Annotated in this window: 47 protein-coding genes (1 of these 47 only partly in view); 41 read left to right on the forward strand and 6 right to left on the reverse strand. The window is 46.6% G+C overall.

From position 1 onward, the window contains the following. Nucleotides 1–2263 carry the 3' portion of a YfhO family protein gene (locus FHS60_RS06350; protein WP_183696613.1) on the forward strand. Its footprint begins 335 nt before the window's first position, so only the last 2263 of its 2598 coding nucleotides appear in the window; its start codon lies beyond the left edge, outside the window; the stop codon is at nt 2261–2263. Nucleotides 2264–2530: 267 nt separating this feature from the next. On the opposite strand, the gene FHS60_RS06355 is transcribed toward FHS60_RS06350, so the two are convergent. The 3 genes from FHS60_RS06355 to prmC form a co-directional block, all read right to left on the reverse strand. Next, on the reverse strand, nt 2531–3433 hold the full coding sequence (locus tag FHS60_RS06355) for an Abi family protein (RefSeq protein WP_183696616.1): 903 nt from the start codon (nt 3431–3433) through the stop codon (nt 2531–2533). 379 nt (nt 3434–3812) lie between these two features. Beyond that, complete coding sequence (locus FHS60_RS06360; protein ID WP_183696619.1) at nt 3813–3995, reverse strand: hypothetical protein; 183 nt, start codon at nt 3993–3995, stop codon at nt 3813–3815. Between the two features lie 604 nt (nt 3996–4599). Continuing rightward, complete coding sequence (gene prmC / locus FHS60_RS06365) at nt 4600–5442, reverse strand: peptide chain release factor N(5)-glutamine methyltransferase (RefSeq protein WP_244957452.1); 843 nt, start codon at nt 5440–5442, stop codon at nt 4600–4602. Between the two features lie 21 nt (nt 5443–5463). On the opposite strand from prmC, the gene ribD reads away from it, so the two are divergent. Together ribD and FHS60_RS06375 are read left to right on the forward strand one after the other, a co-directional pair. Next, nucleotides 5464–6522: a bifunctional diaminohydroxyphosphoribosylaminopyrimidine deaminase/5-amino-6-(5-phosphoribosylamino)uracil reductase RibD gene (ribD, locus tag FHS60_RS06370; RefSeq protein ID WP_183696625.1), complete on the forward strand. Its 1059-nt coding sequence runs from the start codon at nt 5464–5466 to the stop codon at nt 6520–6522. A gap of 19 nt (nt 6523–6541) precedes the next feature. Next, on the forward strand, nt 6542–7042 hold the full coding sequence (locus tag FHS60_RS06375) for a hypothetical protein (RefSeq protein ID WP_183696628.1): 501 nt from the start codon (nt 6542–6544) through the stop codon (nt 7040–7042). Nucleotides 7043–7126: 84 nt separating this feature from the next. Here FHS60_RS06375 and FHS60_RS06380 read toward each other — a convergent pair whose 3' ends face one another. Then, the gene (locus FHS60_RS06380) at nt 7127–8593 is read right to left on the reverse strand and encodes an SLC13 family permease (protein ID WP_183696631.1); all 1467 of its coding nucleotides are present in this window, start codon (nt 8591–8593) and stop codon (nt 7127–7129) included. A 529-nt stretch (nt 8594–9122) separates the two neighbouring features. On the opposite strand from FHS60_RS06380, the gene FHS60_RS06385 reads away from it, so the two are divergent. The 5 genes from FHS60_RS06385 to FHS60_RS06405 all read left to right on the forward strand — a co-directional run bounded on the left by FHS60_RS06385 (nt 9123) and on the right by FHS60_RS06405 (nt 12473). Next, nucleotides 9123–9635, forward strand: coding sequence for an OmpH/Skp family outer membrane protein (locus FHS60_RS06385; RefSeq protein ID WP_244957453.1), 513 nt, complete (start codon nt 9123–9125; stop codon nt 9633–9635). 57 nt (nt 9636–9692) lie between these two features. Continuing rightward, the gene (gene murI / locus FHS60_RS06390) at nt 9693–10550 is read left to right on the forward strand and encodes a glutamate racemase (protein ID WP_183696634.1); all 858 of its coding nucleotides are present in this window, start codon (nt 9693–9695) and stop codon (nt 10548–10550) included. A gap of 87 nt (nt 10551–10637) precedes the next feature. Continuing rightward, nucleotides 10638–11090, forward strand: a complete 453-nt coding sequence (locus tag FHS60_RS06395) for a hypothetical protein (protein WP_183696636.1) — start codon at nt 10638–10640, stop codon at nt 11088–11090. Nucleotides 11091–11106: 16 nt separating this feature from the next. Then, on the forward strand, nt 11107–12156 hold the full coding sequence (locus FHS60_RS06400; RefSeq protein WP_183696639.1) for an SGNH/GDSL hydrolase family protein: 1050 nt from the start codon (nt 11107–11109) through the stop codon (nt 12154–12156). Nucleotides 12157–12167: 11 nt separating this feature from the next. Beyond that, nucleotides 12168–12473, forward strand: coding sequence for a hypothetical protein (locus FHS60_RS06405; protein ID WP_183696642.1), 306 nt, complete (start codon nt 12168–12170; stop codon nt 12471–12473). A gap of 272 nt (nt 12474–12745) precedes the next feature. Here the strand turns inward: FHS60_RS06405 and rnr are convergent, their stop codons facing one another. Next, nucleotides 12746–15130, reverse strand: coding sequence for a ribonuclease R (gene rnr / locus FHS60_RS06410; RefSeq protein ID WP_183696646.1), 2385 nt, complete (start codon nt 15128–15130; stop codon nt 12746–12748). 129 nt (nt 15131–15259) lie between these two features. Between rnr and FHS60_RS06415 the strand changes: the two genes are divergently transcribed. From FHS60_RS06415 to FHS60_RS06460, 10 genes are all read left to right on the forward strand, one after another. Continuing rightward, nucleotides 15260–15898, forward strand: coding sequence for a DUF4294 domain-containing protein (locus tag FHS60_RS06415; RefSeq protein ID WP_183696649.1), 639 nt, complete (start codon nt 15260–15262; stop codon nt 15896–15898). Nucleotides 15899–16687: 789 nt separating this feature from the next. Beyond that, a complete protein-coding gene (locus FHS60_RS06420; RefSeq protein WP_183696652.1) occupies nt 16688–17734 on the forward strand; it encodes a type I phosphomannose isomerase catalytic subunit in 1047 nt (348 codons plus the stop codon). 133 nt (nt 17735–17867) lie between these two features. Then, a complete protein-coding gene (locus tag FHS60_RS06425; RefSeq protein WP_009347919.1) occupies nt 17868–18146 on the forward strand; it encodes a CD225/dispanin family protein in 279 nt (92 codons plus the stop codon). Between the two features lie 156 nt (nt 18147–18302). After that, nucleotides 18303–21254, forward strand: a complete 2952-nt coding sequence (locus FHS60_RS06430) for a TonB-dependent receptor (RefSeq protein WP_244957454.1) — start codon at nt 18303–18305, stop codon at nt 21252–21254. Then, nucleotides 21254–21634, forward strand: coding sequence for a hypothetical protein (locus tag FHS60_RS06435; RefSeq protein WP_183696658.1), 381 nt, complete (start codon nt 21254–21256; stop codon nt 21632–21634). Before FHS60_RS06430 ends, FHS60_RS06435 begins: the two co-directional genes overlap by 1 nt. 30 nt (nt 21635–21664) lie before the next feature. After that, entirely contained in the window at nt 21665–22186 is a 522-nt protein-coding gene (locus tag FHS60_RS06440; protein WP_009347916.1) for a T9SS type A sorting domain-containing protein, read from the forward strand. Nucleotides 22187–22221: 35 nt separating this feature from the next. Continuing rightward, nucleotides 22222–23343, forward strand: a complete 1122-nt coding sequence (locus FHS60_RS06445; protein ID WP_183696661.1) for a DUF4876 domain-containing protein — start codon at nt 22222–22224, stop codon at nt 23341–23343. A 4-nt stretch (nt 23344–23347) separates the two neighbouring features. After that, nucleotides 23348–24967 carry a DUF6850 family outer membrane beta-barrel protein gene (locus tag FHS60_RS06450; protein WP_183696664.1) on the forward strand — a complete coding sequence of 540 codons (1620 nt, stop codon included), beginning with the start codon at nt 23348–23350 and terminating at the stop codon, nt 24965–24967. A gap of 32 nt (nt 24968–24999) precedes the next feature. Beyond that, complete coding sequence (locus tag FHS60_RS06455; RefSeq protein ID WP_183696667.1) at nt 25000–27807, forward strand: M16 family metallopeptidase; 2808 nt, start codon at nt 25000–25002, stop codon at nt 27805–27807. A gap of 344 nt (nt 27808–28151) precedes the next feature. Next, the gene (locus FHS60_RS06460; protein WP_183696670.1) at nt 28152–29288 is read left to right on the forward strand and encodes a TlpA family protein disulfide reductase; all 1137 of its coding nucleotides are present in this window, start codon (nt 28152–28154) and stop codon (nt 29286–29288) included. 75 nt (nt 29289–29363) lie between these two features. Here FHS60_RS06460 and FHS60_RS06465 read toward each other — a convergent pair whose 3' ends face one another. Next, the gene (locus FHS60_RS06465) at nt 29364–29720 is read right to left on the reverse strand and encodes a hypothetical protein (protein WP_221189648.1); all 357 of its coding nucleotides are present in this window, start codon (nt 29718–29720) and stop codon (nt 29364–29366) included. 207 nt (nt 29721–29927) lie between these two features. Here FHS60_RS06465 and FHS60_RS06470 point away from each other — a divergent pair, with 207 nt between their 5' ends. The 23 genes from FHS60_RS06470 to FHS60_RS06580 all read left to right on the forward strand — a co-directional run bounded on the left by FHS60_RS06470 (nt 29928) and on the right by FHS60_RS06580 (nt 57650). Next, on the forward strand, nt 29928–30599 hold the full coding sequence (locus tag FHS60_RS06470; RefSeq protein ID WP_244957455.1) for a DKNYY domain-containing protein: 672 nt from the start codon (nt 29928–29930) through the stop codon (nt 30597–30599). 424 nt (nt 30600–31023) lie between these two features. Beyond that, nucleotides 31024–32484 (forward strand): lipopolysaccharide biosynthesis protein, encoded by a 1461-nt coding sequence (locus FHS60_RS06475; protein ID WP_244957456.1) that lies wholly within the window; start codon nt 31024–31026, stop codon nt 32482–32484. Beyond that, nucleotides 32481–33311, forward strand: a complete 831-nt coding sequence (locus tag FHS60_RS06480) for an SDR family NAD(P)-dependent oxidoreductase (RefSeq protein WP_183696677.1) — start codon at nt 32481–32483, stop codon at nt 33309–33311. The genes FHS60_RS06475 and FHS60_RS06480 overlap by 4 nt, the downstream gene beginning before the upstream one ends. A 4-nt stretch (nt 33312–33315) precedes the next feature. Further along, nucleotides 33316–35064, forward strand: a complete 1749-nt coding sequence (locus FHS60_RS06485; RefSeq protein ID WP_183696680.1) for a thiamine pyrophosphate-binding protein — start codon at nt 33316–33318, stop codon at nt 35062–35064. Between the two features lie 3 nt (nt 35065–35067). Next, the gene (locus FHS60_RS06490; protein ID WP_183696683.1) at nt 35068–36180 is read left to right on the forward strand and encodes a polysaccharide pyruvyl transferase family protein; all 1113 of its coding nucleotides are present in this window, start codon (nt 35068–35070) and stop codon (nt 36178–36180) included. 544 nt (nt 36181–36724) lie between these two features. Then, the gene (locus tag FHS60_RS06495; RefSeq protein ID WP_183696686.1) at nt 36725–37828 is read left to right on the forward strand and encodes a glycosyltransferase; all 1104 of its coding nucleotides are present in this window, start codon (nt 36725–36727) and stop codon (nt 37826–37828) included. Nucleotides 37829–37882: 54 nt separating this feature from the next. Next, the gene (locus FHS60_RS06500; RefSeq protein ID WP_183696689.1) at nt 37883–38308 is read left to right on the forward strand and encodes a glycosyltransferase; all 426 of its coding nucleotides are present in this window, start codon (nt 37883–37885) and stop codon (nt 38306–38308) included. Nucleotides 38309–38416: 108 nt separating this feature from the next. Then, complete coding sequence (locus FHS60_RS06505) at nt 38417–38971, forward strand: glycosyltransferase family 4 protein (RefSeq protein ID WP_338081921.1); 555 nt, start codon at nt 38417–38419, stop codon at nt 38969–38971. 76 nt (nt 38972–39047) lie between these two features. Next, nucleotides 39048–40226 (forward strand): glycosyltransferase, encoded by a 1179-nt coding sequence (locus tag FHS60_RS06510; protein ID WP_183696692.1) that lies wholly within the window; start codon nt 39048–39050, stop codon nt 40224–40226. A 7-nt stretch (nt 40227–40233) separates the two neighbouring features. Beyond that, nucleotides 40234–41292, forward strand: a complete 1059-nt coding sequence (locus tag FHS60_RS06515) for an EpsG family protein (protein ID WP_183696695.1) — start codon at nt 40234–40236, stop codon at nt 41290–41292. 2 nt (nt 41293–41294) lie between these two features. Next, entirely contained in the window at nt 41295–42179 is an 885-nt protein-coding gene (locus FHS60_RS06520) for a glycosyltransferase family 2 protein (protein WP_183696698.1), read from the forward strand. A gap of 489 nt (nt 42180–42668) precedes the next feature. Then, on the forward strand, nt 42669–43733 hold the full coding sequence (locus FHS60_RS06525; protein ID WP_183696701.1) for a glycosyltransferase: 1065 nt from the start codon (nt 42669–42671) through the stop codon (nt 43731–43733). Nucleotides 43734–43735: 2 nt separating this feature from the next. Then, complete coding sequence (locus FHS60_RS06530) at nt 43736–44803, forward strand: glycosyltransferase (protein ID WP_183696704.1); 1068 nt, start codon at nt 43736–43738, stop codon at nt 44801–44803. Between the two features lie 22 nt (nt 44804–44825). After that, entirely contained in the window at nt 44826–45974 is a 1149-nt protein-coding gene (locus FHS60_RS06535) for a glycosyltransferase family 4 protein (RefSeq protein WP_183696707.1), read from the forward strand. A gap of 6 nt (nt 45975–45980) precedes the next feature. Then, nucleotides 45981–46577 (forward strand): GNAT family N-acetyltransferase, encoded by a 597-nt coding sequence (locus FHS60_RS06540; protein ID WP_183696710.1) that lies wholly within the window; start codon nt 45981–45983, stop codon nt 46575–46577. 22 nt (nt 46578–46599) lie between these two features. Further along, nucleotides 46600–47286, forward strand: a complete 687-nt coding sequence (locus tag FHS60_RS06545) for a sugar transferase (protein WP_183696714.1) — start codon at nt 46600–46602, stop codon at nt 47284–47286. Nucleotides 47287–47362: 76 nt separating this feature from the next. After that, nucleotides 47363–48601, forward strand: a complete 1239-nt coding sequence (locus FHS60_RS06550) for a DegT/DnrJ/EryC1/StrS family aminotransferase (RefSeq protein ID WP_183696716.1) — start codon at nt 47363–47365, stop codon at nt 48599–48601. Between the two features lie 95 nt (nt 48602–48696). Further along, the gene (locus FHS60_RS06555; RefSeq protein ID WP_183696719.1) at nt 48697–50679 is read left to right on the forward strand and encodes a polysaccharide biosynthesis protein; all 1983 of its coding nucleotides are present in this window, start codon (nt 48697–48699) and stop codon (nt 50677–50679) included. A 1149-nt stretch (nt 50680–51828) separates the two neighbouring features. After that, nucleotides 51829–52971: an MraY family glycosyltransferase gene (locus FHS60_RS06560; RefSeq protein WP_183696722.1), complete on the forward strand. Its 1143-nt coding sequence runs from the start codon at nt 51829–51831 to the stop codon at nt 52969–52971. Nucleotides 52972–53050: 79 nt separating this feature from the next. Next, nucleotides 53051–53425, forward strand: coding sequence for an endonuclease domain-containing protein (locus FHS60_RS06565; protein WP_183696725.1), 375 nt, complete (start codon nt 53051–53053; stop codon nt 53423–53425). Between the two features lie 108 nt (nt 53426–53533). Further along, nucleotides 53534–54796, forward strand: a complete 1263-nt coding sequence (locus FHS60_RS06570; RefSeq protein WP_244957458.1) for a sugar MFS transporter — start codon at nt 53534–53536, stop codon at nt 54794–54796. Between the two features lie 13 nt (nt 54797–54809). Next, nucleotides 54810–56624, forward strand: a complete 1815-nt coding sequence (locus tag FHS60_RS06575) for an aminotransferase class I/II-fold pyridoxal phosphate-dependent enzyme (protein ID WP_183696728.1) — start codon at nt 54810–54812, stop codon at nt 56622–56624. 3 nt (nt 56625–56627) lie between these two features. Beyond that, nucleotides 56628–57650 (forward strand): NAD/NADP octopine/nopaline dehydrogenase family protein, encoded by a 1023-nt coding sequence (locus FHS60_RS06580; RefSeq protein WP_183696731.1) that lies wholly within the window; start codon nt 56628–56630, stop codon nt 57648–57650. The last annotated feature ends 21 nt before the right edge of the window (nt 57651–57671 follow it).

Raw genomic sequence — 57671 nt, forward strand, 5'->3', positions numbered from 1 at the left:
CTTAGGCTTCTACATCCTGCTTCGGGCGTTCAACTTCAAGCCCTATCTTGCAGCATTGGGCGCGATACTCTGGGCGTTCAGTAGCTACTTCCTCATCATCATGGCAGCAGGCCACATCTGGAAAGTGATGACGCTAACGTTCATCCCGCCCACCATTGCCGGTCTCGTGCTTTGCTATCGCGGCCGCCATATCTGGGGCGGAGCTGTCACAGCTCTCTTCACCGCCTTCCAGATTCAGGCTAACCACGTGCAGATGTCCTACTACTTCGTGTTCCTTATGCTCTTCATTGTCGTGGCTTACGGCATCGACGCACTGCGCAAAAAAGAAGCGAAAAAATGGCTCAAAGCTACAGGTGTAATCCTGCTGGCGGGAATTCTCGGCATAGCAGCCAACTTGCCCAATCTCTACCACACTTGGCAGTATTCTAAGGCGTCTATCCGCGGTGCGGCGGAACTCAGCCCATTGCCGCAAGAAAAATCACAGAGCACCAATGGCGGTCTCGATCGCGACTATATCACGCAATGGAGCTATGGCGTTGACGAAACGCTCACACTGCTCATCCCCGACTTCAAAGGTGGTGGCTCATCCTCCATTCTTGATCGCCCCGATGCTACCGACCTCGAAGGCTACGATCAGTTCTATCAGTGCGCAGGGGCAACACAGCAGGCGCTCCAGCAGAGCAATCAGCAAGTAACTCCGCCAGGACTCATCCAATACTGGGGCGAACAACCCATGACAGTTGGTCCCGTCTATGTGGGCGCACTCGTTTGTTTCCTCTTCATCCTGGGCCTCTTCTTCGTCAAAGGTCCTATGAAGTGGGCGCTCCTCGGGGGTACGATGCTCTCCTTCCTCTTTGCGTGGGGTCATAACAGCCCTGCGTTCACGAATTTCTGCATCGACCACCTGCCCATGTACAACAAATTCCGCACGCCTTCCAGTGCGCTCGTTGTGGCAGAGTTCACGATGCCGCTTCTGGCTATCATAGCATTGGCGCGCATCCTCCGCGAACCTCGCGCTCTTTGGGCAAATCGAAGAGGAAAAGTCGGACTCATCGTCAGTTCTCTCCTAACGGCGGGTCTCTGCCTCATGCTGACTTTCTTCCCCAGCTTAGTGGGCAACTGCATAAGTAGTCAGGATCAGCAGGTACTCGACTACCTCACCAAAGCTGGCGGACCGGAGTTCACCACGGCCTACTCTGGTGCTATCACCTCCATGCACCACGCCATCCTCAGTGCGTCTGCACTGCGCTCTTTCTTCGTCATTCTCCTGGGCGGTTTGGCTATCGGCCTCTACTATCTGCTCAATAAGAATCGCGAGAAAGCACAAGGCGGATGGTGGCTCGTCCTCGTTTTGGGCGTCATCAGTCTCGTTGATCTTTGGGGCGTTGACAAACGCTATCTCAATAACGAGAGTTTCACCGATCCTGTACAACTCCAAAACCTCACGCCGACAGCTGCCGATCGCGTTGTATTGCAAGATAAGGCAGACGGCCGCGTTCTCGATATTTCACGAGGCAATCCTTTCAATGAAACGAGCAACCACAGCGGTTATTTCCACCAGAGTATCGGTGGTTACAACGCAGTGAAACTTCGTCGCTATCAGGACCTCATTGATCGCCAGCTCCACAACGAGATGAATCGTTATCTCGCTGCAATCTCGGAAGCGGAAGGTGATATGACGAAAGTGCCTGGCGACAGTCTCGCGCCCGTTCTCAATATGCTCAACACGCGCTACCTCATCTTCGGTGCCAACGCCAACCAAGCCGTTCGCAACACCTACGCCAACGGCAACGGATGGTTCGTCCGCACGCTCCGCTTCGTCAAAGGTGCCGATGCTGAAATGGCGGGTCTCACAGGGCTTGATACAAAGCACGCTGCAGTGGCCGATGAGCAGTTCCGCGCCGTCCTCGACGGCTCTCCGCTCGACAGTGGTAGCATACAGCTCACTAGTCGCCAGCCCAACGAACTCCACTATCAGGTGGCAACTCCGAAGGGCGGTGTAGCAGTTCTGAGCGAGATCTACTACCCCGGATGGGAAGCCACCATCGATGGGAAACCCGCAGAGATTGGCCGCGTCAACTATGTGCTCCGCGCCCTCAAGATTCCCGCAGGCAAACATGAGTTAGTACTCACCTATCGCCCCGCGAGTGTTTCCACCACTGAGACGGTAGCTTTCGTCTCCATCGCTCTCATCCTCGTGGGCTTCATCGCTGCTTTCGTAATCGCTCTTCGCAAACCTCGCAAAGAAGAAGAACCAGCATAACCATCGCTGACATATAAAAACATTAAATCCTCGGACAGCTCCCACTGAGCCTCCGAGGATTTTTCTTTATTAGAGCTTTTAGGACAGATAAACACAATGTAAATGTACACACAGAATAATAAAAATCCCTAATTTTCAGGAAAATCAAAAAAGGAAGGGACTGTACAGACAATGTGTACAGCCCCATTTACTACTTTTTAGAGTGCTAATAAAGCGACAAAGTCTTTATCGGCACTTTCTTGCGCAAAGATAGTGTTTACTTTTAGCTCATGCAAATATTTCGCAAATATTTTTTATTCCTGTTGCCTTTGCTATTGTCTTTTGAACTCTCTCACAATTCTTGTTCTTATTGAAAAGCTTTATCAACTCTTCTTTCAAATCTGCTTGCCTATTCCTTGAAACAATGCCAATCATATAATAGATTACTTTTATCGCACCATGAAGATTCTGATAATCTGCTTCTGCCATTCTTCCAGCAGGACCACGTCGTATAGATTTCGGCAATGCTATATCATATAAGACATTGCCATGAGCACAGTGATTTCTTATGATACTAATCAAACTTAGATAGCTTTCAAAGACTTTCAGCTGACATACATTGAAATGCTCACTTATATTTCTACGAATTTGTTGATCGTTAATTGCTTTAAAAAGATGTATAATCCCTCCTAAAGTCATAAACTCCAAAGTTTTCCACGCTGGAGCATACTTATCGTCTTCATGTGTTTTATGATGCTGCTTTATGGCTGGTGTCTGCCTGAATCTACTTGTATAAACTTCCCTTTCAAAACTGTCCACATATGTTTGAGAAACAATGGCAGGATCTACGAACCAAGTTGGAGAGCCTTTATAACTATTTGAAACATGGTAAGTAATAAAAGTTCTAAGATGAATCTCAATGCGGTTAAGATACTTTGTAAGAATACTTCTAAGAGTGAAATCAAAGTAGTATAATTTTACGATGTCATCAAAATTCGTACCCTCACGGAATTTATGTATTCTCCGAGTCTTACATGGATATGAAATTTCAAAAGGAAACCAATAAAAGCCCAAACGATAATAGCCTACATCGAGTAATACTTCCTTTGCTTTATCTTCATTGTTTATTAACATGCCCCTTTCTTTCAGAAGGCATATTTGTTGGTCGATATCTATTGCTTCTTTTCCCATCAAATATATTTTTCTTTATCTAAAGCTTTGATATTCCCCTATAGCGACTATATATATAGATAAGCAGTTAGAAATGGGAAACTTTCAGCCTATCCTTTATAGGGAAGCAAAATTTCTAAATTTCAATTCGATCTCAAAATCCTGATAAAAACTCCACAAAAATAATTATTTTTTCTAAAATAAATGCGTTTATACAAATGTTCATTAAATAAAAACACGACTCACACTAAAACTGAAAAGTGAAAAACACTGTGTCCCCACCTCCACAAACAATTACATACCATATTAATGCAGGGTGGCTACTATGAAAACCATATCTCGTTTCTAACTAAAACCCTAATAGCAGAAACTACCTATAAAATGCTATCTACTATCCCACTCAGCCCCAGCAATATATAACACCGACATCGCCTCCGGCGGAGGCGCACCATGCGTAACCGCGGGTGATGCCCGAAGGGCGAACCCGTGGATAGATAGCAGCACTACTTTCCGACACCGGCGGTGTCGCACTGAAAGCGTTGAGGGAGTATTCTCCCTCTCTCCTCCTATAGAAAAAACTCATTTTTTGTTGTCACGTTGTCACGGAGGAGGGGAAGATGCTGATAGATAGGAGCTTATACGCGTGACAACAACTTTTTTTGTTGTCACACCGTTGTCACGCGTCGTCACGCCTGCAATAAATACATTATCAAGCGGTTATGCTCAAAGTGTGACAACGTGACAACGTGACAGCAGAAAAATAAAATCCTGGGAGGAGGAGAGTGGGTGCTGTGCGACGCTTCCTGCGTCGGAGGTTTGTGCATCACTTCTCCACTTCTCCACGGGTTCGCCCTCGCTCTGCTCAGGTATCACCCGCGGTTAAGCATGGTGTGTCCCCGCCGGGGACAGTGGGTGAACACGTTGTGTCGCTGGGGAGAACTGGCACAAGAAAGATGCGAGCAGATAGCCGTATTGCTTTCTCAAACGCAATAAGGGAGTGAGCTGACACAATAAGGATGCTGGCGGATAGGCTTATTATATTCCCAAACGCAATAAGGAGATTTACGATCATCGCTATTGCGTTTGTGCGCCTCTACTTGCAAATGATTCAAAGAAGCATTAGAAGCCTCACCGAATAGTGCAGAGGCTCAGGCTTGTCGGACAAGAAGATTTGGCAGTTTAGCTTTTTAGCGAACAGCCTTTATCATTCGGTCTTTCCCATAAATGTCGCGGCGCAGCTCCACGTTGGAGTAGCCGTTAGATTGGAACATTTCCACGGTTTCTTGCCCGTAGGCTTGATTGATTTCTACCAACACTGCTGCGGCTTTGAGTTGCTGACCGAGGCGCGCCAAAGCCCGATAGAAAAGAAGAGGATCGGTATCGGGAACAAAGAGAGCTGAGGCGGGTTCATAGTCCAAAACGTGGGTTTCCATCTCCGCGCGCTCGCGCTCACAAATATAAGGGGGATTGGAAACAATATAGAGAGCATCCCTCGAGGGCGCGCTCGCCGCGCTCTCATTCACCACTTCCAACACATCCGTTCGGCAAAAATCCACTACAACGCCATTGGCTTGCGCATTCTGCTGCGCCACGGCCAAAGCCCCTTCCGAAATGTCCCACGCCATGACCTGCGCACGTGGAAACTGCTTGGCCAGAGAGATGGCAATACAACCCGTACCGGTTCCCACATCGAGAACGGAGCAAGGAGCATCGGAGGGCAAGAGAGATGCCACCCACCCCACCAGCTCTTCCGTTTCTGGCCGAGGAATCAAGGTGTCGGGCGTCACACGAAAGGTGAGATCGCAAAATTGTGCTGTACCGATGGCGTATTGCACAGGTTCACCCTGCTCTAAGCGGCGGAGGATTTTTTCCAGCCTTATTGTATCTTCTTCGGAAAATACCGTATCTTTGCCCAGATAGATGTCGGTGCGCGACAGGCCAAAGGCATCTTCCAACACAACAAACGCCAGGGCGCGGGCTTCCCGTTCTTCCACTTTCGGGACGAGCGTATCAACAATTTGGCGAAACATAGATTTCATAAGGCAAAGGTAATGAATAAATCAAAAAATACAACGGACACTTTCTATATGCGCCGCTGCATCCAACTGGCTCGGCAGGGCGAAAACGGAGCAGCTCCCAATCCGATGGTGGGCGCTGTGATTGTTGGCGAGGGACGTATCATTGGCGAGGGGTATCATGCTCATTGCGGACAGGCACATGCTGAGGTGAATGCTATCAACAGCGTGCGCCCCGAAGACCGCCCGCTCTTGCAGGAGGCCACAATCTATGTGAGTCTCGAACCTTGCTCTCATTTCGGCCGAACGCCGCCTTGTGCCAAACTCATTATCGATTGCCACATACCGCGCGTGGTTGTGGGCTGCGAAGATCCTTTTGCTAAGGTTCATGGGCGCGGCATACAGATGCTGCGGGATGCGGGCGTAGAGGTGGTTGTCGGCGTGTTGGAAGAAGAATGCCGCGCGCTGAATAGGAAGTTTTTCACGTTCCATACTCACCGCCGTCCTTACATCACACTGAAATGGGCGCGCAGCAAAGATGGTTTTCTGGACAGTTGGAGAGAGCCGCTCCTCGATACGGATGCTACCGATTCCCTCCCCTCCCAACCAGCAGGGGAATACACTGAAGAAGCAACGCCTCAAGCGGCGCAGCAACCCGCTCTACTCTCCACACCGCTCACACAGATGGCGGTGCACCATCAGCGGGCGCAGCATCAGGCCATCCTTGTGGGACACAGCACACTGCGCCTCGACCGCCCGAGCCTGACGGTGAGAGCCTGGGACGGAGCCGACCCGCTACCCGTTGTCTTGGGGCGCGTGGCCGAGGGAGAACTCCCACGCGGTTGGCAGTGCTTTGCGGATATCGAAACCATGCTCGATTCGCTCTTCCGGCAGAACGTGCAGAGCCTCCTCGTTGAGGGCGGCGCGCAAACCTTGCAGTCGTTCATCGATGCGGGCCTTTGGGACGAAGCGTGGGAGGAACTGTCGGCCACTATGCTGCAAAGCGGTGTGCCTGCCCCGCGTATGCCCTACGGCGTAGAACTGGAAATTGTCCAGAAATTCGGCGTACCGTTCAGTCATTGGACAAATAGTTAACAACATCTTTTATATCATCATGAAAAAAGTTCTCTTACCCATTTGCCTTGCCCTTCTGACCTGGACTGGCAGCGGCTCTGTCCTTGAAGCGCAGGCACAGAGTGGTCCTCACAAAGTGGTGGTTGCTAAGAAAAAGGCGACCAACAAAGCAAACACCAACGAAGTGCGACAGTTCTATAAGAACTTCCTCAAATCCTATATCTTGGGAGGTAAGGACGTGCACAGCAATCCGAAATTCAGAGCGTACCTCTCCGAAGAGCTGATACAGAAGCTCCACGAAAGATTTGTGAGCGAATACGATGACGAGGACGGAATGGGCCTTGCCGTATGGCTCTTCCGTGGCGGCGGGCAGGATCCCGACGATGCCGAGATGCTGCGCACGCTTTCCGTGCAACCAGCGAAGGACAACTGGTATGTGGTCAAAATGACTTCAAGAGGGAAACGCGACACCCTACGCGTGAGAATCGTGAAGAAGAACAAACGCTTCCTCATCACGGATGTGGAAAACCCCGATTGGTGAGACGCTCCACAACGGCCTAAACATAAGAAAGTCCTCGGTATTTGCAGATACCGGGGACTCTTTTTTTCTATCTGGCAAGAGCCACTAAGCAATCAGGTGCATAGAACCTACGAAATAGAGCACCAAGTAGCCGATCAGCATGGAGACAATACCCAGCGTCAGACCTATCTTCAGCATGTCGTTCTGCTTCACGAGGCCCGTACTGTATGCAATGGCGTTCGGCGGAGTACTGATGGGGAGACACATAGCACTTGAAGCAGCGATGGCGATACCAATGAGAATCGTTGCCGTGCCGCCGATAGAGCCGAGCGCACCGCCCATACCCTTGCATACAACGGCCAGAATCGGAACGAGCAGGGCTGCCGTAGCCGTATTGCTAATGAAGTTGGAGAGGAAGAAGCAGATAAGGCCTGAAATGAGCAAAATAGCCACAGGACTCCAAGAGCCAAATGGGATACTGTCGATGGCGTTCTCTGCCAGGCCTGAACCGTTCATGCCGAGACCTAAGGCGAAACCGCCCGCCACCATCCAAATGACACTCCAGTTTATCTCCTGCAAATCTTTCGCCGTGATAACGCCCGTCACCGCAAAGACGCCCATGGGCACCATTGCCACAGTGTTAGCGTCGATACCCGTGATTTCCTTCGGGATTACCCAAAGCAGGATGGTAACGATGAAAGTAGCGCATACCACCCACATACGCCAACCGCGGTGTACTTCGCCGGTGATGTGGAGGTCGATAGTTTTTTTCGTGAAAGGGAAAAAGCGCAGAATCACCCTCCAACTGATGACGAGCAGCAGAATAACGAGTGGCAACATAAACATCATCCACGTGCCAAAGCCGATGTCCATGTTCAGCCCCTCCGGACTGTTGAGATACTTTAAGGCAATCATGTTGGGAGGCGTGCCGATGGGCGTTCCCATACCGCCGAGGTTAGCTGCAACGGGGATGCTCAATGTCAGCGCAATGCGACCCTTTCCGTTAGCTGGCAGAGCGGCAAACACAGGGGTGAGGAACGTGAGCATCATGGCTGCCGTGGCTGTGTTACTAACGAACATGGAAAACACGCCCGTAATGAGCAAAAAGCCCAACAGCACATTCTCGCTCTTACGCCCAAAGGGTTTGATCATGGAGCGAGCCAGCAACACGTCGAGTCCCGACTTAGATGCCGCTATGGCAAGGATGAAACCGCCCAAGAAGAGCATGATGACGGGGTCGGCAAAGGAAGCCATGACCTCCTTCGACTTGAGCAACTCGCCCACGCCTTCGCCCTTGAAAGGAAGGAGCGCGTTGTTGGTCACAGTAAGACACATCGTGGTGATGATACCGAGCGATGTTGCCCAGGAGGGGATACACTCGGTGAGCCAAGAGAGCGTGGCAAACACGAAGATGGCAATGATGCGCTGTTGCACAACTGTCAGTCCGTTGATACCGAAAAAGTCGATAGGAAGATTCCAAACAATGGTGGTCACAAGGATGATACCGACGAACTCCCAAAGCTTCTTGGGGGAGAACGCCGCACTTAGGCCGGGGGTTTTCTCTTCTGCCATAGTATTACGTTTTTAGAATTAGTTTGCGAAATATTAGACAAGCCAAAAGTAAAGACTATTCCATAAATTGCAAAGTGAAAATAACAAAAAGATATATACTGCCGTAAAAACACACAGGAGAAGCCGCTCCCCTTTCCGACTTTTAGAACAATTCTGCGGAAGACTCTCCACTCTCCAAAAGAGAAAATCGAGCCTCGTACAGACTTGATTTCCAACACAATAAGAAGGGCTAAAAATATCCTTATTGTGTCAGCTGGCTTCCTTATTGTATCAACTGACGCAATAAGGCTGTCGGCTGACATCCTTATTGTATTTTTCAGCTTCTCCTTTGTAGAAATCGATAGGTGAAAAAGGAGAAGAGAAAAAGACCCATCTTGCCAAACAACGGCAGGGAGAAAGCCGCCAGGCGAAAAGTTCTGCCGAAGACTCCAAATGCTTGATTCTTGCTTTTTTGAGTTATTATTGCCGTTTATGTGTCAGATTCGGAGGGGAATCATTATTTTTGCAGAACACACATTTATATATAAGTATGAAGCGAACAATTCTCCTGATGGTTTTGCTGCTCGTGGGCTGTGCTGCGATGCAGGCGCAAACCGCTCTGAAATATGGATATTTACACTACGACTCGCTGCTGGTGAAGATGAGCGACTATGCTGCTGCACAGGAGCAGCTGGCAACGCTCCGCAAACAATATCAGCAAGAAACGGACTATAACGAACAGAGCTTCAAACGGCAGTTTGCCGAATTTCTGCAAGGGCAGAAGAATTTTCCGCAGAACATTCTGCTGAAACGCCAGCGCGATTTGCAGGAGGCTATGGAGAAAAGCATCGCTTTCCGCCAGTCGGCTGAGGAGCTGATAAAGAAAGCTACCGCCGACCTTCTGCTGCCCGTCCGCCAACGCTTGGATGCTGCTATCCGCGAAGTGGGCATGGAGCGCGGCTATCAGTTTGTGCTCAATCTCGACAATAACACAGTGCCCTTTGTGCATCCGCAAATTGGAGAGGATGCCACGCCCTACGTCAGAGAAAAACTCAAGCGATAAATTCCCTGAATTATTCCACACGCTGCGCTATATCCACAGCACAACAGAAGAAGAAAGATGTCTGAAGACTCTAACAAGCAACGCTATCCCATCGGTGTTTTCGACAGCGGATACGGCGGACTCACCATTCTCCGCCAGATACGGCAATACCTGCCTCAATACGATTATATCTATCTGGGCGATAACGCTCGCGCACCTTATGGGTCTCGTTCCTTTGAGGTGATCTATAAATATACGCTCGAAGCTGTGGAGGCGCTCTTCGCCCGCGGCTGCCGCTTGGTGATACTGGCGTGCAACACGGCATCGGCCAAAGCCTTGCGCAACATTCAGCAAATCGACCTTCCGCGCCTCGGAGCAGACCGCCGCGTACTGGGCGTGATTCGCCCCACGGTGGAGGCTGTGCCTGAGATTACACGGTCGGGGCATGTGGGCCTTCTCGGCACACCTGGCACCGTCAACTCTGGTTCGTACAAAATGGAGATTTGCCGCTTGGAGAAATATGTCGAACTAACCTCGCTGGCTTGCCCCATGTGGGTACCGCTGGTGGAATACAACGAGTATGACTCGCCCGGAGCCGACTATTTCGTGAAGAAACGCATCGATATGATCATGCGCCTCGACCCAGAAATCGACACGCTCATACTGGGTTGCACTCACTATCCCTTGCTTATCAACAAAATCATGAAGTATGTCCCCGAGGGAGTCCGACTCATCGAGCAAGGCGAATATGTGGCGCGCAGCTTGGTGGACTATCTCAAACGACATCCCGAGCTTGAGGCACAATGCAGCAAGATGGGGCAATGCCATTACCTCACCACCGAACAAGAATCTAAATTCCGCGAAACAGCAGCCATATTCCTCCGCGAATCCCACTTACAGGTCACGCAGATTGAACTACCGGAGGTGATGGCATAATATTTCCATAAAATTTTGGAAGAGCCGGACGGAGCAACACTCCCACACCTGCCCTTCCGTTTATCTATCTTGTAAATACCTACTCACATGAAAAGAATCACCCTTCTTATGATGCTGCTCCTGAGCGTTGCTGGATTACAAGCCAAAGACCTCGTAGTGGCACTCAAAAACGGACAAAAAATCACTTTCTCCTTGTCCGACAATCCTGTCATTACTTACGCTGGCACTACGTTTAAGGCAGTGGGCGGTAGCAATGAAGTGACGACCGACTTATCAAACGTGCAGAAATACTACTTTGAAGATTCGCCCACCACAGGGCTCGGAACAACCACTACGCGCCCCACGCTGCAAAACGGAACGGCACATTTCAGCGGCTTACCTACGGGTACGCTCGTTAGCCTCTATGCCACTGACGGCCGCCTGCTGCATAGCACAAAAGCCAACAGCAATGGCGATGCCCACATCAGCTTCGGCCAATACCCCGCCGGCACCTACGTTATCACAGCTGGCTCGGCCATCATCAAAGTAGTAAACAAGTAAAGAACAGCGACATAGAATGAAACGACTGCTCTTATTGGCTCTCATAATAATAGGATACATCACCACAATTTTCGCCCAGCAATCCAATCCTTATTCAGGCAAAAACATCGTTTGGATAGGAACGTCTATTCCTGCTGGCGTACCGGGTCGTCAGTACCCTGAACTTGTAGCCAAACGTCTCGGAATGAATTTGAAAAACCGTGCTATTGGTGCTTCCTACATATCAATGGGCAGCATCAAACCAGGTAATTCTTTAGACCCACACTCATGCCTATCCATGACCAAAGCTGAGATGAAAAAGATGTGGGGCGCATCTGCTCCTACTCACGCTTCTTTTGAAGAAGTTTTCAAGGAGATCAACTCCAACACAGATATAGTAATCTTCGACCATGGATATAATGATAGAGAACTGATTGATAAAGAACTGGCTACACTGAATAGTAATTCTCATGCTTTCGATATAGATAAAAACACCTATGCCGGTTCTGTAGCATTTCTCTTCAATGAAATCCGTAAACGCGCACCTCATGCCAAAATAATTCTGGCTGGCTATTTTTCAGACAACCATGAAGCGTGGATAGGCGTTAATGCTGATGGTACGTCCAAGTATGTAAATACCAAAGGCGTTTGTCAGATGCAAGAATGGTTAGCCAACAAAGCACAAGTGCCTTTACTGCGTGTGTGGGAATTACTCGATGTTTCCGACCATTCTCCTCTCACGGGTCGCAATACATTCAAAGAGTTCTGCCCTGATGACGTACATCCCCATTCCGACGAAAGTGGACGCAGCATAAAGATGTATGCCGATGCGTTGATAAATGCTCTCCAACAGCTCACCACAGGGCTCGGAACAACCACTACGCGCCCCACGCTGCAAAACGGAACGGCACTTTTCAGCGGCTTACCTACGGGTACGCTCGTGAGCCTCTATGCCACTGACGGCCGCCTGCTGCATAGCGCAAAAGCCAACAGCAATGGCGATGCCCACATCAGCTTCGGCCAATACCCCGCCGGCACTTATGTTATCACAGCCGGCTCGGCCATCATCAAAGTAGTAAACAAGTAAAGAACAGAATAATGAAAAAGATACTTCTTGCAGCCCTATTCATCATGGGCCTTACCACTCCAGCTGCCGCACAGCACTACCACATGGTTGTGAAGCAGAAAGACGGGAAGACATTCCGCATACGAACGGACAGCGTGAAGAAAGTGACATTTACAGCGGGCGCTTCGGCTCAAGCCTCTAAGGTGTCGACCAATAAAAACGTGCAAGCAAAGGTGCAAACAAAGGTGCACGCCAACGAGAAGGCAAGCAAAGGCGCAAACAATGGTCGCACTTTTTCGCAGGTGATAGTTGCCAACCAGCGCAACCGCCGTGCGTAAGGCGATGAGCCACTAACAAAGAAATATCAACGATGGCGCGACAAGCTTTTACCTTTGCGCGAAAGCTTGCTGCAACAAACCGAACACAAAACGCCTGCGGCGAACACACAAGCTACTCCCTTTGATGGGTAGGATACTTGCGTGTTCGCCGCAGGCTATTTTATTGTCGGAAACTCGGGCTTTGCTGCTCTGTCCGATACAGCTGATAAAGCAGTGGATAAGGCGAAAAACGAGCCGCCAGCAGTTGCTCTGCGGCAAGTCTCACCCCTTCATCATTTCGCGCTCTTCTTTCCGCGCGAAGTACGTTTCTTCTTCGCCGCCGGCTTTTGCGGAGCGGGGCGCGATGCCGACTTAGCCGCAGGTTTAGCCGACTTGGCGGGATGCGCCTTTTGTTCTTCGGTTTCCACGAGCGAGAAGTCGAGCTGTCGGCGGTCTAAGTTGGCGCGCTCCACGCAGATGCGCACCTTGTCGCCCAAGGCATAGCGCTTTCGGAAGCGGCGACCGATGAGGCAGAAGTTCTTCTCGTCGAACTCATAGTAGTCGTCCTCCAAGCACCGCAGCGGAATCATTCCTTCGCAGCCGTTCTCCGTGATTTCCACATAGAGGCCGAACTCCGTCACCCCATCTATGACGCCATCGAACTCTTCTCCGAGCCGGTCGCCCATAAATTCGATTTGCTTGTATTTGATGCTGGCGCGCTCTGCGGTTTCTGCCAGTTGCTCCATGGCGCTGGCGTGTTCGCAGAACTCTTCAAAGCGCGGACCGTTGGCACTTCGGCCGCCCTCCGCATATCGCGTGAGCAGACGGTGCACCATCAAGTCGGGATAGCGACGGATGGGCGACGTGAAATGTGTATAGTAGTCGAACATCAGTCCGTAGTGGCCGATGTTGTGAATAGAGTAGCGCGCCTTCATCATTGCTCTTAGCGCCACCATTTCCACCATATTTTCTTCGGGACGATTATGAACATCCTCAAGCAACTGGTTCAGACTCTTGCTCACCTCCTGCTTAGAGCCCTCCGTCCTTAGTTTGTAGCCAAATCGACCTATAAATCCATTCAGTTTCTCCAGCTTCTCTGGATCGGGAACATCGTGAATACGATAGACAAAGGTTTTGGGTTTCTTGCCGCGAGCCACCTTTCCGATGCGTTCTGCCACGGAGCGATTGGCCAGCAGCATGAATTCCTCCACAAGTTTGTTGGCATCGCGCGCAATTTTGAGATACGTAGAAATAGGATGGCCTTTGTCGTCGATTTCAAAGCGCACTTCCGGGCGGTCGAAGCCTATAGCGCCGTTTTTGAAGCGTTTGTCGCGCAGGAGCTTTGCCAGGCGGTTCAGCACAACAAGCTCTTCTGCAAATTCTCCCGTAAGCGGTGTTCCCTCGGGCAGCACTTCTGGATGGTCGCCCGGCGTTTGGAGATCAGCCGCCGAAGCCTCGCCGTTGTGTTCCAGAATGTATTGCACCTCCTCATAAGTGAAGCGACGATTGGAACGTATCACGGTGTGCGCCAAGTGCCAATCCAGCACTTCGCCTCTCTCGTTGATATGAAAAATAGTGGAATATGCCACCTTCTCCTCGTCTTGTCGCAACGAACAGAGTTGGTTGCAGAGTTTTTCGGGCAGCATCGGGATGGTGCGGTCTACAAGGTAGACACTCGTGGCTCTATTGTAGGCTTCACGATCTATGATGTCGCCCTCCTTCACATAGTAAGAAACATCGGCAATGTGTACGCCAACTTCCCACACAGCCTTACTGCTGGTGGTTTTGGGGCGCGCAGTGGAGAGCGGCAAGCCTTTACCACTAATGCGACGTATAGAAATGGCGTCGTCGAAGTCTTTAGCGTCGTGCGGGTCGATGGTGAAAGTCACGGCATCGCGGAAATCCTCGCGCCGCTTTATCTCCTCAGCTGGAATCTCTACTGGGATGTTGTCCGCAGCCAGTTCCACCTTTTCGGGATAGGAATACGGCAGATTGTACTCCGCAAGAATGGCGCACATTTCTGCATTGTTTTCGCCCTGATGTCCAAGGATATCGACCACCTTTCCTATCGGGCTTTTCGAGTCGTGCGGCCATTCCACGATTTTCACCACTGCCTTGTCGCCTGTCTTACCTCCTTTCAAGAACTTCTTTGGGATGAAGATGTCGGCAGCCAGCGAACGGCTGTTGGTGATAAGGAAAGCGAAATTTCTGTCCACTTTCAGCTCGCCCACAAAGGAGTCGTTCTTGTGTTCGAGTACTTCCGTCACCACGGCCTCGCGGGAGTGGCCTTGTCGGCGGGCCAGCATGGTCACTCTGACACGGTCGCCATCGAGAGCATGGCTCGAATTGCGCTCCGTCACAAGGATGCTCTGCCCTCCATCGTCTGGAAGAAACGAGTTGCGGCCGTTGCGCTTGCGCACAAACGTACCTTCCATCACCTGGGAGCGCACCGCGTAGCGGTAGTTACCGCGATCGTCACGGGCTATATAATCGTTGAGAATGAGATCATCAATAACATCGAGCATCAGCATTTTCTGCGGATGATTGGTAGCATGAAGTTCCTGAAAGAGTTCTCTCACCTTGAAATCTTTCGCAGGGTTCTGTTCGAAGAGCTCTAACAAATGCTGCACGACGTCTTTTTTAGACAATCGGCGCGAGGTTTTCTTGGACTTTGCCATATAGATATAGTTTTGCGTGAGCCAGAAATAGCTCACTTTCTTGCAAATATCCTTAAAAAAAACTACTTCTCCTCTCATTTAATATAAAATAACGCAGAGCTCTGACAAATATGTCTACTTTTGCAGCCTATGATGAAAGAGATTCGAGCCATATTGCTGTTGCTATGTGCCACCTTGGCGTTGACACTCCAAGCACAAGACATTGAAGATCCTGGTTCAAGCAAGAACCTGGAGAACGTGGCTATGCCCCACTTTGTGAAAGTGGAGAAGACATTCTACAAAGGCGACAGCATCCCTGCTATCCGCCTCATCGACCCTGTATATAAATATCCCCCGCTTACTTTTAAGAACGAAGAGGAAAAGGCGCGCTACAATCGCTTGGTGGAAAACATCAAGAAGCTCCTACCGCTGGCTAAAATGGCCCGATATACCATTATCGAGACCTATAACTATGTGGAGACATTGCCCGACAAGCGAAGCAGAGATGCCCACTGGAAACGAGTGGAGCAGGACTTGGTGAACGAGTACAAGCCTATGGTGCGCCGCCTGACCCGCTCGCAGGGCCGCTTGCTTATCAAGCTCGTGGATCGCGAGTGCAACCAGACGGGCTTGAGTATTGCGCGGGCCTTTCTCGGTACTGCACGGGCCAATTTCTACCAAGGAATCGGCTGGGTGTTTGGTCTGAACCTCAACAAACACTACGACCCGAACGGCGATGACCGCCTGACGGAGCGCGTGTGCCGACTGGTGGAGAGCGGACAGATTTAGGGAATGTGCTAATGTGCTAATGTGAAGCGGCGGGTGCCGCTTTTTTAATGTGCTAATGCCGCAAAGAAATGTGCTAATGCTGGAGAGGAATGTGCTAATGTGCTAATGAGGAGCGGCGAGTGCCACTTTTTTAATGTGCTAATGCCGTGAGGGAATGTGCTAATGTGCTAATGGGGAGCGGCGGGTGCCGCTTTTTTAATGTGCTAATGCCGCGAGGAAATGAGATAATGGCTAAGAAGGATGCACCGGAAAGCTTTATTTTATCGTCTGATAATTTGACAAGTGAGTCGAACGAAGTAGATGTTAAAAGAAAGGGATTTTCGCGGCGATTTATTAGATGAAATTTGAAATGAAAGGGCTGTGATGAAGAACACCTAAGAGATGTGGAAATGCTATAAGGAAAAAACGAGAAAAAGGAGGGAGAGAGGACTGATTTTATACTCGTAAAGCGTCGATACAATAAGGCTGTGAACGGACATCCTTATTGCGTCAGCTGATAGCCTTATTGCGCTGGCCGACATCCTTATTGTATTTATCAACACCCTTATTCTGTTGCTCTTTTCAAGCAGCTCACCGTTGCGTTGCTCAGAGATTTTATCGAGCTTCTCATTTTCGCGCCATTCTCGGAGGCTTAGAATCAGAAGTTTCTTGACTTTTTAGAAAAGAAGACGGGACGAACAGGGCGGACAATTTGGACTAATCGGACACTCTTTTGTAAGAGGAAGCGATTCGATAGAGCTAAAAAAAGGCGGGAGTGGAGGTATTATTATTTTTTTGTATTTTTGCAACATGCAAAGTCTTCCAACTCTTTACCCCCTCCTTTTTGAGCCTAATCTACATGAGGCTGTTTGGGGCGGACATTATCTTACCAACTGGAAGCAGCTTCCGCATACCGAGACTCCTATTGGTGAATCCTGGGAGGTCAGCGGCATTCCCAACTGCTCCAGTATTGTTGCTAACGGACCTTTGGCCGGCAAAACGCTCAATGAGGTCATCGCGACCTACAAAGGGCAGGTGCTCGGAGAGGCCGTTTACAAACACTACGATGGGCAAATGCCATTGCTCATCAAGTTTATTGACGCTCAAGATAACTTGAGCATACAGGTGCATCCCGATGATGAAATGGCCAAGGCGGTACACGGAAAGATGGGTAAGAACGAGATGTGGTACGTTATCAAAACGGAACCTGGAGCTTGTATCTATAGCGGTTTTGCACAAGAGATTACGCCCTACGAACTGCGCCAGCGCATTGCTGACGGAAGCCTGACCGATGTCATCGCACGTCATGAGGCGCAGCCCGGCGATGTATTCTATATCCCAGCAGGTCGTATCCACGCCATCGGCAAAGGTATTCTGCTGGCCGAAGTGCAGCAGAGCAGCGACCTCACCTACCGCATCTTCGACTACAACCGCCTCGGAATGGACGGCGAACCGCGCGAACTCCACGTCGACTTAGCGCAACAGGCCCTCAACTACAAGGTGGACAGTCAGTATCGCACTCGCTACGAAGAAAAGAACAATAGTGCAAATTTGGTCATTGATAGTAAGTTTTTCAATGTCCGAGTTGTCAATTTCGACGCGCCTATCCATCGCAACTTAATCAAATACGACAGTTTCTTTATTACGATGGCCATCAAGGGCGATAGTTATATCCGTTTGCGCTCCACGGACGAGCAATTCCTACTTCGAGAAGGGCACACCTGCCTCCTGCCTGCCGCCGTGGCCGACTGCGATATTATCCCCACCAAATCGGGTGTGTCGAACAAAATCCTGGATGCGTTTATCAACAACGAGTACAACCCCATCAAAACATTCTTCAAGCAAATTGTCAAATAAATCAAGCAAAAGCAGAAAATACATCAATAAAATATTATCTTTGCACAACTTTTAGAGAAAGCAAACTCGTATTCATCTACCATAAAAGCCCCATAATGGAATCTTTAGGAAAGATGCTATTTATCGAGACTTTATGAAAACTAACTCAACAAAAAAACGCAGTTCACATAAGCACAACACAAACTTTGTTTGGGCTGTTTTGTCGGCTGTCTTTTTTCTTCCTTTGGGCATCATTTCTTTTATCTATTCGCAACAAGCAGAGAGTCTCTACACGGCAGAACGCCCCATGGACGCACGTATGGCTGCTGCGGCATCACGAATGTGGACCATCATCAGCCTTATTGTAGGTGCCCTCGTTTACGCCTTCCTCGCCATTTTCCTACATGTAAATGGCACTATCCATATCTTCTGACAGCAGCGATAAAAGATGCTCAAAATTTCCTCAAACGTAGTTGTCAATACGTTTGAGTTCACATTCATTAAATAGGAATACCCCCTCCAGGGTATCTCACCTCTCATTGGGAAGAATTACCTTTGCGCATCCAAAATGCCGTATATTCACTTTGGAATGAGAAGGAGAGATCTTGTTTTAACAATTATATTAGGGAGTGTTAGTATTGCAGGCTTCGCTCAGAACGTGAGAGGCACCATTATTAGTGCCAAGGACAAACAGCCCATTATGTTTGCCTCTGTCACACTGAAAGAAAGCCACCTCTACGCCTATACAGACAAATCCGGACACTTTATCATCAAAAACGTACCCAAAGGACCGACGACAGTAGTCGTTAGTTGTTTGGGCTATGCTTCGCGCACGCAAACCATCAACTTTACTGGTAAGGACGCCGTCATTGATGTGACGCTCGACGAGAACGACCTCAAACTCGGCGAAGCCGTAGTGGTGGCGAAACGCAAACGCGACGACGCTACAACAGCCTACTCCATCAATCGCACCACACTGGACAACCAGCAAATTATCAACCTTGGCGACATCTCCACACTCCTTCCAGGCGGGAAGAGTGTTAATCCTTCGCTAATGAACGATAGGCGTATGTCGCTGCGCAGTGCTTCGTCGGAGCGCGGCAATGCTTCTTTCGGTACAGCCGTCGAAGTGGACGGTGTGCGCCTCAACAACAATTCGGCAACAGGAGAGAGCTTGGGCGCCAGTACCCGAGCGTTGAGCGCGTCAAACATTGAGAGCGTGGAGATTGTCTCAGGTATTCCGTCCGTGGAATACGGCGACTTGAGCAACGGTATAGTGAAAGTGAACACGCGCCGCGGCCACTCTCCATTTATCATTGAAAGTTCTGTCAACCAGCATACACGCCAACTGGCTGTCAATAAAGGTTTTGGTGCGGGCAAGGAAGGTGGCGTTATCAACCTTTCGTTGGAACACGCGCGCTCCTTTTCCGATGCGGCATCGCCTTATACGGCCTATCAGCGCAACGCCTTTTCGCTCAACTATCTCAACGTGGTAATGAAAAACCGCCTGCCGCTGACGCTCAACGTGGGCGTGCGCGGAAACATTGGTGGCTACAATTCAAAGAAAGACCCCGACGAGCAATTAGAAAACTACGCAAAAAAACGAGACAACGGCGTGAGCGGAAACATACGCTTGAACTGGCAGCTCAACCAACCTTGGCTTACTTCGCTACAATTTATCGGCGCAGCATCATACAGTAACCGCCGTTCAGAAACATACACCAACGCCAGCAGTGCTTCTACACAGCCCTATCTACATACACTCACGGAGGGCTACAACATTGCTGAGGACTACGACAAAAACCCTACAGCCAACATCATCTTAGGCCCAACGGGCTACTGGTATGTGAAAGGATTCAACGACTCTAAGCCGTTCAACTATTCCTTAAAGCTGAAAGCCGATTGGAACCACAAGTTTGGCAGCGTGAGAAACCTGCTCATGCTCGGAACTGAGTGGACGAGCACGCACAACGGCGGACGCGGCACTTACTATGACAACCTGCGCTACGCCCCTACTTGGCGAGAATATCGCTACGATGCACAGCCCGCCATGAACAACATGGCAATCTACGCGGAGGAGAAAGTGAGCGTCCCGACAGCAAAAGGTGGGCTCTTTGAACTAACCGCCGGTTTGCGCGAGGACCTTACCATTATCCGCCACTCGAAATATCCGCGCGTGAGTTCGTTGTCGCCGCGCGTCAATAGTCGCTACGTATTCTTCTCTGGGAGAAAAGCGTGGGTTTCCGACTTGCGCCTACACGCCGGATGGGGCAAGAGCGTGAAACTTCCCAGTTTCCAAATCCTTTATCCCTCGCCCTCGTATCGAGATATGCTCGCATTCTCGTCCACAAGCGATGCGCAGAACCGTTCCTACTACGCTTACTACACTTACCCTTCTACAACGGTGAGCAACCCCAACCTGCGCTGGCAGTACACCCATCAATACGACGCGGGAATAGAAGTGAAGACGCGCATCGCAGACATCAACGTGTCGGCCTTCTACAACAAGACATTCCGCCCCTACATGGCCACCAACATCTTTACGCCGTTCGCCTATAAATACACCACGCCATCTGCGCTGCAAAAGAGCGGCATCCCCGTAGCCGACCGAGCGTTCAGTGTGGACCAGACGACGGGCGTTGTCACTGTGACAGATGTGACGGGAAAGCGCCCAGCTGTCACGCTCCCCTATGAAGACCGCTATACATACGTGACCAATGCCACTTACGTAAATGCGTCGACCGTGAGCCGCTACGGATTGGAATGGATCATTGATTTCACGCAAATTCGTCCACTACGCACACAGGTGCGCCTTGATGGTAACTATTACCATTATAAAGGAATGGATCATACGCTCTTTGCTGATGTCCCACTGGGACTACATAACCGTCAGTCCAACGGAGCGCTCTATCAGTACATCGGTTACTACCGTGGCGGCAGTGCCTCTTCCACCAACTACACAGCAAATGCTGCTGCAGCCAACGGAAGTGTGTCGAGCCAAGCCAATCTAAACGCCACCTTCACTACTCATATCCCCAAACTACGCCTCATCATGGCCCTGCGCGTGGAGAGCTCGCTCTATCGTTATAGTCGCGCGAAAAGTTCAAGAGGATATATCGTTGAAAACGGCCAACCAAATCTCGAAAAACCTTATGATGGGAAAACACGCAACCAAACTGTTGCTGTACTTCCCGAATACTACTCTACATGGGATAATCCCGCAGAAAAGAAACCCTTTTACGACACGTATCTTTGGGCACGCAAGAACGATCGCAACCTTTACAATGATCTCTCGCAACTGATTGTTCGTACAAACTACCCATATATGCTCAACCCCGATAGAGTGAGCGCTTACTGGTCGGCAAATATCAGCGTAACGAAGGAGATCGGTGACCACGTTTCCTTATCCTTCTACGCCAACAACTTCTTCAACACATTGCGCCGTGTACACTCGTCGCAGACGGGATTGGAGACGTCGCTCTTCGGAAGCGGTTATGTTCCCAACTTCTATTATGGACTCTCACTAAGACTCAAACTCTGATGAAACACATTTCTTACATACTCCTGACGCTCCTACTGCTGCTGCCCGCCGCGTGTGCCGACTACGACGACACACTGGATGTGGTCAAAATCACCATAAAGCTGAAAATCCCCGAGACCTACGATGGTCCACTGGACGGACTGCGCGTTGAACTGCTCAATACTACCGCCAGTACGTTTGTGGACTCTACCGACACACAGGGCGAAGCTCACTTCACGTTGCCTGCAGGTATCTACAGCGTTCGTAGTTCGGCACAAAAAACCACCAAAGACTATCGCTACTTCTTCAATGGTACGCTCAGCCAAGTGGTAGTGACCAGCGATTCGGCCCATACTCTCACGCTTCCCCTCACGATGTCGCGCAAGCGCATTGTACACTAAAGAATAGACCCAATAAAAAAAATTAACAACATGAAGAAAAGAACCCTCCTCACTATGGTCGCAGCGGCCATAATGACTTTGGCTCCGCTCCACTCCCAGGCTTCATCCGCCAACGGGACGGAGACAGTGACTTATCTCGTGCTGACGCAGACCGACGGAACTGTCAGCAAATTTTCGCTGAATGAGGCGCCCGTGCTTAGCTATGCAGGCGACAGTCTCGTGGTTACTTGCAGTGGCAACCAACTAATGACTGCGCTCGAAGGCCTCCGCGACTATTCGTTCACAACTGAGCAAATAACGACGAGCATCAAGGACGTACCCTCAACTGGTAGTACTTCAACCACGCCCGCACCCAACGTGGCGTTCAGCAACGCCACTATCAGCGGCTTGAAAGCTGGTGCACTGGTGCGCGTTTATAACATCAGCGGTGTGGCAGTGAGCACTCTCACGGCCGACGCTGAAGGAAAAGTCAGCGTAGACCTCAACAACCTCCCCAAAGGTGTGTACATCCTGAGCACTCCCAGCAAGAGCTTCAAAGTTCTCAACAAGTAAAACATTTTAGTAACAAACAAAAACAAAAATACATCATGAAGAAATTATTACTCTCCTTAGTGACTCTGTTGACAGTATCACTCAACGCCAACGCACAGTCTTGGAATATGATCGTTACTCACGCTGACGGCACAACAGATACAATCTCAACCAAGACCGTAAAGAACGTAACGTTCCAGCGCAAGGACAAAAACGCCGACCAGCTCATTATTAAGGAACTTTACACGGCAGGCGTACCTACGGACAACAATCCCAACAAAATTTTCCACCAAGATAAAGGTTTTATCATCTATAATAACTGTCCCGACACAGCTATTGTCAACAACTTGGCAGTAGGTATTCTCGAACCCTTTAATGGCCACGCTCCAAACGGTTGGTATGAAAATGAAACAGATACCAAACCTGTATACGAGTCTCAAGGATGGGTACCAGCAGCTAATGGTATCTGGTATTTCCAACAGACTTTGGTGCTCGCTCCCTACTCTCAAGTTGTAATTAGCTGCATGGGTTCTATCGACAACACGCAGACGTACAGCAAGAGCGTTAACTACGCCAACGCAGACTATTATGCAATGTACGATCCAGAATCTGGATACTATAATACATATTATTATCCCACTCCTTCCAGCGTTATCCCAACAGCACACTATTTAAAAGCATTTAAATTTGGCCAATCCAACGCGTGGACACTGAGTACAACATCTCCCGGTTTCTTTATCTTCCAGACAAAAGGTGTTGCACCTCGCGACTATGCCAGCAATGAAGACAACATTGTTTACGAACCTGGCCGCCCACAAAGCAAAGTCTTTGCTTGCTTGAAAGTTCCTACTGCTTGGATCATTGATGGTCTTGAAGTGTATGAAACTAAAAACATTGGAAAAAGCAAGAAGCGTTTCACTGCCGACATAGATGCTGGATACATTGCTCAAACCTACGGCCAGTGCCATTCGCTCTATCGCAACGTAGACGAAGCAGCCACGAAAGCCATCGCAGGCAACGAGGCAAAACTCGTTTACAACTACACGTTAGGTACTGACCCCAGCGGAATTGATGCTGAAGCATCTATCAAGAATGGTGCAAAGATCGTTTACAAGGATAGCAACAATTCAACTGTAGACTTCCACGAACGCAACCAGTTCTCTATTCGAGGCAACTAAATAAATGAAAAAACTTTCATCATACATCATCTTGCTGGCAGGGACATTACTTGTTCCTGTCGGCTTGTTTTCTCAAACGACCGACAGCCTGCTCCTGCGCGACTTCAACTTCGTGGGGACGAGCGACGCATGGCTGGGAAGCAACAATGCCGCTGCACTCACGCGCTGGCACAGTCGTAACATCTCGCGCGCCGAACTTTCAAGCCATTATCAACGCGGAGGTTTCGTCAACTACAACGAATCGCCACGCGCTTGGAATACTACGGGTCGCGTAGAGTCCTTTTACAGACTCTCGCCGCGCATGGTTGTTTACGGACAGATGACGTATGATAGTTTTTCGGGAAGAGAAATGACGGGCTCTGCCTTTATCAGCCCACACCGCAAGCCTTTCGACATTGCGGAGGACTCGCTGACAAATGCGGGCAAAAAGCATTTCGACACCTACCACCTCATCGGCGCACTCAGCTGGCAAATGTGGCGCGGACTATCTATAGGCGCAAAGGTCGACTTCACAGCTGCCAACGCCGCCAAGTACCGCGACTTGCGCCACAAGACAAAGCTGATGGACCTCAACCTTTTGATGTCTATCTACGCTCCTGTGGCCCGCACGCTCAGCTTTGGCGCAAACTATCAGTACCACCGCAACACGGAGAGCGTCTCCTTCAGGACCTACGCTGAAAACGATAAAGAGTTCCTTTCTTTTATCAACTACGGCCCGTGGATAGGGGAAGCAGAGCTTTTCTCCGACCAAGGCTACACCGCGCGCGGCATCGAGCAACCGCTTGTGAGCGAATATCAAGGTGCAGGTGTACAAGCAGCCTGGACGCCCCTACCCGGACTGAACTGGTACAACGACTTTCAGCTCGCTTACCGCCATGGATACTATGGCCGAAAGTCGCCATACAGCATCACCTTTATGGCGCACAACAGCCACCTGCTTACCTACACATCTCGCCTGCAATGGCGCGGCAACAAGCAAGAGCACAGCGTGGACATCAACTTCACGCAGGAGAATCTCCGCAACGTGCGCAACACTTACCGCAACCTAACGAACGAGAAGGGGGCTTCCTACTACGAATACTATGATGCAGTGAAGACGGGGAACCGCCTGTGGCAGGATTTCCACGTGGGCTACACCGCTCGCTGGGGTATCGTCAACGAACTTCCCCTTTGGAGCGTGCAGGCCGGACTGAATGTGAACCGCCGCAAGCAGACGGGCTACGACTATCCCTATTACCGTCATCAGCGACTCACACGAACGGAAGGTTCTCTGCAGGCAGAGCGCAATTTGCTCCTTCGCAGCGGTGTCCTTTCCTTGCGCGGCAGCATGGCGTATGCTAAAGGCAGTGGCGCGGCTTATGAGGACGGCACATTCATTAAGCCCTCCGATAAGCAAAAGGGATTTCCCCAGATGGAGGCTTTTCTTTATCGGGAGTATCTCTATCTGACTGCTCCGCAATACACTTTTGGCGGCGGCGTGGGCTATGCTTTCCATTTCCCCGCCACTCGTATCAAAACTTACGTTAATCTCGATGCTGTCCACCACAAGGCTAACGTGAGAAACGCCTTCTTGGCTGGACGCGACAATACGGGTGTGACACTCACCATCGGATGTGCGTTCTAACCCTTCAGTATTCATTATTATCTCTCTCTTAAATGAAGAAAATTTTATCCTATATTTTTTTGCTATTCCTTACAACAGAAGCTACGGCACAAAACGTAGAGACCGACAGAAGCTTCCGAACTGGCAAGCTGCCTAACGGCCTGACGTACTACATACGCCACAACGCGAAAGAAGCTGGTTTGGCCGATTTCTACATTGCCCAGCGCGTGGGTAGCATCCTCGAAGAGCCGCGCCAACGCGGTTTGGCCCACTTTCTGGAGCACATGGCGTTCAACGGAACGCAGAACTTCCGCGACACGCCCAAGAGCCCGAGCATTGTGCACTGGTGCGAGGCACACGGCATAAAGTTCGGCACAAATCTCAACGCTTACACCTCCGTTGACGAGACTGTGTACCACGTTGGAGCTGTTCCCGTGCGCAACAACACAACTGTGGACTCCACCCTCCTTATCCTCCACGACTGGAGCCACTACCTCCTGCTCACCGATAAGGAGATAGACAAGGAGCGAGGCGTCATCCACGAGGAATGGCGTACGCGCCGCGCCGGCATGGCCACACAGCGCATGATGGAAAATGCACTTCCCATCATCTACAAAGGCTCTAAGTATGAGGACTGCCTACCCATCGGCTCGATGGACATTGTGGACAATTTCCCCTACAAAGACCTGCGTGACTACTACCACAAATGGTATCGCCCCGATCTGCAGGCCATCATCGTGGTGGGCGACATCGACGTGGACGCTATGGAGAAGAAGATCAAGGACATCTTCGGTCCAATCCCCATGCCTGAGAACGCCGCCAAGCGCGAGTACTTCTCCGTGCCCGACAACGACAAGATGATTGTGGCCTCCCTGAAAGATGCAGAGCAGCCCATCATGCTCGTGAATCTCTACATGAAGCGCGACGCAGCCCCCGAGACGGAAAAGAACACACTGAAGTATCAGCGCGATGCCTACGTGGACGACCTCGTGAGCTATATCGTGGGCGAGCGTCTCAACGAGGTGCAGGAAAGTCCGAGCAAGCCCTGCCTCAGCGCATCCGCACGCATCGGTCAGTTCCTCGTGAGCCGCTCAAAAGAAGCGTTCACTCTCTCTTTCGGCGCGCGCCAGGAAAACATCCGTGGCTCTTTCGACGCTACCGTGGGATGTATCGAGCAGATTCGCCAACATGGGTTCACGCAGAGCGAACTGGACCGCGCCAAGGCTTTCTACCTCAAGCTTATCAACAACCGCTTCAACCAGCGCGACGATCGCCGCAACAGCTATTTTGTTCGCAAGGCGCAAAACAACTTCCTCAACAACGAGCCCATCACAACCGAGGCTTACGACAAGCAACTGGCCGAACGCTTCGACCGCGAGGTGACGCTCAAGGACGTGAATGCAGCTATGCGCGAGGCCATCACCAATCGCAACCAAGTGCTTGTGGTCTACGCACCCGAGAAAGCAGACTTCCACATCCCCACCGATGCTGAACTGGAGAGCTACGTACTGGAAGCGCAGGCTCGCAAGTATCCCGCCTACCAGGAAAAGAAGGTGGACACGAAGCTCATTGAGAAACTACCCAACAAGGGCCGCATCGTGAGCCAGAAAGCCTTCGACCACGGCACCACAGAGCTCACGCTGAGCAATGGCGTGAAGGTGTATTTCAAGCCAACGGATTTCAACAAGGACCAGGTAACGCTGCGCTTCTTCGGAGAGGGCGGCTCATCGCTCTACCCTGATACCGACATCCCCAACATTCAGTTCCTCGCCACGGCCATTAAGGAAGGCGGACTTGGAAAGTTGGACAAACTCGCTCTCAATAAGTACCTCTCCGACAAGACGGTCCGCATCAGCGCCAACGTAGGCACCGAAACGCAGAGCATCGGCGGACAATCCTCCGTGAAGGACGTGAAGACGCTCTTCGAGCTTGCACACCTCTACTTCACAGACCTGCGCCGCGACGATCAGGCTTTCGGTGCAGAACTCAACCGTATGCGCTCCTTCCTGACCAATCGTGAGGCCAGCCCGAAAGTGGGCTACAACGATTCGCTTTCGGCTATCGTTTACGGCAACTCGCCGCGCACTCAGCCCGTGAAGGCTACCACCATCGACAAGGTCAACTACGACCGCGTGCTGCAGATCTATCATGAACGTTTCAGCAATGCTTCCAACTTCAAACTGATCGTGATGGGCAACATCTCGCTTGAAACGCTCCGCCCCTTGCTCGAACAGTACATCGCTTCGCTGCCATCAACGGGCAAGAAGGAGACATTTGCCGACACCTACCCCAATGTGCGCAATTGCAACGAAACGCACCGCTGGACGAAGAAGATGAACACGCCCATCTCAAAGGTGAGCATCATCTACACCTGGAACGAACCTTACTCCGCTAAGTCCGACTTGCAGCTCGATATGTTCCGCCGCGTGCTTTCTATTGCCTATGTCGACTCTGTTCGTGAGGACAAAGGCGGCGTTTATGGCGTGGGGCTGAGCAGCAGTATCGACAAATATTCCAACCCGCGTGCGCTCCTGAAAGTGGCCTTCGACACCGACCCCGACAAATACGAAATGGTGATGCCCATCATCTACCGACAGATAGAACACATCGCCCAGTCGGGCCCTGCGGCTGCCAGTCTGAAAAAGGTAAAGGAATACCTCCTCAAGCAGTATGACCAGGCCGTTATCACCAACGACTATTGGAGCTACGTGCTCTACAACCAGCTGCGCAATGGAGTTGATTTCGACAAGAACTATAAGCAGCTCGTTGAGAAAACCACGGCGGCCGACATCCAACGCATCGCCAAAAATATGCTCCAAAGCAAGCGCCGCATAGAAGTGACCATGCTCTCGGAGAAATAAAACAAACCGACACATTTTCTCTATTCTATAGCTTTTCCCGCCCGACTTCTCCCACAGAGGTTGGGCGGGATTTTTTGATGCCACTACTCCAATCATCCCCACATGCACTCCGCAAGCCCCGAGCCTTATTCGTGCCATTTTCGCAAAAAAACATCATCATCTTTATCCTGTACATTTTTTTTGTTAGTTTTGCAAAAATCTAAATAATTCTCGCATATGAAAACAAGCTCAGATAATAGAAACATTTGCAAGATTCATAGTATTACATTTGCAGCTTGCGTGAAGTAATTATTAAAATTAGAGCATGCATACATAGAACGCATACTTTTTTAAAAATCAATATTATGGAAAAAAGATTTTTGACAACAATTCTCTTATTAACTTTATTTACGTCTATATGGGCATATTCTATTCGTGGAAAGGTCTTAACATCTTCAAAACACCAAACTCTGACAATTAAAGCCTTCTATAGAGACGCTAATGATAAATTACATCGGATTACAGATAGTACCACCATCATAGGTGATACTTTTTCGATAGCAGGAGAAGTTTTCCCTTACGAATTTATAAAAGCACAGTTGTACATAGGAAAAGAGCCAGCAGGTCAATTCCTGCTTAATAGAACACATAATAATCTTAATATTATAATGGATAATAGTGGAAATATACGTATCAAGTCACTATCAAATATTGAAGAAAATAAACTATTTCAACAAATAGACAGTATTTATAATTTATACTTAGATTGTTATGGCAGCAACGTCCAAGATCTTAATTCGGGAGAAATAATAGGAAAACAAATTACTGATGAAAATATTCAACAACAGTTATATCAATATAAATTACAACAACTTCAAAAAAATCCGGCTAATTATTACAGCTTGATGATGCTATATGATTTTGCACACAGCATATTCGTTAATAAAAATGATAGTGTTCTGTTTTATTTCAATAAATTATCACCTACCTTACAAAACACTCCACTTGGAACATTACTCTACAAAACAACATTAGACAGACAGAATAGATCAGTTCAATCATCTGAAGGACAAAAAATCCCTTATTTTGAGGTTAGAGATGTCCATAACAATCTTTTTCGGAGTTCTGCCCTCCAAAATAAGGTATCTATTATTATATTTTCAGCAGTTTGGTGTCGCCCGTGTCAAAAAATTATTCCTGCATTAAAAAAAATTTATAATAAGTACAAAAAAACAGGTTTGAAAATTGTTTATTTCAATCTTGACAATAATATAAAAAAGTGGAAAAACCACATCCAAAAGCACAAGTTTACATGGATAAATGTATCTGAATTATACCCTGCGAGAGATTTTGGGAAGAAAGGAATTGCAAAAGATTTTTATGTCAATAGTATCCCAACAATATTTTTAATAAATAAAGAAGGAGTTATTGTCAGAAGATTTAATAATTGCATAAATGAAATGGAAATCCTTGAAAAGGAAGTTAATAAGCAATTAAAATAAATCGCCATACGAATGTTAACTTCGTAAAACCTTCCCTCGGCGGGTTCGTCGCTTACACATAATTTAATCCTTTTTCTAATAAACCAGAATTTTCGCAAAATCCGTAGTTAAAAACGGCCAATAATCAGCAAAGAATTTTCCCACTTTTCCTCGTCTGAGAATAGCCCCAATTTGCTCTTTTTCCCGCCAACCACGCAACCGAAGCCTCGCGCCCGCCGATACAATAAGGCTATCCGCCAGCATCCTTATTGTGTCAGCTGACAGAATAAGGAAGTCGGCCAACGCAATAAGGAAATCGACGGACAGGTACAGCCGTATTTTCAAGAGAAAAAGACCTAAAAAGTGGCAAAAACGCACCCATCCACCTCTTTCCGCCAGCTTTTCATCCATTTCTCCTTTCCACAGCAGAACACAACCGCTAAAAAATCCCACAGATTTTGCAGACTCTCGATTTTTTAGCCACTCCAGAAGTGCACAACAAAGTAAAATAAAACGAAAACTTTCCTATCCGTAAATACGATTAAAAAAGAAATATCTTTCCCTATAAAATCACAAAAAACACTCTTAAAAAGGGCAAACCACAAACTAATCCTTATCTTTGCGACAAAGACAACCGAAGATTTCATAAAACAAACCATGATGATGAAAAAGATATTGATATGCTTCTGCACGCTGCTGCTCGCCTCCGTGGTTCTCATGGAGAGTCAGGCGCAAGTGTTCAACCGCGAATACACCATCACGCGCGACTATGTATATTTCAGAGGCCAACCACTGCGCGAAGCCAATCCGCGCTACTTCCAAGATCTGGGACACGGCTATGGTAAGGACAACCGCTATGTGTTTCTCTTCGGCCAAATCCTGGAGTATGTAGACCCCGCCACGTTCCGCCTCGTGACACAACGCAGGCCCTACGGTCCAGATCCCGCCCAAGATTTAGTGGACGACGACATCGATGAAGACACCTACAACCTCTACTACGGCGGAAACTTCACGCAAGGTGGCTATGTGCAGATGAACAACACCGTTCTCTATCACGGCCGAAAAATCGAGGGAGCTTCAGCACAGAGTTTCCAATATCTCGGCAAAGGCTATGCAAAAGACGACTGGAACGTTTATTTCGAGGGTAAAAAAATCAAAGGTGCTTCCACCATGAATTTCTCCCTCGTTGGCGGCTTCTATGCCACCGACAACTGGGCGGTCTACTATCGCGGGCGCAAAGTAGAAGGCGCCACCACCATGAACTTCACCTACCACGGCGGTGGCTACGCCGAAGATTCCTGGAACACCTATTTTCAAGGACGAAAGCTGTAACCTCCCGCCGCCTTATCCCCCTAAAAAATCCCTTGCACCCCTCTCTCCGTGCAAGGGATTTTCACAACAACACCTCCCGCCCACCTCCCTGCCCATCGCATTTTCCCATCCCTACATTTGATATTCTCAAAGTTTAATGATACCTTTGCGAGAAAGAGAGGGACTTATTTAGAGGCTATCTCACAGAGATAGAACACAAGACTCTATAAACCTTCATGATTATAACTTGCGTTAAATCAAGCATTTGCACACCTCAAGGATAGATCTTTGAGGAGCTATAATAGTTGCCTATCAATGCAACAAGAGCATTTACCAGAGAGAGAGGCAACAGGTAATAGTACTAGGAAAAATAGTGACAAACTCCCACGAAAATAGTAAACGCATAGCTAAGAATACTGGAATTCTTTATCTGAGAATGTTTTTTATGATGGCTATTAGCTTGTTTACAAGCCGCGTCATCCTTCAAACTCTCGGCGTTAATGATTTTGGTATTTACAATGTTGTTGGGGGAGTTGTCTCAATGTTTTCTATCCTCTCAAACTCTCTATCGTCTTCGATCAGCCGCTTTTTAACCTTCGAACTTGGCAAAAAAAACTACGATCGGCTTAAAACCATTTTTTGCACCGCTATCAATGTCCAAATCTTAATGGCTATTGTCGTTTTAGTAATAGCAGAGGTGGCTGGCGTATGGTTTTTGAATTACAAAATGAACATTCCACCGGAAAGATTAGATGCAGCTAATTGGACACTACAATGCTCACTCTTTACCTTTGTAATTAGCGTTATTAGTGTGCCATATAACGCATCAATAGTCTCTCATGAACGAATGTCGGCTTTCGCTTGGATTTCAATTATTGAAGCTTCGCTAAAATTAGGAATAGTATATTTATTATGGCTTTCTCCTTATGATAAATTAAAAGCATACGCAACACTCATGTTCTGCGTTTCGCTCTTAGTTTTTCTAACATACCGCACCTATTGCAAACGGCATTTTGAAGAATGTCATTATCACATCCTGTTAGACAAACCTCTAATGAAAGAAATGACAAGCTTTGCTGGATGGGGATTCTTAGGAAGTTCATGTATGGTTATGAACACACAAGCCATTGACATTCTCATAAATATCTTCTTCGGTGTTGCTCTGAATGCGGCGCGAGGAATCTCCAAGCAAGTAGAAAGTGCGGTGACACTCTTCGTTACAAATTTCATGACTGCCCTTAATCCACAGATAACAAAATCCTATGCAACATCCGATTGGGATTATATGCATAATTTGGTCTGTTGGGGAGCAAAATTCTCCTACTTCCTTATGCTCTTTTTTGCTATCCCAATATGCTTCGAAACTTCTACAATACTTCATCTATGGCTAGGAATTGTTCCCGATTATACTATTTCTTTTGTTCGGTTAACTTTGGCAGCTTCAATGACAACTATTTTAGGTAATACAATGGTTACAGCCATTCAGGCTACTGGGCACATAAAAAAATATCAGATTGTCGTTAGTATTTGGGGAGCCACGTGTTTCCCTTTAACTTGGATAGCTTTCAAAATGGGATTTTCCCCTGTTTCTGCTTACTTCATTTACTTCATAGTTTATTTCGCCCTTATTTTTATTAGGATTTATCTTGTAAAGAACTTCATACACATGACTGTATCAAGATACTTCTGCGATGTTCTCATTCCTGTCTTATTTGTTTCCTGCTTAGCAATTATCCTCCCCACATTATTATGCTCTACAGTAGAACAAGGAATGTTTCGATTCATCTTCATGTGCGTTTTGAGCATGATTTCCACCATAGGCTCGATCTACTTAGTAGGACTAAAGAAAAATGAAAAACAAATGATTCTAATGTTCATAAAAAACAAAATATCAGTCAGAAGATGAGAATTAGAACTATTTTAGGACGCGCTTTACGATATATTTTTTACGGAGTTCCTATTCAAGTAACAAAAGCCCAGATTTTCTATACCCAACCATCAAAACAGTTAGAAGGTAAAAAAATCATAATTACAGGAGGTGGTAGAGGATTAGGCTTTTCCATGGCAAAAAAGTTCATAGCAGAAGGAGCAGAAGTTCTTATTGCAGGAAGGGATGAAGAAACACTAATAAAAAGTGCAAATACATTAAAATGTAAATACTTAACACTCGATATTAGTAATACAAACGAAATAAATACTTTCTTACAAAAAGCCAATGAGCTATTAGGGGAAACAGACTGCTTAATAAATAATGCTGGAATTTCTCTTCATGAACAAGACTTCACAAAAGTAACTTCTGAAACGTTTGATCAGCAAATAGCCATAAACCTCAAAGGCTGTTTTTTCATGGCTCAAAAATTTATTGCTTTACTAAGAGCAAAAAATAAAAAAGGAAACATCTTATTTATCTCCTCTGAAACAGGAGCAACAGTTGATGACCGCCCTTATGGATGGACAAAAGCAGCCATCAACAGTATGACACAGGGACTCGCTTCAAAAATGATTCGTGAGGAAATCAGAATTAACGGATTAGCACCAGGTATAACAGCCTCCGAGATGACTGGTTATGATACAGAGGGGAATCTCTTTAGCGGAGCATCTCCTAATGGAAGAATTTATCTTCCAGAAGAAGTTGCAGAAATTGCTTGTTTTCTGATTTCAGACATTTCCTCTTGCATCTCTGGACAAATAATCTATTGCAACAACGGAAAGACTCTTAATACTAGATGGTAATTTTATGAAACAAAAATACTACACCAATGAAAGAAATATCCAAATAGTGATCTCTCTACTCAAGCAGCATGGCATCAAGAGAGTTATCGCATCACCAGGAACTACCAACATGACATTTATAGGTAGCATACAAAACGATCCCTGGTTTGAGATTTGGTCATCGGTAGATGAACGATCGGCAGCTTATATAGCCTGTGGGATGGCTGCTGAGACTGGAGAACCTGTTGTTATCAGTTGCACTGGAGCTACAGCTTCTCGAAACTATTATCCAGGGATGACAGAGGCTTACTATCGGAAACTTCCCGTTCTTGCGATTACATCCCACAGAGGAGACTATCAGATAGGACACCTCATAGATCAACAAATTGACAGACGACAGATAGCTAAAGATGTAGCTCTAGAATCTGTAGTTGTTCCTTTGGTAAAGGATGCAAACGACGAAAAATACTGCACTATTGAAGCTAACAAGGCAATCCTTGCACTCACTCAAAACGGAGGAGGCCCTGCACATATTAATATGTTTACAACATACAGCCAAGATTTTAGCGTAAAAGAACTTCCTCCTGCCCGCGCCATTTTTCGCCATACACTATCTGATTCACTTCCTGCACTACCTAGTGGAAGAATTGGAGTCTTTATATCTTCTCACAGAGATTTCACAAAAGAAGAGACTGCGGCCATAGATAACTTTTGTGCCTCGCATGATGCTGTTGTCTTTTGCGATCACACTAGCAGCTTTTATGGCAAATACGCTGTACATATGTCTCTACCCTTTGCGCAACGAGATTTAGACACAGAACTCAAACATTTGGACTTATTGATCCATATCGGAGAAGTTTCAGGAGATGGATATAAGGAATATCAAAAGCGCGTCTGGAGAGTGAGCGAAGACGGAGCACTAAGGGATTCTTTCAATTGTTTGTCTGATGTCTTTATGATGCCCGAGAAATCTTTCTTTGAAAGATACACCGCTGAAGGAGAGAGAAAAGAAAACTATCTAAATGAATGCTTAGCGCTCTATCAAGAAGTTTACTCTAAATTAACAAACATCCCTTTTGGCAACATTCGGATTGCACAACATTTGTCACAAAGACTCCCCATTAATTCTGAAATACATTTTGGAATTTTCAATAGTCTTCGTTCTTGGAATTTCTTCCAACTTCCAGAAGGAGTTAAAGGACAATGCAATGTTGGAGGATTTGGAATTGATGGAGCAGTTTCAACAATGGTAGGAGCGTCTTTAGCTAATCCTAATCGAATCGTATTTGGCGTATTTGGAGACTTAGCTTTTTTCTATGATATGAATGTCATCGGCAATCGTCATGTAGGGAACAATCTTAGAATACTTCTTGTCAACAATGGAAAAGGAGCAGAGTTCAGATTGTATGGACACCCTTGTTCCATCTTTGGACAAGAGGCTGATGCATACTTAGATGCTGCGGGCCACTTCGGTAATCAGTCGGCAAAACTTGTACGACACTATGCTGAAGACTTAGGATATGAATACCGTTCAGCCTCAAATGAAGCAGAGTTCGAATCTCTAGTAACTTGGTTTACTACTCCAAACATAACTGAAAAGCCTCTATTCTTAGAAGTTTTTACAGAGAGCGAAAACGAGAGTGTGGCACTGGAAAAAGTGCTTCATCTAGCTTCGACCCCAACAGGAGTTTTCAAAAATAGAATAAAGGCTACTATGACTAATATCATTGGAGAAAAAGGGAAAGCTGTTGTCAAAAAACTTTTGAGAGAATAACTTATGAAAATCGGTATCCTCACTTTCTGCAACTCACGCGACAATTACGGACAGATCCTGCAATGTTTTGCTTTGCAGGAATTGCTACGCAATGCGGGACACAATCCGTTTTTAATTCGATATAATGAAGACAGAAGATCTGCGGCTACAGACAAAGGACAGAAAAGCGTCCTGCGCTATCTGAAACACTTCCGCACCTACTATAACCTCTTCTGGCAACAACGAAAAGAAGAGGCTTACTATCAAGAAGAAGCTAAGCACGATCGAATGTTTCGGAACTTTATTAAGGAGCATATCACGACGTCACCTATTATATATGATCGCCTATCTATCATTGACTGTCCACCAGAAGCTGATGCTTACATCTGCGGAAGTGATCAGATTTGGGGTGGAGATTTAGCTTATTACCTAAATTTTGTTCCTACAGGAAGAAAAAAGATAGCATACGCTCCATCTTTTGGTGGAGTATCTAATTTTACCCTCGCCTATCAAGAACAAGTTAAGATGTGTCTGCAAGATTTTTCCTTTATCGGAATGAGGGAGCAATCAGGAGTAAAGACATGTCAAGACATAGGAATTTCAGACGCAATAAAAGTATGTGACCCTACTCTGCTCTTAACAAAAGAAGACTACTGCCGATTGTTACCTTCAGAAAGAATATCGGAGAAGCCGTACGTTCTACTTTATCTCTTAGGTGCTCCCACAAATATAAATGTCAAAGATGTTTATAAAATGGCAGAACAAAGAGGGTTTGAAGTAAAATATATTGCTTCACAGGGGCAATATGATTCTTTCCCCAAAATATACCCATCCATCCCTGACTGGCTAAGACTGATTCGCGATGCAGAATTAGTCATTACCAACTCCTTTCATGGAACTGTCTTTTCCCTCATCAATACAACACCTTTTATAACTGTGCCTCTTATCCATTCTTACAAACGGATGAATACAAGAATCACTGATTTTCTAACAGATATAGGCCTAACAAATAGAATTAGTGAAAAGATAGTTCCGTTAAGTCAAGAAGACATGGATTTTACAACATTCCATACTTACCAACAGGAGTTTGGAACATCCTGCAAAGAAATACTACTCAAAGCTTTAGAAAATAACTAATCATAACTCGCCAAAAGAGGTTCATCCCCGAATTGCGTTGCTACTTTTCTTTACTCATAAATACCTGTATAATTCGGGGATGAACCTAAAATTTTCCCACGAGCGGGTGTATAAATCAGCGTGAACGCCCTTATTGTGTTTGGGAATAGAATAAGGGTGTCAGCTGATAGTCTTATTCTACAAGCTGGCGCGCTTATTGTGGGGAAGGCTGTAAGTAGGATAGCAAAAATTTAGAGGGATGGAAACGCTCCTCCCGCGTGTATTTTTTTGTTGTCACGTCGTCACGTTGTCACACTTTGCGGTTAATAGTTTGAAATACAACATGTTATATGCGTGACAACAGCGTGACAACAAAAAGGGGGATGAAAATTTGTTGTCACACCCTATAAGGGGTTGTCAATCAGATAGTTTTCGTAATCTGTGACAACGTGACAACAAAAAATAACTTTTTATTGGTAGGAGAAGATTTGGTTTATTGTATGAAGAAAGGATAGCACTAATGCCATTCGGGGATGAACCCAAAAAGAGTTTTATTAAATAAAGTATGAAGAAATACCTCTTTATTGATGGCCCACTCGGAGGAGGAGGAGCAGAGCGAGTTTTGATAGATATTCTCCGCAATTTCGATTATTCTCAGTACTCGGTCGATCTCTGTCTTCTTTGCCCTGGTGGACCTCTTGAAAAAGAAATACCAGAACAGGTAAATGTCATTCATCTATGGCCGTCATACACCCTCAGCTTCCGCCTTGCAAACCATCTGTCGAAAGATTTAGGCATCAACTGCCTACTCAAAAAGAAGCTTCGGGATAAATTAGAGGATAAATATGACGTAGTCATTAGTTTTTTAGAAGGAATGCCCCTAAAATTGCATGCTCTCTCGGGGCTTCATGGGAGACATTATTCTTGGGTACATTGCGACTTGTTCAAATTTCCCTACGAAGCGGCTCAATTTAGAAAAGGCGAAGAGTTGAAGATGTATGAGCAAATGGATGCTGTTATCTGTGTGGCTAATGACACAGAGAGGTCGTTTCATAAAAGGTTTCCTGGACTTCAAACAACAACCCGAGTTATATATAACCCCATTGATTTTGAAAAAATCTGCCAAATGGCAGACGAAGAAAACATTATTAATAAGCTTTTCACAGTCGTGGTAATAGGCAGGTTGACTCCTCAAAAAACAATAGACCGGGTGGTGCGGTTGGCTGCAAGACTGAAACAAGAAAACATTCTTGATGTTCAGTTTCAGATAATTGGAGAAGGAGAATTGAAGCATGAACTCGAAGAACAGATTCGAGAATTAGCCGTAACAGATATGGTTTCTCTTTTAGGCTTCAAACAGAACCCGTTCCCCTACATCAAGGCTGCCAACATACTACTAAGTAGCTCTATGGCAGAAGGTTTCGGCCTTGTCATCTGCGAAGCTATGGTTCTCGGAGTTCCTGTCATGTCGACAGAAACCGATGGCCCCCGCGAAATTTTGCAAAACGAATATGGACTACTTTGTCAACACGATGACGAATCCATCTACCAAGCGTTTATGCAAATGTATACAAATGCTGATCTAAGAAGGTCCTTTGCAGACAAAGCCAAAAAACGTGTTGAAAACTTTCGCGTAGAAAATACGGTGAGAGAGATTTACAAGCTGTAATCACTCCTTCCTACATAACATTATTAAAAATACAGGTCTATTTATCTCTTATTTATGGAACTACTGAATAAGCGCATTCTCGTTTGCTCGCACTATAGTGCTCCTTATGCAGGCAACTTTATCAAATCTTTCCTTTTCCTATCCAAATATGTATCTGAAATTGCTTTTGTCTTCCCACCTGAAACAAAAGAAAGGGATTGGATAAAAGACATCAAGCATAAGGTTTATTTCGCATCTCCTGTATCCCCAAAAAACTGCCAAGAACTCGAAAACATCATACAGGATTTCCATCCCGATATAGTTCACTGCAATTTTGAGGGCTATGACATAGCGGCCGTGCAAGCTGTCCGTCACCTCGATATGAAAAAACACTGCAAAGTGGTTTGGCAGCTTCATGATCCTTTATCCTACATTCCGCATCCCATTAAAGCCTTATATCAGAGGTTTTGTTTCTACCGCCATTACGGATACTACGGATGATTTGCTCATATTTTCTCCGTTTCTGAAGAAAATGTAGATTTTGTCCACCGCTTCAACAAACAACCAATTACATTCATCCCTAACGGTACTGATACAGAACGGCTTCATATCACCTTTGAACGCTCTCGAAAACCTTTTATCTTCTTAGCATTCGGCGGGCGAAATATAAGCAAACGTATAGACCTACTCATTCGTGCAGCACAACTGCTCCATAAACAACAAGAACAAAACTTCGAAGTATGGCTTACAAACGGAACGGACACACAGCAAGTGGTTAACGAAAAAGTAGGAAACAATCTCCCCTCCTGGCTCAAGATTGTAGAGCAACAGGCAGATATCAGCCAGTTATACGATAGTGTTTCATGTTTTGTTTCCTCTTCCGAGTTTGAAGGTCTCTCTTATGCCATCATAGAAGCCTCTATATCAGGACTTCCTGTAATACAAAGCGACATTCTTCCAAACATGTGGAACGCAGGGAATCCTTCTACCTTTGTTTTCCATTTTCCAGATATTAAAGACCTTGCAGAGCAGATGAAAAAGGTAATGGAATACGATCCCGCTCAATTAGAAGAACGATGCCGAAAGACCAGCAAGACGAATGCCCACAAATATTCGCTGGAAACTTGGGCAACAAAAGTTATCGACTTCTATCGTTCGTTGTAGCACGTCTCCTTCAAAATCCATAATAGCCTACAGCGCTCCTCTACTTATTTAAGCCCACAGCATTTCACTTCCAATCATGCCACAGGACAACCATAGTAATCCTTCCATTCTTTTCACCATAGGAACACTTGATGGAGGAGGCGTTACAAAAAGCCTGCTCAGCTTATTAGATACTATCGATAAGGAGGAATACAACGTATCGCTACTTATCGGGAGTTATTTAGGAAAATCCGACAAAGATGTACCCGCAGGAGTTCAGATACTAAAGAATAACACTTTATCTCTCCTAACTGAAGGAGTTAGAGGTCTTCCTAAGCTTATCAAAAAGGGACATATCCTTCTGGCTTTAGGAAGCATCCTCCGCATCATTCTTTCTACTATCAACAAAGGCTGGGCAGGATGGTGGCTGTCTCGGCTCATGCCGTCAATAGATAAGGAGGAATACGACTTAATAGTGGACTACAACGGGCAGCACATGCTCTACTACATGATTGACAAGCTACGAGGGAAACACAAAGTGACGTTCTTCCATAGCGACTACCGAAAGTGGCCCTACTACTATGCGATGGACAAGAAATATTTTGAGAAAGCGGACGCTATTTTTACCATTTCAGAAACCTGTGTACAATCGCTTCAAGAGCTCTTTCCCGAAGTGGCAAACAAAGTGAAATTAATGGAAAACATTTCCAATCCGCGCGCCATTAAGCAGAAGTCGCTCGAACATATCGACTTTAAAAGAAAGCACCAATATGTGCTTCTCTCACTGGGGCACATCTGCATAAACAAAGGAAGCGATATTGCATTAGAAGTAGCCGTCCAGCTAAAAAAGAAAGGGATAGATTTCAAATGGCTTTTTGCTGGTTCTATCAGCAAAGATATGGACTATTTACACTACGTTGAACAACGTGACCTAAATGATAACATCCGCTTCTTAGGCCCTGTCAAGAATCCCTATCCATACATCAAAGAAGCTGATATTTTTGTACACCTTTCCCGCTTCGAAGGAAAATCCATCGCTCTTGATGAGGCAAAAATCTTGTGTAAACCTATTGTTGTTACAAACTTCTCCAGCGTACACGATCAATTCGAAGACGGCGTGAATGCCAGCATCTGTGAAATGAATGCAGATAGTGCTACTCAGCATATCCTTGAACTTCTTCACGATAAGAACCTACAAGATAAATACATCCAGTATCTCAAAAATCATATTTCCGATAATACGCAGGAAGTGAACAAACTTCTCAACTACCTATAAAAACAATATGAAAGAAGCTCTACTTTTATATATCAACGCTTTTACTTATTGCAGCTTCCTCTTAGCACTTTGCTACACACTCTATATTGCTAATAAGGACAAACTTCAAAAGGACAATCAAATACCTGTTCTTTTTATCTTTGCCATACTGGTTTTCTATATAGGAACATTTCCTTACAAGGGATTAGGAGGAGACCGTGAACTCTACGCACAAGGTTTTCTACAGGCCACAGAATGGAAAGCAAATCGTGACGTACTATTTATGGCCTATAACTACTTCTGCCGAAAAATTATGGGGCTTGATTTGTGGCTTTCCTTAACGGGTTTTCTCTACGTCCTGGGCATCTATCAACTGAGTCGCAAGAAATGTAAGGTAGAGTCTACAGCTCTCTTTGTTGGCTACATCACATTCCTTTTCTTCAGTGCATATGCTGTCAACACTATGCGAGCTGGTTTAGCTGCATCACTTTTATTATACGCGTTAGTTTGGCGAGATTCTAACAAACCCATATATTTTTCTCTTCTCTTCTGCGCCACTCAGATACACTCTTCTATGTGGCTTCCAGTCTTGGCATTAGTTCTATCACTTTATTATAAAAACACAAAAGTATATTTCTACTTTTGGCTTCTCTGCATTCCCTTGTCTTACTTTGCTGGAAGCTATTTCCAACAACTTGCGCAACCTTTGGTGACTGACTTCACTCAGCTAAACATCAAGGGGTATCTCATTGAAAAAGATAAGATGTATAAATCTGGATTTCGATTCGACTTTATCATATACAGTCTGATTCCAGCCCTTCTTGCCTATTACTATATCTACAAGAAAAAAGTTAAGGATTCTTTTTATACCAACATCATTAATACCTATCTGATAGCTAACGGAATCTGGATATTGGTGATTCGAGCAAACTTCTCTGATCGCTTCGGGTACCTTTCATGGATTTTCATCCCACTCCTATTGCTCTATCCCGTTCTCAACTACAAACTCTGGCCAAAGCAACAACAGAAAATAGGCGGGATAATTCTGCTACAAGCACTCTTTACCTTCTTTATCAACATCCGATAGCCATGAACCAACCCTCTATAACAATTGTAACCCCAACTTACAACCGGGCACACACGTTGCCTCAGCTCTACGATAGTCTCTGCCAACAAACGAACCAGAACTTCGACTGGCTCATTATCGATGATGGCAGCAATGATAACACTAAAGAGTTATGCCAGGAGTTTGCAGGGCAAAACTTCAAGGTGCAATATATCTACAAAGACAATGGCGGAAAACACACCGCTCTCAATCTTGCCATTGATATTGTCACAACAGAGTTGTTCTTCATCGTTGATAGCGATGATTTTCTTACTGTGGATGCCATACAAACTATTCTCAACGATTGGGAAACCATAAAAGATAAAGACCTCTGCGGTATTTCATACCTTCGTGGATATTCCGCAGACGCTGTTATCGGCGACAAACACCCCAAAGATCATGTTATAGACAACTTCAATCAAGTTCGATTCAATCAACACATTGACGGCGATAAAGCAGAAGTATGGGTAACTGAATGCTTAAAAGAATATAGATTTCCGGTTTTTGAAGGAGAACGATTTATGGGAGAGAGTTGGATGTGGGCGCAATTAGCCTTCAAACGAGACATGCTGATGGTCAACAAAATCATCTACATTACCGAATATCTCGAAGGAGGGCTTTCGCGCTCAGGCAGGACTTTGCGAATCAAATGTCCGCAAGGAGGAATTGAAAATGCAATCATAGGTATGAATCCTGTATTCAATATAAGCATTAGGATAAAACACGCCTTGCTCTTCATTGCCTATAGCTTCTTTGCCCATAAAAGGTTCTCTGACATATTGAAGCCTCCCTACAAAAAACTTATCGGGCTATTGCTTCCTGCAGGATGGCTGCTTTATAAATATTGGGACAAGAGATTTGCCAACTAATCAATAAGGTTTTTCAAAAAGAAGAAAATGAAAAAAGCCTTTTGAGAAACTTTCTTTCCTTTTCTTTGACAATGGGTTTTCTCATTCTGGAAATGAACATTACAAAGAATTAAAAGAAAAAGTTCTTGAATAGAACTGAAAAATATTATTCTCTTGAAGCGTAGCATTGTTTTCGACTGAAAATTAACAAAAGAAGGAGGATTTTGCATAAAATCAGCGGCCAACACGTGCCCGATAGCACGTGTTTTTCTTTATTCTGTCAGCTGATACAATAAGGCTGTCAGCTGACATCCTTATTGTGTTCGTAAATATCCTTATTGTATTTCCAGTTTCTCAAGAAGAAAATAAGACTCCACCCCAAGAAGGGACAAATTGTCCTATTCTTATGATGCTTCAAAATGGCGTTCGTTTTGATCGCTGGAAAAGAAATTGATTTTGAAGCCACTCTCGAAGCCGTAGACTGCGAATAATTTTTCCAAAATCAACCTCATGCAAGTAATCATTGATCCTCGATTGAGATTCAATTATGCCTCTTGGTATTTATTAGGCATATACAAAGTATTTGGAAAGCAAAATATCTCTTTCGATGTCAAACCATTTACGTCCATCTCTTATCATTCCGTTAGAGACTACAATAGTGGATTTGCTTTTATCGTTCAGAATGAAGATAGAGTTAAAAAAATCTTTATAGATACTGAAGACCAAGCCATTATTTTTAAAGACAGATATGAATGGTGCGACATATATGGAATGGTTAATCCAACTTCCCAACAAGTACGCGACTATCCCAAGCTCACTGCCATTGGGCCACAATTTGGTATCAGTTTAGCATCATGGGCAGGAACAATCAAACACTGTATCAACTTAATCCTGAAAGGTGGGATACATACTGATTTACCCCTAAAGTTATATATCCGGGATTGTCTATACTCTAAAATTCGAAGGAGACCTCTTCGATTGTATACACAGCCCCATGAAGTAACAAAAAATTATATCTTTCACGCCAGCACCTTATGGTATGGCTCACATGAAGTAAATTATACAAACAGATTTCGAGGGGAGTTTCTCAAAGCCGCTCATAAGGCAGGATTGAAAATAGAAGGAGGTTTTTATTATTTAGATACTCCCGATGTGGTTCAACAAATGCCAGATTATCCCAAATATAAAGAAGAATACAAGGACTTTCTATACAATAAAAGATTGTCTATGGACGATTACATAAAGAAAACTTTGGAGAGCGTCGTTGTATTCAACACCCCATCTGTTTGCTCGTGTCATGGATGGAAATTAGGAGAGTATCTCTGTATGGGTAAGGCCATTATTTCCACACCCTTAACAAGAGAATTGCCTTTTCCTTTAGAGCATGGAGAAAATATCCACTTTGTTTCCTCTACAGAAGAACTGTACGATGCCATTGTTAAAATCAATACCGACGAGGCATATCGAAACAAATTAGAAAAAGGAGCAAAACACTACTATATGCAATGGCTTGCTCCCGAGAAAGTGATAGAAAGATTATTCTCCAAGGTAACAGAACATAATAAAAATAAGTAATTATGAAAATCCTGCAAGTTATCACCTCGCTGTTGCCTGGCGGAGCGGAAAAGATCGTTACAGACCTTAGTTTAGGCCTAAAAGCTCGCTCCCATGAAGTAGACATTGCAGTGTTCGAGGGGAGCGACACACCCTTTAAACAAAGACTGGAACAAAACGACTGCAGAGTTTTCTATTTAGGCCACTCTTTCTATTCTCCGCTCAACATACCTGCCCTCAGACGCATGGTTGCTGACTACGACATCGTACATTCTCACAACTCATCGCCTCAGCTCTTCACGGCTATTGCTGCTTACGGAAAGAACATCCCCATTGTCACGACAGAGCATAATACAACTAACCGAAAACGACAGCACAAACTTTTAGCGTTTGTTGACCGCTGTATGTACAAACACTACACACATATTGTTTGTATTAGTCCTCTTACCCACACATTGCTCTTGCAACATCTCGGTTCTTGCTCAACCCCTTGTTCTGTTATTCCAAATGGCATCGACGTAGCCTCTTTCCACGAAGCCAGCGGTAACAACATCTCACGAGATCCAAATAAAACAATCATCACAGAAGTAGCTGGTTTTCGCCCACAGAAAGATCAAGACACCCTACTACGAGCTTTGGCCTTACTCCCTACAAATCAATTTGAAGTGTGGCTGGTAGGCGATGGTGAACGCAGAGCTAAACTCGAAGAGTTGGTGCACGAATTACATATAGAAAAAGCAGTAAAGTTTTGGGGCTTACGCGATGATATCCCGCAACTACTAAAAGCCTCCGATATTATCTGCATGAGTTCCCACTACGAGGGGCTCTCACTTTCAAGTATCGAGGGAATGAGTGTCGGTCGTCCTTTCGTGGCCAGCGATGTGAACGGTTTACACGAAATAACAGAAGGAGCAGGCCTGCTCTTTCCTCATCAAGATGCTCAGGCCTTAGCCACTCTGCTCAGCCAATTAGCCAATGATCCTACGTTTGCTAACGACATAGCTCAGCGTTGCTACCAACGCGCATTACAATTCGACCTCCAGAAAATGGTCGATGCCTACGAAACGCTTTATCGCAATATTCTACAATAAAAAAGACTCGTTCCTATTCAAGATGTCAAAACCTAAACTCCTACGCGTCACTACACACGACATCAGTCTCAACGGACTGCTGAAAGGACAACTCCGTTTTCTCAGTCAATACTTTGAGGTTGTCGGGGTGGCAGCAGATACGGGAGAGCTGCAAGAGGTGGCAAAGAGAGAAGGGATTCGCGTTATCGAAGTGCCCATGCATAGAGAGATTTCGCTCTGGGCGGATCTTTCGTGTTTATGGACTTTGTGGCGGTTGTTCCGCAAAGAGCGACCAGATATTGTTCATGCCAATACGCCAAAAGGTTCATTACTCTCAATGATTGCTGCCTGGATGGCGAGAATTCCTGTCCGCATCTACACTGTCACAGGACTACGCTACCAAGGCGTGACAGGGAAATTCAGATGGCTACTGCAGTCTATGGAAAAGCTGACGTGCCGTTTTGCTACGGACGTAATCCCTGAAGGAAAAGGCGTCTTAAACGCGCTGAGAGAAGACGGTATCACCCAAAAACCTTTGGAAGTTGTCTTGAATGGCAATATAAATGGTGTGGACATCTCTTACTTTTCCGTTCAAGAATACCCTGCTAACAGAGCGCAGGCAAGAAGAGAACTGAACATTTCTCCCGATGATTTCACGTTCGTCTTTATAGGCAGAATTGTGGCGGATAAGGGCATGAACGAATTAGCTTCTTGTATGCGACGCCTCAAAGGACGGTGCAAGCTAATTCTTGTAGGTAGTTTTGAAAGCACGCTCGACCCACTGAAAGAAGATAATGAAGATTTCTTCAAAACTTCTCCTGACGTTCGGTTTGTGGGCTGGCAAACAGACATTCGTCCATACTTGATTGCCGCTGATGCCTTAGTTTTTCCTTCCTATCGCGAAGGCTTCCCCAATGTTGTATTACAAGCCGGCGCGATGGAATTACCCGCCATCGTTACGGACATAAATGGGGCGAACGAGATCATCGTGGACGGGCAAAACGGCATTATCATTCCGCCGAAAGACGAGGAGGCGCTCTACAACGCAATGGTTTCTTTCATTGAAGAACCTCAACGCATTTCATCAATGACTGCTAAAGCGAGAGAAATGGTATGCACCCGCTTTTCTCAACAAGAGGTTTGGAATGCGTTGCATGAAAGATATAAGAAAATGCTCCTCAATAACAAATAAAACGCTATGCTCTACGCGCTTGCACATTTTTTGAGAGATAAAACGCCATGGGTCTGGGATTTGGTGAACTGGATCAATTCTTTCCTCTTCTCTATAAGATATGGGCAGAAACTCAAGGAGGTCGAAAAGTCGCTCCATCAAGAAAGGAATGAAAGCCTAAAAATTGTACGCCTCTCTGATGTTCCAACAGAGGACATGGTTCACTTCTTTCAACAGCAACCCGAAGAAGCGTTTCGATTCTTTAAGCCGCATGGATTTACGGCAGATGCCATTCGTAAGCTTCAGCGCAATAAAGCTTTCTTAGGATACGTTCTCTTAGAAAAAGAAAGCGGACACATTGCCGGGTATTGCTTTAATCGTAGTTTCTTCTTTGGTAAAGGATTTAGAGGCCGAATCGTAGATATAAATCATAGAGGCCAAGGGTTAGGCACTTGCATGAATAAGATTCTCAACGAAGTAGGTTTCGGAATCGGTCTTCGTCTTTTCGAAACAGTTTCTAAAGACAATATCGCATCCTATCGTTCTGCTCTTTCTGCCAGTAATGTTCGAGTTGTAAAAGAACTGGAAGACAACGACCTCTATCTTGAAATTCTTCCTAACTAATAAGTTTTCAATCTCTCCACCAATGATATTAAAATACATCTTTGACCGATTGGTTTCGCTCATTGGTATGATATGCCTTTGCTGGCTCTATCTTCTCGTGGCCATACTCATCAAAGTGAAAATGCCTGGTCCGGTGCTGTTTGTACAGCAGCGGGTGGGACGCAACGGAAAGATATTCCGCTGCCACAAATTCCGATCAATGAGTGTCTCAAAAACATCGGCCACTGCTTCTAAGAACTCTACCCAAAGCTCTATTGCATCCGAAGAACAAAGCCGCATCACACCACTGGGAGAAAAGCTCCGGCGCTATAAGATTGATGAATTGCCCGAACTTTGGGACGTATTTATTGGAAAGATGAGTTTTGTGGGACCTCGACCAGATGTTCCTGGATACGCAGACCAGCTGACAGGCACCGATCGCGATGTGCTCCAACTCCGACCAGGAATCACAGGTCCTGCATCCCTCAAATATCGCAATGAGGAGGAGCTACTGGCTAATATCGCCGAAAGACTCAAACAAGAAGAAGTCCTCTGTATCAATGGCTTTGAAATTCGTTCTGTTCAAGAGTATAACGATCGCATTATCTATCCCGATAAAATCCGACTCAACTACTACTATTTTCACCACTATAGTTTCATCCAAGACATACAAATGATTGTCGCGACCGTCTTCGGAAAACAAATTGAGTATGCAGGAGAGAAAATCTGAAAGCTCATTACGCAATATAATCTTATCATATAATCTATCTCCCAATCCAACTATAACAAAAATCAACCATTAAGATATGAATAGAATCTACTTGTGCTTAGCTCACATGAGCGGCAACGAAATGCAGTATATCCAAGAGGCGTTTGACACCAACTGGGTCGTGCCTCTCGGCCCAAACGTGAACGGATTTGAGAAAGACCTCGAAACATACGTTGGACAGGACAAAAAGGTGGTGGCATTATCTGCAGGAACGGCTGCGGTTCATTTGTCGCTACTTGCCCTTGGAGTGACGGCTGGCGATGAAGTCATCTGCCAGAGTTTCACGTTCTGCGCGTCCAGTCACCCTGTTACCTACTTGGGTGCAAAGCCCGTATTCATTGATTCGGAAAAGGAATCCTGGAATATGGACCCCGCCCTGCTCGAAGAGGCTATCAAAGACCGCATGGCTAAAACGGGGCGCAAGCCGAAAGCCATCATCCCCGTCTATCTCTATGGAATGCCGGGCCGCATCGATGAGATTTTGGAAATTGCTCGCAAATACGACATCCCTGTCGTTGAAGATGCTGCCGAGGGATTCGGCTCACGTTTCGACGGACAGGCAGTCGGCACTTTTGGAGAATACGGCGTGCTCTCCTTCAACGGTAACAAGATGATCACCACTTCAGGTGGAGGCGCGCTGATCTGCCCCACGGAAGAGGCTAAAAACCGCGTGATGTTCTTTGCCACCCAAGCGCGCGAAGCTTACCCCTACTACCAACACGAAGAAATTGGCTACAACTATCGTATGTCAAACATCTGTGCGGGCATCGGGCGCGGACAGATGACCATATTGGATGAACACATCAACCACCACAAGCACGTGGCTCAGCTCTACGCCGAACTCCTGCGTGATGTAGAGGGCATTGATGTACACTTGAATCCTAACAATCGCTACGACTCAAACTATTGGCTGAGCACCATTACTATTTCTCCCGACCTCCATATCAAAGGAGAAGAAGAAGCCTACAAGACGGCAGTTGAAGGCGCTGTGGGCGGAGCAGCTGGCGTGGTTCACGCAGGAGGTTCGTTGCACACGGAACTAGAACCAAACCGCAACGTGGAAGCGCTGCGCGTATGGCTTGACAAGGCAGGTATAGAAAGTCGCCCACTTTGGAAACCGATGCACGCGCAACCTTGCTACAAAGATGCACCGCGCTATGTCAACGGCACATCTGACGAACTCTTCCGCGTAGGTATGTGCCTGCCCAGCGGCCCTTATGTTTCGGACGACGATGTCCGCCGCATTGTCGAAACCATCAAAGCTGCCATTCTTTAATTCCTCTAAGAAAGTCAGACAGAATTGACCTCTCAAGGAGACTTTCTGGCTGAGAAAATATCTATCCTTTGTAACCTATCTTTTTTACCATTCCTATGTCTTTCTTACATAAATTTTCCCATTGGTATTTCAATAAGAAGGCACTGCCCTATTGGGCTATCGTTTTAGCCGACAGCATCATTATCATATTGGCTTATGCCGTCACCTATTTCATCTTTCGCCCGCAACTGCTCTATTGGCCTGACTACGGTCTTTCTGCAGAACGCCTTGAATTGATAGGGTGGATCAGTGTACGCCTTCTCATTTTCCTCGTACCATATCTCATCGGTATGCGGATCTTCAAGACGTATGCTGACATTTTCCGTTATTCATCGTTTATTGATCTCCTTCGGGTTGTCGGTGCCATGAGCATAGGAGGTATCTTGGCTTGGATGCTCCACTACCCCCTGTTTGTCTCCCGACAGTTTTATATCCAAAACATTCGCAGCTTTGAGGCCAATATCCGCACCCGGGACATCCTTGTAGCCACAATTGCTGCCACCTTCCTGCTCTGGCTCACACGCATGATCGTCAAGTCGCTCTATGAAGTGAGTTTTACTCGAGCTGAAGCTAAATCGGCTTTCATCTACGGCGTGAAAGGCGGTGGCATCAGCATCGCTAAGAGCATTCGCAACATGAAGCCCCAGCAGTTTGCCCTCCGCGGTTTTGTGACTGACGACAAAGGCGAAGCCAACCATGTGCTTATGGGGCAGCGCGTATATTTTCTGGACGATAAGCTGATACCTTTGATGAAAGAGCGCGACATTAAAGTATTGCTTGTGTCGCCCTTATGTAGTAATGCTCTCCGCCAAAACCAAGCATTCCAAGATGCACTCATCGAAGCCGATATCCGCATTCTCATGATGCCCAAGGCCGAGGAATGGAAAGAAGGCGATAAGATTGAGCCACTAAAAGAGGTAAAAATCGAGGACCTCCTCCCTCGCAATGAAATCCAGGTGGACATGGACGCTGTCGGGACCATGCTGCGCGGGAAAAGTATCCTCATCACGGGTTCGGCAGGTTCCATTGGCTCAGAAATGGTACGGCAGATTGCCACCTATCAGCCAAAGCGAATGATTCTCATCGACCAGGCCGAGACGCCTCAACACGATATCCGACTGATGATGAAGAACGAATGGCCCGATATCCAAACCGAAACCATCGTGACGAATATCTGCCACCGCGACCGCATAGAGCAAATTTTCAGCACTTATTGCCCCGACTATGTCTTCCATGCTGCGGCCTACAAACACGTGCCCATGATGGAAAATAATCCTTCAGAAGCTGTTCAGAACAACATCGAAGGCACACGCATCATTGCAGATATGTCCGTAAAATACGGGGTAAAGAAATTCGTCATGATATCTACAGACAAGGCTGTGAACCCTACAAACGTCATGGGGTGCTCCAAACGCATCTGCGAGATTTATGTGCAGAGCCTCAACCATGCTGAAAAGGACGGCATAGTAGAGGGACAGACGCAGTTCGTTACGACGCGCTTCGGCAACGTACTTGGCTCTAACGGTTCAGTCATTCCCCTCTTCCGTCGCCAAATTCAAGCCGGAGGGCCCGTCACTGTAACTCATCCGGACATCATTCGCTTCTTCATGCTCATCCCCGAAGCCTGCAAATTGGTGCTCGAAGCTGGCACACACGGTAAAGGTGGCGAAATCTTCGTCTTCGATATGGGCAAACCGGTACGCATTGCCGACATGGCTAAACGTATGATCAAACTGAGCGGAGCGCAAGGCGTGAAAATTCAATATACAGGGCTGCGCGACGGCGAAAAGCTCTACGAAGAAGTGCTCAATAACGAAGAAGAATCGAAACCCACTTTTCACAAGAAAATCCGTATCGCTGCTGTGCGCGAGTATGACTACACGGAAGCTCAACAGCAAATCGATGCGCTCGTGGCTGCCAGCCATGAGTTCAACGATATGGAGACGGTGCGCATCATGAAGCAAATCGTACCAGAATATAAAAGTCAGCATTCAAAATATGAAGAGCTGGACAAAACGACAGAAGTAGAAACCAACTGATACCGATTCGTTTCTACACAAGCGCCTAAAAGGCATCCCCACTTCTAAGGCTGCCAACTGACACACCTTTCTCGTCAGTTGGCAGCCTTTTTTGATACTAAACGAAAAATAGTTTTCGACACTCTTCGAATAAAAAAGAAGAAGATAGCAACCCTTAATCAAATCTCAGAGCAGTCAGAGCGATCTGAAACACCAAGTAGCCATACTATCCAATTAACCATCCTAAAATTTGACAAAGGATTTTCTTCAAAATAATGAAGAAAAGCAGAAGGGGAACAAAGAAAGAGAGATTTCATTCAAAGAAAACTCACTTCCCAATCAAAAAAGTCAGGAATTTGCTCAAATTTCCTTATCGTCCGCATCATTCTCGCATTTTTCACACCTTTTTCAAGTTGTAACACCTCTCTGTTGGCGGTCATTTTCCTTATTGTGTCAGCAGATAGAATAAGGGCGTGGGCTGACGCAATAAGCCTGTCAGTTGATAGCCTTATTGCATTCACGAAAACACTTATAAAAGCCGTCTTCATAAAAGGCTAAAAGAAAGAACTGATACGGACACTGCGAATTTTGAGCCATTCTAGCACTAACAAAGTAAGAAGTATTTTTACAAAACAGGATTATTCATCTACCCTTTTTAGAAGAACAAATCAACAAAGCTCAAATTAGAAAAATCAGCTAAGAACTAACAACAAAACTTCTTTATTTGTCCGCTATCTACTTCGTTTCCGACAACTAAGCACTACAATACAATAAAGCAACAGAATACAACAAAGCGTATTTATTTCTCTCTCACCCAAAAGCATATACATTTCGTTTTAACCTTACATATACTTTCACCTTTTTACGACACTTTGCAATATATTTTCCTCTTTTTTCTCATTTTTAATAAAATAACTGTATATTTGCATTTATCCTATAAATGGATACGAATCTCTATTGTAGCCTTTTAATGGAATAAGACTACAAACTTTTTATTCGTAGCCCCCTGTTTATCACCTGTATACAACGTATCCAGGGAGCTAAAGAAATACCCTTTTACATTCTTTAAACACAACATCGGATGAGTAGATTTGTAAACTTTTAACACTTCTACCACGATACAAACTGCATCCCACAAAACTCGCGGATACAGACGGATAACTACACCTCATGATATTCCTTTACAATTTCTTAGCCTTTTTTTTCAGTGCAGCCATGGCTACGCTGATGATTCGAGAAATTCTCCGCATAGCATACAAGAGAAAACTCTTTGACCTTATTGATGGACGAAAAGTCCATACGGTGCAAGTGCCACGCTTAGGGGGAGTTGCCTTTACTCCTAGCATCATCATGAGCATCTCGCTCTTGAGCGTCATTGCCTCCATGTTTGGCATCTCACCATTCTTTGTTGTCGATGGGCGCACCGTAGCCTATTGTCTCTTTGCCACACTGCTCATCTACAGCGAAGGGATGGCCGACGATCTTCTCGGACTAAGATACCAAGTGAAGTTCTTGTTCCAATTCATCTGCGCCATCGTTCTGGTGCTCTCTCGAACCTATTTCACATCGCTCCACGGACTATTGGGTATCTACGAGATACCGCCAGCCATTGGCTACCCCCTGGCGGTGGTTTTCATCGTGGGCATCATCAACGCGATGAACCTTATCGATGGTATTGATGGTCTAGCATCAGGTCTGAGTATGATAGCTCTCACTTTCTTTGGTATCTTCGCCACATGCTATGGTTATGCTGCTTTCAGTATCACAGCTTTTGCCACACTCGGCGTAGTTGTTCCGTTTTTCTATTATAACGTCTTCGGACGTGCCGAGACGGAGCACAAGATTTTCATGGGCGACTGTGGCAGCCAAACCATCGGTCTGATTCTTGGTATGCTGTCCGTGCGTTTCTGTATGCTAGGTCACGCTCAAGAGGTGCTCCACTTGCCCAATACGCTTATCGTGGTGTTCAGCCTCCTCCTCGTTCCGTGTTTCGACGTTATCCGTGTGATGGTAGGACGTATGCGCCACGGCAAAAGTCCTTTCCACCCCGACAAGACACATATTCATCATAAGTTCTTAGCCCTCGGTTTCACGCACCGCCGCACCATGGTGACGATTCTCCTTATCGCCATGGGCTATGTCATCTTGACGCTCTCGCTAAGCCGCATCCTCAACATCAACATCGTTGTTCTAATCGACGTTCTTGTATGGACAGCCATGCACTTCTACTTGAACCGACGAATGGGGCCTCCCCCCCCTTACCCCTCTCCAAAAGGAGAGGGGAGTGAATACTCCTGTAGAAGACAATGTTAGGGGAAACTGGACTGCTTAGACTCTTGTGGATGAGAGTGGAAGACAATATTGGATTGACGGATTACTAAGACTATGAGATATGTACGACTATGAAACGGCAAATCCGAACAAGTATGGGCTACTAAAAGAATTTGCGCGCAAGAACCGCGCAGGGATGACGCCGTGCGAGAAAGCGCTGTGGGAAAAACTCAGAAAGCTGTCATGTGGCATAAAGTTTCGCCGACAACACCCCATAGCCGACTATATTGCCGACTTCATCTGCCTGGAAAGAAAACTCATTATTGAAGTGGACGGAAAATACCACGAAAGCCCCGAACAAAAGGCTCATGATGAAATAAGAACCCACGATCTCGAAGCCTACGGATACACCATCCTTCGGTTCACAAACGAAGATGTTACCTATAACCTACAAACAGTCATCAACAATATAAAAGACTACGTTTTATACAAATAAAACAACCACTAACAAGCACATAAAAACAGACACACCCAACAAAAATACACACTCCCCTCTCTACGGGGCGTAGTTACCATCACCTAAACACAGTTGCAACAATATAAAATGCCCACCAACAAACACATAACAAAAGACACACCCAACAAAAGTATACACTCCCCTCTCCCGTTGGAGAGGGGTAAGGGGGTGAGGCTCACGTTCCTCCTCATCACCATCCTCTTCTTCATGTGGGGTTTTGCCCACAGTATGCTGGATGTACTCAACAAGCACTTTCAAGTGTCGCTCAATATCTCCATGACCCAGGCAGCACTCGTACAAAACGCCGTGTATGGAGGATATTTCCTGATGGCCATTCCAGCAGGAAAAATCATCAGCAGATTCGGGTATAGAGCCGGCGTCCTCACGGGGCTCGTACTCTTCTCCCTTGGAGCACTACTCTTTGTACCCAGTAGCTTACTGAACAATCCGCTCCTCACGTTCTATTTCTTCGTCTTCTCCCTCTTCGTCATCGGCTGCGGCCTTACCTGCCTCGAGACATCGGCTAATCCGTACGCCACAGTATTGGGCGATAAAGAAGGAGCAGAGCGACGCATCAATTTCGCCCAATCGTTCAACGGCTTAGGGTGGATTCTCGGTCCGCTGATTGGCCTATTCCTCTTCCGCGAAGGGGCAGAAAACAACGACGTTGTCATCCCCTATGCCGTCATCGGTGTGATAGTCCTCATCATGGCAACAGTATTCAGTAGAGTCCCCCTACCAGAAGTAGGAACAGAGAACGACGCCACGGAAGAAGACCCCCAGAAAGTTCGCTCCCTCTGGCAACACCGTAATTTTAAGTTCGGCATCCTCGTTTTGATGCTCTATGTGGCCGCACAAACGGGAGTCAACAGTTTCTTTATCAACTACACCACCGATCCCGCTGTAGGAATCTCCACCACCACGGCCACCCTGCTCCTTGCCTTCGGCTGCATGGGTCTCTTCATGGTGGGCCGCCTCTGCGGTAGTTGGCTCATGAGTCGCATCCGCGCCGAACGTATCTTGACCTTCTGCGCCTTAGGTGCCACCCTCGCCACGTTCGTCATCCTGCTCACGGGCGGCATGATAGGCACAGTTGCTCTCTTCTTTGTCTATTTATTTGAGAGCATCATGTTCCCCACCATCTTCGCCCTCTCTATCCGCGGATTGGGCAGTAAGCAGACAAAGCAAGCCAGCAGCTATCTCATCATGAGCATCGTAGGCGGTGCAGTAGCCCCCACTATCATGGCCTTCATCGGCGAGCATTCCGGTCTGGCTCAAGCTTTCATCGTCCCCCTCATCTGCTACATCGCCATCCTGCTGTATGGTATGAAATATAAAACACTGAAATAAGCAACAACACATAATGCAAGCCATTATCCTTGCGGCTGGTATGGGCCGCCGTCTGGGGGAATATACCCGAGATAACACCAAATGTATGTTACCTGTCAATGGGGTGCGCCTCATCGACCGCGTACTCGGTCAGCTCTCACAACTGGGACTGAGCCGCGTTGTCATTGTTGTGGGCTACAAAGGGCAGAACCTTATCGACTACATAGGCCATCGCTACGACGACCGTCTCAAGATTGAATATGTCAACAACCCTGTCTACGACAAGACCAACAATATCTATTCGCTCTCACTTGCCAAGGATAAATTGCAGGAGGACGACACGCTACTCATCGAATCGGACTTAATTTTCGACGATAGCCTCTTCCGCATGATTCTGGATAATCCCTACCCCAACCTCGCCCTTGTGGATAAATACGAGACTTGGATGGACGGGACGATGGTTCGCATTGACGAGGACAACAATATCGTCAATTTCATCCCTAAAAAGGCGTTCAAATATAAAGATGTAGATAGCTACTACAAAACCGTCAATATTTATAAATTCTCCCGTGAGTTCTCGCAAAACAAGTATGTCCCCTTCCTCGAAGCCTACAGTAAGGCTTTGGGCAACAATGAATACTACGAGCAGGTGCTGCGCGTTATCACCTTGCTTGACAATGCAGAACTGAAAGCTCTACCCATTACTAACGGGGCTAAATGGTACGAAATCGACGACGTACAGGATTTGGATATTGCCGAAACGTTGTTTGCCGACAAAGACGAGTTTATGTACCGCTACAATATGCGGTTTGGTGGCCACTGGCGTTTCCCGAAACTCCTCGACTTCTGTTATCTTGTCAATCCCTATTTCCCGACGGCGCACATGAAAGATGAGTTGCGCGCCAACTTTGACATTCTTCTCTCAGAATATCCCAGCGGAATGTATGTCAATAGCCTCATTGCGGCCAAATACTTTGACATCCGACAGAAATACACCGTGGTAGGAAATGGTGCGGCCGAACTTATCAAGAGTTTGATGGAACGCGTGGAAGGCCGCATCGGTGTGGTCTATCCCACCTTCCAGGAATATCCCAACCGCAAGGAGCAAACGGAGATTATAGGCTTCACGCCCGATAATGCTGATCTCACCTATACGGCCGATGATCTTATCCGCTTCTATGCCGACAAGAAGCTATCAACGCTCCTACTTATCAATCCCGATAATCCCAGCGGCAATTTCATCCCAATAGCCGATGTGTTGCGCCTGGCCGCATGGTGTAAGGAACGCAGTATCTTCTTCGTAGTCGATGAGAGTTTCGTGGATTTCAGTGAGGACTTCCGCAACAACAGCTTGCTCCACAACGAAATTCTCCAGGCCTATCCCAACTTGGCCGTAATGAAGAGCATCAGCAAGAGCTACGGCGTCCCAGGTCTGCGCCTCGGGGTCTTGGCCAGCAGCGATGAAGCACTCATCAACTGGATGAAGCACGATGTGAGCATTTGGAATATCAATAGCTTTGCGGAATTCTACATGCAAATCTTCGGTAAATACCAGAAGGATTACGACCGCGCGTGTCAGAAGTTCATAGCCGAACGCGAACGCTTCATGGCTCGCCTCACGGACATTCCTTTCCTCCGCGTTATCCCTAGCCAAGCCAACTATTTCCTCTGCCAGGTTACAGAAAAATACACCAGCGAGGAACTCACACGCCGTCTACTCATGGATTTCAATATTCTTATCAAGGACTGCGACAATAAGGACGGACTGGAAAATAAAAACTATGTGCGCATCGCTGTGCGTGACCAAAAAGACAACGACACGCTTGTCGAAGCACTCAAAACATTGTAACCCATGAATATCTGCATCTGCGGTGGAGGAAACCTCGGCCACGTTGTCCTCGGCGTCTTAGCTGCACAACCTCAGAACCATGTCAGCCTGCTGACAAACCACCCGCAGCGATGGGCAGATACCGTGACGGTGACCGACCCTAACGGAAAGCAGTACGCTGGGAAGATTGCACAAATCACAAATCAAGCAGAAGAGGTCATACCGCATAGTGACATTGTTCTGCTCTGTCTCCCCGGTTTTGCCATCCGCGAGGAACTGGATAAAATTCGCCCTTATCTGTCGGCCACTGCCGCAGTGGGGAGCATCGTTTCCAGTACGGGATTTTTCTTTGAAGCTCAACGCCTGTTGCCCAAAGAGCAACCACTGTTTGGTTTCCAGCGCGTTCCGTTCATTTCCCGCACCACCGAATATGGTCGCAGCGCCGAACTGAAGGGCTACAAGCCGTTGCTCAACCTCGCCGTAGAGCAAACAGCCGACAAAGAGGCTTTGCGCCTCACTATCGAGCAACTATTCCACACTCCCACGGAGTTGTTGCAAAGCCACTATGAGGCAAGCCTTACCAACAGCAACCCCTTGCTCCATCCCTCCCGTCTCTATACGCTTTGGAAGGACTGGCACGAAGGTATTGTTTACGATAAGAATCCCTATTTCTACGCCGATTGGACACTGGAAGCTGCCCAACTATATATAGATATGGATGCGGAGTTTCAAACATTGCTCCGCACACTCCCCGTACGCCCCGAAGCCATTCCCGATGTACTCACCTATTACGAGAGCCATGATGCAGCATCGTTGGCACATAAGCTCCGCACCATCCCCGCCTTTCAAGGCATTCTTTCCCCAATGAAAGAGGTTGAAGGAGGTTTCCTCCCCGACTTCCACAGCCGCTATTTCACGGAGGATTTCCCTTTCGGTATGCGCTTCATTATAGAAGTGGCGCAAGAACAAGGAGTTGAAATTCCGAAAATCAAAGAAGTGTATGAATGGGGTATGGGGAAAATTCAGTTCATCCCCGAAATGCGTTGATGTCAGTATCCATGAGTAGCA

The organism is Alloprevotella rava, from assembly GCF_014195585.1.
Lineage (GTDB): Bacteria > Bacteroidota > Bacteroidia > Bacteroidales > Bacteroidaceae > Alloprevotella > Alloprevotella rava.

Excerpts from the sequence above, each read along its gene's own strand:
- FHS60_RS06355 (WP_183696616.1), bottom strand. The coding sequence starts at position 3,433 with ATGGGAAAAGAAGCAATAGATATCGACCAACAAATATGCCTTCTGAAA.
- FHS60_RS06360 (WP_183696619.1), bottom strand. The coding sequence starts at position 3,995 with ATGAGTTTTTTCTATAGGAGGAGAGAGGGAGAATACTCCCTCAACGCT.
- prmC (WP_244957452.1), bottom strand. The coding sequence starts at position 5,442 with ATGTTTCGCCAAATTGTTGATACGCTCGTCCCGAAAGTGGAAGAACGG.
- ribD (WP_183696625.1), top strand. The coding sequence starts at position 5,464 with ATGAATAAATCAAAAAATACAACGGACACTTTCTATATGCGCCGCTGC.
- FHS60_RS06375 (WP_183696628.1), top strand. The coding sequence starts at position 6,542 with ATGAAAAAAGTTCTCTTACCCATTTGCCTTGCCCTTCTGACCTGGACT.
- FHS60_RS06380 (WP_183696631.1), bottom strand. The coding sequence starts at position 8,593 with ATGGCAGAAGAGAAAACCCCCGGCCTAAGTGCGGCGTTCTCCCCCAAG.
- FHS60_RS06385 (WP_244957453.1), top strand. The coding sequence starts at position 9,123 with ATGAAGCGAACAATTCTCCTGATGGTTTTGCTGCTCGTGGGCTGTGCT.
- murI (WP_183696634.1), top strand. The coding sequence starts at position 9,693 with ATGTCTGAAGACTCTAACAAGCAACGCTATCCCATCGGTGTTTTCGAC.
- FHS60_RS06395 (WP_183696636.1), top strand. The coding sequence starts at position 10,638 with ATGAAAAGAATCACCCTTCTTATGATGCTGCTCCTGAGCGTTGCTGGA.
- FHS60_RS06400 (WP_183696639.1), top strand. The coding sequence starts at position 11,107 with ATGAAACGACTGCTCTTATTGGCTCTCATAATAATAGGATACATCACC.
- FHS60_RS06405 (WP_183696642.1), top strand. The coding sequence starts at position 12,168 with ATGAAAAAGATACTTCTTGCAGCCCTATTCATCATGGGCCTTACCACT.
- rnr (WP_183696646.1), bottom strand. The coding sequence starts at position 15,130 with ATGGCAAAGTCCAAGAAAACCTCGCGCCGATTGTCTAAAAAAGACGTC.
- FHS60_RS06415 (WP_183696649.1), top strand. The coding sequence starts at position 15,260 with ATGATGAAAGAGATTCGAGCCATATTGCTGTTGCTATGTGCCACCTTG.
- FHS60_RS06420 (WP_183696652.1), top strand. The coding sequence starts at position 16,688 with ATGCAAAGTCTTCCAACTCTTTACCCCCTCCTTTTTGAGCCTAATCTA.
- FHS60_RS06425 (WP_009347919.1), top strand. The coding sequence starts at position 17,868 with ATGAAAACTAACTCAACAAAAAAACGCAGTTCACATAAGCACAACACA.
- FHS60_RS06430 (WP_244957454.1), top strand. The coding sequence starts at position 18,303 with ATGAGAAGGAGAGATCTTGTTTTAACAATTATATTAGGGAGTGTTAGT.
- FHS60_RS06435 (WP_183696658.1), top strand. The coding sequence starts at position 21,254 with ATGAAACACATTTCTTACATACTCCTGACGCTCCTACTGCTGCTGCCC.
- FHS60_RS06440 (WP_009347916.1), top strand. The coding sequence starts at position 21,665 with ATGAAGAAAAGAACCCTCCTCACTATGGTCGCAGCGGCCATAATGACT.
- FHS60_RS06445 (WP_183696661.1), top strand. The coding sequence starts at position 22,222 with ATGAAGAAATTATTACTCTCCTTAGTGACTCTGTTGACAGTATCACTC.
- FHS60_RS06450 (WP_183696664.1), top strand. The coding sequence starts at position 23,348 with ATGAAAAAACTTTCATCATACATCATCTTGCTGGCAGGGACATTACTT.
- FHS60_RS06455 (WP_183696667.1), top strand. The coding sequence starts at position 25,000 with ATGAAGAAAATTTTATCCTATATTTTTTTGCTATTCCTTACAACAGAA.
- FHS60_RS06460 (WP_183696670.1), top strand. The coding sequence starts at position 28,152 with ATGGAAAAAAGATTTTTGACAACAATTCTCTTATTAACTTTATTTACG.
- FHS60_RS06470 (WP_244957455.1), top strand. The coding sequence starts at position 29,928 with ATGATGAAAAAGATATTGATATGCTTCTGCACGCTGCTGCTCGCCTCC.
- FHS60_RS06475 (WP_244957456.1), top strand. The coding sequence starts at position 31,024 with ATGATGGCTATTAGCTTGTTTACAAGCCGCGTCATCCTTCAAACTCTC.
- FHS60_RS06480 (WP_183696677.1), top strand. The coding sequence starts at position 32,481 with ATGAGAATTAGAACTATTTTAGGACGCGCTTTACGATATATTTTTTAC.
- FHS60_RS06485 (WP_183696680.1), top strand. The coding sequence starts at position 33,316 with ATGAAACAAAAATACTACACCAATGAAAGAAATATCCAAATAGTGATC.
- FHS60_RS06490 (WP_183696683.1), top strand. The coding sequence starts at position 35,068 with ATGAAAATCGGTATCCTCACTTTCTGCAACTCACGCGACAATTACGGA.
- FHS60_RS06495 (WP_183696686.1), top strand. The coding sequence starts at position 36,725 with ATGAAGAAATACCTCTTTATTGATGGCCCACTCGGAGGAGGAGGAGCA.
- FHS60_RS06500 (WP_183696689.1), top strand. The coding sequence starts at position 37,883 with ATGGAACTACTGAATAAGCGCATTCTCGTTTGCTCGCACTATAGTGCT.
- FHS60_RS06510 (WP_183696692.1), top strand. The coding sequence starts at position 39,048 with ATGCCACAGGACAACCATAGTAATCCTTCCATTCTTTTCACCATAGGA.
- FHS60_RS06515 (WP_183696695.1), top strand. The coding sequence starts at position 40,234 with ATGAAAGAAGCTCTACTTTTATATATCAACGCTTTTACTTATTGCAGC.
- FHS60_RS06520 (WP_183696698.1), top strand. The coding sequence starts at position 41,295 with ATGAACCAACCCTCTATAACAATTGTAACCCCAACTTACAACCGGGCA.
- FHS60_RS06525 (WP_183696701.1), top strand. The coding sequence starts at position 42,669 with ATGCAAGTAATCATTGATCCTCGATTGAGATTCAATTATGCCTCTTGG.
- FHS60_RS06530 (WP_183696704.1), top strand. The coding sequence starts at position 43,736 with ATGAAAATCCTGCAAGTTATCACCTCGCTGTTGCCTGGCGGAGCGGAA.
- FHS60_RS06535 (WP_183696707.1), top strand. The coding sequence starts at position 44,826 with ATGTCAAAACCTAAACTCCTACGCGTCACTACACACGACATCAGTCTC.
- FHS60_RS06540 (WP_183696710.1), top strand. The coding sequence starts at position 45,981 with ATGCTCTACGCGCTTGCACATTTTTTGAGAGATAAAACGCCATGGGTC.
- FHS60_RS06545 (WP_183696714.1), top strand. The coding sequence starts at position 46,600 with ATGATATTAAAATACATCTTTGACCGATTGGTTTCGCTCATTGGTATG.
- FHS60_RS06550 (WP_183696716.1), top strand. The coding sequence starts at position 47,363 with ATGAATAGAATCTACTTGTGCTTAGCTCACATGAGCGGCAACGAAATG.
- FHS60_RS06555 (WP_183696719.1), top strand. The coding sequence starts at position 48,697 with ATGTCTTTCTTACATAAATTTTCCCATTGGTATTTCAATAAGAAGGCA.
- FHS60_RS06560 (WP_183696722.1), top strand. The coding sequence starts at position 51,829 with ATGATATTCCTTTACAATTTCTTAGCCTTTTTTTTCAGTGCAGCCATG.
- FHS60_RS06565 (WP_183696725.1), top strand. The coding sequence starts at position 53,051 with ATGTACGACTATGAAACGGCAAATCCGAACAAGTATGGGCTACTAAAA.
- FHS60_RS06570 (WP_244957458.1), top strand. The coding sequence starts at position 53,534 with ATGCCCACCAACAAACACATAACAAAAGACACACCCAACAAAAGTATA.
- FHS60_RS06575 (WP_183696728.1), top strand. The coding sequence starts at position 54,810 with ATGCAAGCCATTATCCTTGCGGCTGGTATGGGCCGCCGTCTGGGGGAA.
- FHS60_RS06580 (WP_183696731.1), top strand. The coding sequence starts at position 56,628 with ATGAATATCTGCATCTGCGGTGGAGGAAACCTCGGCCACGTTGTCCTC.